This is a genomic window from Ruegeria sp. CF1 (assembly GCF_056537445.1).
Map to the genome: position 1 here is coordinate 1 of NZ_JBQFRN010000015.1, position 55,804 is coordinate 55,804.

The window sequence follows — 55,804 nt, forward strand, 5'->3', positions numbered from 1 at the left end:
ACTTTTGTGCGGATCTTAACGAAAACAGGTGGGTCAATTTTATTCGCTCATAACCCACCTAAGTGGGTCAATTTTGCATGCCGATTCACACGTTAAATATAGGGACAGAAGGTCGATCTCGAATATATCGAAAGTTTTAGCCCGTGTTGTTTTAGATGGTATTCGAGGGGGCGAGATTGATACTTCCGGCGGGGCGCAGTTGATTTTCAACAGCGCCCCGTTCTCTTTTCCAAAGCATATGGCGAAGTACTTACTCTGCACCTTCGCGCAGACCATGATGATGACTAAACACCGGCCGCGCATGAAGCACCTCTGATCGGAAATCCGCCATGCGCCCCGGTAGCGCGCGATAGAATGATGCCAAACCTGGCTCAACCGCCATCGCATGCTTGGCACATTCCTTGCACAATCCAGCGACTACGGTCTGTGACTCCCGTGCGCGTATCGCCTCTAGTAGACCTATGTGTGCGGTCTGCAGCTTTTGAAACGATGCACTGCCTGCAACTTCCCGATCTCCGACCAGTACATAAACAGGCTCTGGCTCGCTTTTACCTTTCAAATCCACGAAGCCCGCCTCTAGCAGCGCAAGATCAGAATTGGTGACACGGCGAATAGAGTCTGAGACTAGAATATCATAATCCACATGTCGGCAGTTTTGTTCGATCCGCGCTGCCACATTCACCACATCTCCGATTACTGTGTAATTGAACCGGCGCCGCGAGCCGATATTGCCGACGCAGGCGGCTCCGGTTGCGCAGCCTGTCGCCAGTGCGATGGGAGGACGCCCGCGCATGATGGGCAAAGTGTTGAACTTATCTAGCGCGCCGCGCATCTTCAGCGCGGCCAAGGCAGCGCGGCACGGGTGGTCATCCACGGGCAGCGGTGCATTCCAAAAAGCCATAACCGCATCGCCGATGAACTTGTCGATCGTTCCACGCTCGACCAGAATCTGATCCCCGATCTCTGAGAACAGCGCATTCAGCAGGGCTACCAGATCGGTGGCTGATACAGACTCGGACAATGGCGTGAAGCCCCGAATGTCCGAAAACATCACTGTGATCTCCTGAGATTCACCTCCCAATTGCAGTTGATGCCCATTGGCCTCCATCTCATCGAGGATTTCCGGTGCGACATAATGCGAGAAAGTCTGGCGGATCACCCGCTTCTCCCGCTCGGTCGAAACAAAGAGGTACCCGGCCAGAAGCCCGAAATTGGCCATACCTCCGGCCAAAGGGAAGGTCGCATCAAACAGAACCGACTGGTTCTGGAACGCCAACCAACTGATGGCAATTACGGCCGATGCGGCAACACCGCCTGCAGCAAAAGAAGCGACCGCCCCATAGTTGGACATGACCACTGTGACAACGACGCCCAGGATCACGAACGCCAACAACTCAAGCGCTGAGGTAACATCCGATCTGCTCAGCACATCGCCAAGGATGATCTGTTCGATAATCTGGGCGTGGATCGAAACACCGGGGACAGATTCACCCAGAGCCGTTTCGCGCATATCGAACAGGCCCGCCGCAGAGGTGCCGACCAGAATGATCCGTCCTTCTATCTCTGACTGAAGCGTTGGATCACTACCGCTGCGCATGACATCATCGGCCGACAGATACAGGCCAGGATTGTCCCGTCTGTAACGCACCCAGATCTCGCCATTCTCGGTGGTCGGCAGCACAAAATCACCCAGACCAACCTCAAGCATGATGCCGATCTCGTCCTGCGATCCTTCGGCAAAATAAACGGATTCGCCCATGGCCACCCGCAGGGCTTCAACCCCAAGCGCAGGTAATACACCGTTGGGCCCGGACCAAAGCACAGGGACCCGTCGCACCACACCCAAACTTCCTTGGGGCGAAACATTAACACCCCCGATCCCGGCCGCTTCTTCCCCCAATGGCGGCGCCAGAGAGGTCCAGTGGGCAACGCTGACAAGGCCAGCTGCGGGGTTCTCTCCGATTTCAACTAACCCCGCCTTCGGTACAATGGCCGAACCGCTATCGGTTTGCCGGGCTGCCACACCCAGAACCACTGGCCATCTCGCAATTTCGTCCCCAAATCTGACGTCATTGTCCAGATCGATCGCGGCCTGATCCACCTGCAGTAGTCCGGACAAGGTCGGGTCTTGCAACAATCGCATCGGAGAGTATCGGTCGGGCTCGGCAAACAGCATATCAAAGGCAATCGCAGCGGCACCGTATTCGCCCAATCGTTCGACCATCTGACCCAACAGGGTACGAGGCCAAGGCCATTGGCCCCATTCTGCCAGAGACCTTTCATCAATATCCACCACGCGGACCGGCAGATCCGGGTTGTAGGCCCGTGGTGAAATCCGCTGCAGGATATCGAAGTAAATCAATCTGGACATTTGAACGGGATACGGATCCGCGACCCTAATGAAGCAGCCCATCAAGATCAGCCCCAAGCCTACAAGCCTGAATACTAATCGATGCCCAATTTTGTCTCTTATCTTACCCACCACGTTCACCTTCCAGGCGCAGGGGAACATGAAAATATATGTAACCTGATGCTACCAACCAGCTATCGCTGAAGCGTTACCTGCCGTCGCCGTTGCCCTGACACCCGATCCACCGCTATCTCCACTGGATGCGTTTACGGATGTTCTCGTTTCACCCGAGGCGCTTACACCTGCGCGCGCTGATGTCCCGGAACGCCCTTCGGCGCTGGCAGAGGCCCGGTCTGGCGCTTCGGATCGCCCGCTTTCGCGGGCCGCCGACACCTCAGAACGACCTTGTTCCGTTTGCCGCCGCGCTTCGCGCCGCTCTGGCCTTTCAGATTCAATCTTTGGGGCCTGAGCCTGTCTGCCCGAACACCCTTCTGCACTCACCCGAAACGGTGGCAGCAGTTGCGTTTGCGAGCGTATGAAGGGGAAACCACCTTTTAGCGCTTTGTCATACTGCTCCTTATCTATCGGGCGCCCCACCTGACCGCCCGAACCGGTCGCAAAGAGACTGCACTGTCGGCTTGCCGACCGGCACGACCCGCGTCGGCCGCACATCTGAACGGTGCCCTCGATAACCAGCATCGCGCTTTGGCTGCCGGATGTAATCCACATATCAAATGTCGTTCCCCGCACGGCCATGGTGGCATCGGGCGTTTTGATCGAATAAGCGCGCTTTCTGCTTTTGCCCGAAATGAAACGGAAACTGCCGCCCAGCGCCTGCACGGTGAAGTTTTTTGCCTTCCTATTGCCTCGCAGCATCGAGACATCCAGGATCATTCGAGCGTTCGGACCAACCGCAATCTTGGTTTCATCTACGAACACCAATTGAACCACGCCTGATCTGTCGGTCGAAATAGTATCGCCTGAAACAACATCCATCCCTTCACGCAAGCGTATCTTTTTACCGGCCCGGATAATATCCGCGCCCGGTTTAGCACTGAGCACTTTTCCGATTGATGCGATGGCCGACGCAGGCAGCGTCGCTAGAACCAAGAAAACACAAAACAATTTCAACCAGACCAAACCCAAGTCCCCTTCCCCCAAAAGGTACCTACCAGGGTGCCAAACACCCCACGCCCGATATCTGTCGCCTCAGAAAGCTAAATCTGAATAGTTATTAGAGCCTTAAAACTAGACAAATATGCGCCAGAACAGGTGGAGTTGGCAAGGTTTTGCATGTTTTTCAGCATTTCGGGGGTTTCGCACCCCTGCTTCCGGTAGCCCCAGCGCTCCTTCTTGTGGGTTTGATCATCGGTATTCAGAAAAATTTTCCAGACATAGAAAATCGCCTTGTATCTGGATGACAGGCAAGGATATACCGGCCAGCGGAGACGTGGCCGAGTGGTCGAAGGCGCTCCCCTGCTAAGGGAGTAGGCGGGAAACCGTCTCGAGGGTTCGAATCCCTTCGTCTCCGCCACCAAACTAAAAATAATTTATAAAAAACAGAATCTTGCTGGTATGTGGCGAGCTGTCGTCCCCCAGTCCCTCCCCCATATTCCGTTACATCATGGATTTTTCGCTATGCACCTAAGTGCCCATACTATCGGCGTTATCAGCAGAACCTGTGCGAAACACTCGACCCCGAGAGAATCCTCAGTCTGTTGGTTTTGCTGAAGGTTTCAGTGGTTGTGCCAACACCGTCTCGATTCTTTGCAAAAGAGGTTTAAAGCCAGAGAAATCTATTTTTGCTGCATTCGCTTCTACCACCCACCTAGCAAATATCTCTTTGCCGTAATGGTTCTTTGTTTGGTGAGACTTCAATTCCCTTTTGAAGGTTTTGCCTCTGTTGACCGTCGCTAGTGTAGCCTTGTCGAACAGATCCTCAATACTTGCGGAGGTACCTGCTGGTATCGGAATTGGTACAACGAAAAGATTGCGTGTAACATGATAGAACGGCTCGCTTCCATCTATGGGTGTCTTCGAGCCAGTTTGGTCTCTTATTACCGACCACATAGGCTTTGCTGCTTTGTCGTTGTCGACAAGCACAATCACCGGCTTCTTTTGCCCACCTTCATGAAACTTGCCTACTAAGCTTCCATATTTGGAAACAAACTTGTGCAGTTCACCCGTACCACCCGAGATAGACAAAAGTTTTGCGTGTTTTTCAGAGTGTTTAAAAAAGCTTAACGCCTGACGAGTTCTGTCGTTGTCAACTTTTGTTGGCTGAAGTGAAGGGAAACCAGCTGAAAGAGCTGCTATCGCACAGCGTATGTAAATATTGTCAGTTTTTCCTTCGCAAATGAGAAGTGGCCGCTCAAGTGCATGAAACTTTTCGTATGCTAGGAACTTTCTGTACAATTTGTAATGGGAAGGAATAGGGGAACCGTTAGGGCTTGAAGCCGCTTGTTCCAAATCGTGGTACGGAAGAACTCCGGTTTCAAAGCATTTAGCAGCCATTAGAAACTCGAGTTTGCCTTTCAAAGCAGAAAGACTTGCGTCTACTCCAGTTTCCGGGTGGTGACATTTTGAGGTGGTAAACTGAGAATGGCACATCGCTCTAACTGTGTCAGAGTACTGTTTCGCTACATTCACCTTCTGATTTACAACAAGGCCTGTCGCGCTCTGCCGTGACGTGGAAAGTTGCATCCTGGTTTTGGCTGGGTTTATCTCAAAACCGGACTTTTTTATCACATCCAGTACTTTGGGGCCGAGCGCACATGAACCTGCCGTCGTCCGCTTGAAAGGATTAAGTTTGCAATCTGCTCTATTGTGGGCTTCCTGAAGCTTTCGACCAATAGGCCAAGGCTTTGGTGGACTAGCGACAAAATGAGCGATTTCTTTCGGAAACTGCTCCATATTCGTTGAGAACGTCAAATCATCGACGTAGCGGGAATAGGTGCACTTATACCTCTTGGCCAAACGACCTAGCCTTTGATCCAGAATGCTTGCGATAAGCTCCGAGATAATAGGAGAACTTGGAGCCCCTTGAGGCAAAGTACCTTCGTGGCAAGCGATTTGAGCAATTAGTGTAGCGATTTCAGGGTCAAGTTCGAAGCCCCGGTTCTTTTGAAAGTAACCGCGAACTCTACCGAAATTGATGCTGGGGAAGAAGTCTTTCAAATCGGCATTCAAGACGTAACGCTTGCTTTGATGCTTGGCAGCATTAGAAAAAATCGTCAGATTTCGGTTCTTTTGAAAACCATGTGAGTACGACCACAATGGGTTCGCCTGAGGTGGAAAAAGTTCTCTATGGCAAGCATATAAGAGGTTGGAAAGGCGCGACTGAAGCCCTTTAAGCTCTGGGCAGGGTGCTTGAATGGTTCGCACTCCTCCACCTTTCTTGGGAATTTCGAAAGTGTGGTACCGATTTTCCTGAGGTACTTTGTAAATTGAGTAAGTAAGAGCGGAAAGTGGGTAGTTCAAAAGTACTGCTAGGTCGTTTCGAGACTTTACGGACTTAAGTAGCTTCAAATTTGACAAGGCGCGCCTCAAATAAATGTTGCTTGCGGGTACTCCTTAGGCAAACCGAAGGTTTACATAAAGTTGGCTAATGGGAACTCGAAGAGAGCAATACACCTCACATTGGATGCAACCGCTGGTGAATCACAGCGACAAAATCTACCCGCAAGCTTGTATTTCTCGTATTTACTTTTCGAGTGCTTTGGAAGCCCAAAATAGTCCATCGAGCAGCATTTCTTTTTCCTCGCAGCAGAGCGCTTCACCATAGCTTTGAAGAAAGTCTAGCGTCGCCTCGTTTTCACAAGAAATAATCTCGTCGCAGATTCGACGGTAAGTGGACCCCCACATTCCTTTGGGCCTTTTTGCAATCGAGTGGGCCGCACCGGCCCTGCCACCAAGCGCACGCCTGAGCTTATTTGCGCGGCGCAACATCCGGTCATACCGTGCTTCGGCCTGGCTGGTGTAGACGAGGTTGTAGCATTGGCGACAGAGGAAGAATTTACCACCTGAGTAAAGTTTAACCGCGCGTCGATTGCAGTGCCGCCCACGCACAACACCAGAGCAAAGAAAATAGGGGCGTTTGCCGCCGTAGTGGCATGGTGCGTAGCTAATTGGTACGGGTTGGCGGACGGCCTCCCAACCGCCACCGTATTGCCGCACGCGGTAATCCAAAACCAACCGCTCTTCCTCTGCCCTGTATCTTATCCGACCGACTTCCTCGCCATCACGCGACCAAACCCACCAACCTTGTCCGCCCGGCGTCAAACATCCTTCTCTATGAAATCGGTTTACGTCCAGCGAACGGCAATCCTCTGCCTTTTGCCGGTAGCTTTTGCGACCCGATCCATATCCACCCATGTGTTGCCTCCTGACTTTTTCCGAAATCAATAGCAAAATTTGGGGTTCTCAATTTCATGGAACCCCGAATGCTCAATTTATTGAATCGAGTCTTTGCCTTTCCGCACCGGTCTCCATAACCGAATAGTACGGGTATGTTTTTGATGCCCTCCCCGCAATTGACACGTTTTAATCCGTCTTGCATGGAAGCGTTCCCGAGAGTGGTTAGTATTAGTGTCCCACCTCAGTACCCTGGCGCGACCCTGAAATTGCTCTGACGGGTTCTTTGGTGGAGCCAGAAGTGTTCCTTCGGTTTCGTGGGGGACCGATGGGCTGAGGCGACGGGTACTCAGGTGGACCGACTTTTGTCTTTGCACGCCACCTGCGCCAGTCATTTGTCGCAATTTGGACACCCTTTGAACTATGCATTCGTTTGGTTGTCAGCCGCCATTCGTGCGCCTTGCGGTGATACCAGTTCCCTGGTTTGTGCAGTGCGATAAATCCTTTTTCTTCAAGTTCAACGAAGGCGCGCTGGGCGGTGCCTTTTGATATGCCCAATGCCTTGACCGCTTCATTCATCGAAAGACGCACGTTACCATTGTTACCTCCGTTGAACCGCGTGTGAAGCTCCAACCAGACTTTGACAGCGGCCCCCGAAAGGGACCGCCATGCTTCTGATTTAAGTTGAGCATAAGGAAGCGTCACATACTGACCTTCTGCGTCGCGCCGTTTGCCTTTTGCCGCCATCAGCGATGTCCCCCGCGCAGTTCTTTGTTTGTGCGAAGCCAATGGTTCGGCAGACTGTGTTTGCGTTTCAGATGACGTTCAAATGGACTGAGAGAGTCAATTTTGGCCTTGGGGTTGGCAATCATTGTTTCTGCTCCCCACTGCTGTGGCCTAGAACAACGGAACTCCGCAGATGGTACCTTGCGTGATATCCGGGATAGCTTCCTCCGTGGGGTTCAATTTCAGTGTCGATGAGAAATCCCATTTCACGTAAGGAATGGATGTGTGCGGCAAGACGGATGGCCGGGTTTTCAAGAGATGTTATGCCCTGACCTTTTGCATGGATCAGGTGATGCATCGTTTGGCCGATGCGACCGGATAGAGTGAAAATGCGGGGGCATTCGCCGCCCATCAGGGTGACGTTCAAATTCATATTAGCCTCATTGATTTGCGAGGCGCGAAGCGATAGGGATTATGTGTCTAGACTACCCAGCGCCCGCGCCAGTTTCCTAACTGCGTGGGTGTTGCTTTACCTAGCCAGCGATTTGGTTGCGGGTCGGTCAGAAAGCCAATCGGATATTGCGCTTTCAGGCCAAGCGACAGCGCGCTTTCCGATGCGGACAGGGCGGGGAAATTCTCCACGGTCCATCATATCGTAAATACTGCTGCGACTTAGGCCAGTAGCGGCTTCAACTGCCGGTCTCCGGAGGTGGATTTCAGCCAATTTTCGTTCCTTTCAAGCTGTTCTTGGATCGTGCAAGAACAACTACAAATGATGTCCAAACTGAAATAGCCGTCATGATATAAATGCCGTATTGAAACAGTGTTATGGTTTAGAAGAGCGCCTACCGCTTCTCGATATTTTAGGAACTATCTCAGCAGCATCAGCCCAAGCCAGATCGAATGCTCTAAATGAAACCGCCTCTGTGGCATATAAATTCCTGGCTTCTTGCTTGGTCTGAAATGCTCTGGATTTAGAGCCTTCAATGATTTCCCTCTTCAATTGAGCTCTGGATTTCTTAGTTTGACCAGGACCTGGCAAGTCTCTAGGGAGTGAGGAATCGGGTTTGAAGTTTTCCTCAGGCAAGCAAATTGACCAACCCTCGAAGTTCTCTAGTACAGACCAATCGGGGTCAGTCTCAAATGCCAAGCCTAACGCATCAAATAGTTCCTCCTCAGAGTAGACCCGCAAGGCAATCTCTTTGAGTTTCTTATAGTTTCTCAAAGTAACTACATACTGACTACGATTGAAGAAAAGCGGCATGGACGGTCTAGGAGGCATCGATGCATCCCCATATAACTCGACCATTATTTCGAATGGAACTTGTGTGCGGCTCAACCCAACACTAGCTAACTCAAATTCGCTTGCGACCTCTTCTAGTTCAGGCGGGAACTCAATTCTGTCGAACAGACCGTGCCCATCTAGCTTAACGACTTCACCCCTTGGGGAGCAAAGTCTTGGAGAGCAATCTTCGAATGCCCACTTTAGTACTTGATGCTCAAGAATGTCAGTTACGGAATTTTTGGGATTGTAGGTTCTAAGGTCAAACTTTGTTGGACCATAGTAAAAAGCATGTTTCAGGCTGACGTAGTTTTCGGGTGCAAACAATTATCCAATCCTAATCAAGTCATCAGAACGTTTAGCAATGAAATGAGACCATTTTTCCATCAAGCTCCTCCGCTTCTCAAAAAAATCAGAACGTGCATAAGCTGCTTCTGACTTGTCTTTCAACGTATGTGCTAAGGCTGCCTCAGATACATCACGCGGGGTGTTAGTGCGCTCCTGCGCCCATGTCTTAAAGGATGTTCGGAACCCATGCACATCGACATCATAGCCCAGCCCCTTAACCAACCTTGACAAGGTCATATCAGACAACGGCTTGCCTGGTATGTTGCCGTTGAATACCCAGCCTTCACCTGAGCCCAAATTTTGTGCCTCCGATAACACTTCCAAGGCGCGGGGAGACAATGGAACACGATGCTCTTTCTTGGCTTTCATACGCAGCGCTGGGCGGGTCCAGACAGCGTTTTTCAAATCAAATTCGTGCCATTCCGCCAGACGAACCTCTCCGGATCGGGACGCAGTCAAAACAAGCAGTTCTAGCGCCAGTTTGGTGGCATCCCCGGCGCTTGATGCCTTCAGGCTCTCTAGGAATTCAGAAACCTTGATGTAGGGCAGCGCTTTTCTGTGCACTTGCGTCCTGTCCTGCTTGGGCAAAGCGGAAGAAACCGTATCCACAGGGTTGTCCTGCCTCCAACCGTTGGCAATGGCCCACTTCATCACAGTGCCGATACGCTGGCGTACACGCCGCGCTGTTTCAGCCTTTTCTAGCCAGATTGGTTGAAGGACAACCAACACATCAGCCGTGGTGACTTCGGAAACCTTCAGCTTGCCAATGCGGGGAAAGGTGTAGGTTTCGAGTGTGGAAATAAACTGCGCCGCGTGTTTCTTGTTGCGCCAAGTTGGTTCGTGGATCTTATGAACCTTTCGCGCGGCCTCCTCAAACGTAAGTAGGGCTTCAGCAGTGCGCTTGGCTTGCAATGGGTCGCCACCAGCCCGCGCCAGCTTGCGGTTCTCTAGCGCGGCTTCTCGGGCCTCTGCTAAGCTCACAAGGGATGCAGACCCCAAGCCTATTTCAGTGCGTTTGCCGCGAATGACAATACGCTGGACCCAGCGCCGTGCGCCTGATGTATCCACCTTTAGAAACAGGCCATGCCCATCAAAGTATTTACCCGGTTTAGATGCCGTTCGAACGAAGGCAGCCGAAAGTGCTTTCTCTTGGCGCTTGCGCGGTGCGTTCTCTGCAGTACAATTCAGCCCAGGATGTTGGAGGCGGTGAGATATTTATCTTCATCGCCCTAGGGAGCTCAATTTGCCAACCTGGCGCAATCGACACCCGTTACGGATTCAAAAAAAAGGCCGTCCCAGCTGGGACGGCCTTTCATTCACTGTCTCTCGAAAGAGGTTCAGGCAGCCAGCGCGGCCTGTGCTTTGGCGACGATCGCGCCGAACGCTTCCGGTTCGTGCACAGCCAAGTCGGCCAGAACTTTGCGGTCCACTTCGATACCGGCCAGGTTCAGGCCGTTAATGAAGCGGGAATATGTCAGTGCCTCGTCATGCGAACGGACAGCGGCGTTGATACGCTGGATCCACAGCGCGCGGAAGTTGCGCTTGCGGTTCTTGCGGTCGCGGGTTGCGTACTGGTTGGCCTTGTCTACGGCCTGACGGGCAACCTTGAAGGTGCTCTTGCGGCGGCCATAGTAACCTTTGGCAGCCTTGATGACCTTCTTGTGACGGGCGTGAGTTACGGTTCCACCTTTAACGCGGGACATCTCTTAATCTCCTCTTAGCGGTCGTAGGGCATGTAGCCCTTGACGATCTTGGCGTCGGGGGCGGACAGGGTGGTGTTGCCACGGGCGTCGCGGATGAATTTCTTGGTCCGCTTGATCATGCCGTGCCGTTTGCCGGCCTGGCCAGCAAGGACCTTACCGGTCGCAGTCACCTTAAAGCGCTTTTTGGCGCTCGACTTTGTCTTCATCTTAGGCATTTCCGTCTCCTTTCGGGGTTCGGTTTCAGACGCGACTCGGCATGCCATCTCGGCCGGTCACGCGATCAGAAGCGCCGTTTACGCAAGTTCGGTCATACTGGCAAGGGGGTTTGGGCCAGAATCTGCGCTTTTTGCAGGCTGGCTAGGCACCGGGGCGACGCGCGCCGCCCCGGTAGTTTGGATTAATGTTCGAATTTGCGGATTTCGCCACTCTTCAGCCGTTCGGCGTAGGACGCCAGTTCCTGACGTACCACTTTCATCAGGAAGTAGAGCGCGAAGACGTTCACAACCGCCATGGCAAAGATCGCCGCATCCGAGAAGTCGATAACGGGGCCAAGGTTAGCCGCTGCACCGATGACTACGAAGATGCAGAAAATGACCTTGAACACCAGTTCCTTGGTGTGGCCCTCACCGAACAGGTAGGTCCAGGCCTTGAGGCCGTAGTAGGACCAGCTGATCATGGTCGAGAAGGCGAACAGAACTACTGCGATTGCCAAAACGTAAGGGAACCAACTGAACGCGCTGCCAAAGGCGGCTGAAGTCAGGCTGACACCCGAGTTTCCGTCAACCGTTGCGATGGCATTACCGGCTTCGTTCAGCATATAGTTTCCGGTCTCCGGATCGACGATCAGCTGCTGGGTGATGATGATCACCAACGCGGTCATGGTACAGATTACGACCGTATCAATGAACGGCTCCAGCAGCGACACGAACCCTTCGGTGATCGGTTCTTTGGTGCGAACCGCCGAGTGGGCAATCGCCGCAGAACCAACGCCCGCTTCGTTCGAGAACGCCGCACGCCGGAAGCCCTGGATCAATGCGCCGACCATACCGCCAGCGACACCAAGACCGGTGAACGCTCCCGCGAAGATTTGGCCAAAGGCCCAACCGATCTGATCCGCGTTCATCAGGATGATCACCAGAGCCGCAGCCACATACATCACGCCCATGAAAGGAACGACTTTCTCAGTCACGCGCGCGATGGATTTCAGGCCGCCCACGATCACTGCAAAGACGATGCCTGCAAAGACCAGGCCAGTGATCCAGCCCGGGTAATCTCCGACGATGCCTGCGATCTGCTGATGCGCCTGATTGGCCTGGAACATATTGCCCCCACCAAGCGCGCCAAGGATGCAGAAGATCGAGAACAGAACGGCCAGAATTTTACCGCCCGGCAGGCCCAGTTCGTTGAACCCTTTCGACATATAATACATTGGACCACCAGAAACGGTGCCGTCATCATATTCGTTGCGGTACTTTACACCCAGCGTACATTCGGTGAATTTCGACGCCATGCCCAACAGGCCTGCGACAATCATCCAAAAAGTTGCACCTGGCCCGCCGATACCGACGGCGACCGCAACACCGGCAATATTACCGAGGCCAACTGTACCGGACAGCGCCGTTGCCAGCGCCTGAAAGTGGCTGACCTCACCCGCATCATTGGGATCAGAATAGTCACCTTTCACAAGGCTGATCGCATGACCGAAGAAACGCAATTGTACAAAGGCAAAATAAAGCGTGAAGACGGTCGCGGCGATGACCAGCCAACCCACGATCCAAGGGAACCCGGTGCCCGGAAACGGGGCAAAAATAAAGCTGACGAAAGGCCCGGTGAAATCAGCAAAGGCCTGGTTGATTTTATCGTCCAACCCGACCGCCTCCTGTGCGGCAGTGGGGCTCGCAACCAGAGCGGCAAGTGCTGCCAGACTCAGTTTGTTCTGAATATTCATCATAATCTCTCCCCTCAGTTCACGACCGTAACCGGAACATCGGCGTGCATGACAAGGTTCTGGGTCGAACTGCCAAACAGGCGTTTTTTAAACCCATCTGCCGAGGCCCGACCCACAACGATCTGGGAGCCACCGTTTTCAACCGTGATTGCATTCAGCGTTTCCGCCACATCTCCGTGACGGACGATGCCGCGCGCCTCGAATCCTGCAGCCTTCAACGCTTCAACCGCTGGCTCGATGATCCGTGACGTAGCTAACGCAACCTCTTCTTCGCGCCGTTTGTGGCGTAGGGCGTTCTCTTCTGGTGTCTGGAATGTGAAAGGAGACCATTCGATGACGTAAACCGCCAGAAGCTCGCATGAACCGATACGCCCGGCCAAGTCTTTGGCAAAGGCGATCGCGCGTTCTCCGGTTTCTGTCCCGTCCAGTCCTATGACAATTTTCGTTGTCATGCCGTTCCTCCGTTATTGTTGCTTTGGCCGGGGCCCTCGCCCCCGGCAGGGCAGCCGGAACCTGGAACTTGCTTGAGTAGACCGCCCTAAGGGCAAGTATCCCGAAAAAACACGCAAAAACAGAGAGATTATTGCTGGATACAACCCTCAAACTTCTAAGGTACTGTAAATAAATATTATTATATGCCCAAATATTAGGCATACGCTTGGTATCAAACTGAAATTAGTAGTGGTGATCCGGGCTTAGCCCGGATCAGTGTTGTAGATCAGCCGTTCATCACAAGGGGCGATACGTAAGATGTTGGTGGTGCCAGGAACATTGAAAGGGACGCCGGCGGTGACCACAATCTGATCAGTCTCAGCGGCGAAACCACCCGAACGGGCGGCGCGAGCGGCGCTGACGACCGCACCTTTGAACCGCTCTTGTTCAGGGGTTAAGACGCAATGACAACCCCAGCTCAGGCAAAGCCTGCGGGCGGTGCCAGTGGCGGGGGTCATTGCGATGATAGGCACACCGGGACGCTCACGGGCGGTGAGCAAGGCGGTGGTCCCGCTTTGAGTGAAGCAGCAGATGGCTTTGATGTCAGTCTTTTCGGCAATCTCGCGTGCCGCAGCCACGATACCATCAGCGATGGTCGTACCCTTGGCGGTACGCGACGCGGCAATAATCTGAGTGTAGGTTGGGTCAGCTTCAACTTCGATGGCAACCTTGTTCATCGTCTGAACCGCCTCGATGGGATAAGAACCAGCAGCCGATTCAGCACTCAGCATGATTGCATCGGTACCCTCGTAGATCGCGGTGGCCACGTCCGAAACCTCGGCCCGTGTGGGCATTGGGCTTTCGATCATGCTTTCCAGCATCTGGGTTGCGACAATCACAGGCTTCGCGGCTGTACGGCATTTACGCACCAGACGTTTTTGGATCGGGGGGACTGCCGAAACAGGCAGTTCGACGCCCAGATCACCCCGCGCAACCATGATCCCGTCTGAGGCGTCAAGGATATCGTCAAAAGCTTCGACCGCAGCAGGTTTTTCGATCTTGGACAAGATCGATGCTCGGCCATCCGCCAGTGCGCGCGCCTCGAACACATCCTTGGCACGCTGAACGAAGCTCAGCGCCAACCAGTCCACACCCAGTTGGCAGACAAATTCCAGATCGTCGCGATCCTTGGCCGACAGCGCTGCCAATGGCAGCACCACGTCAGGCACGTTCACACCCTTGCGGTTCGAAATCGTGCCACCGACTTCGACCGTGCAATGTGCAAAATCCTGACCGCAATCCTGCACGATCAGACGAATCTTTCCGTCATTGACCAGTAGGCGCGCACCTGGCTCCAATGCGGCAAAAATTTCGGGATGTGGCAGGCAGACCCGGGTGATATCCCCGGCTGCCGGATCAAGATCCAGACGGAATGCGGCGCCCTCCTCCAGTTCTTCCGCATCATTTGCAAACACGCCAACGCGCAGCTTTGGCCCCTGCAGATCAGCCAGAATCGCGATCGGGCTTTCCAGATCCTTTTCGATCTGCCGGATTATACGGTGCCTCTCGCGAATCTCATCGTGGCTGCCATGGCTCATGTTCAGCCGGAATACATCGGCCCCAGCCTCATGCAGCGCTCGGATGGTGTCATAGTCATTGGACGCCGGTCCCAGCGTCGCCACGATTTTCACATTTCTCAGGCGTCGCATTGATCAGACTCTCCTCAAACGCGTAAATGTTACCGCAAACATTGCTCAGGCTGCTTATTGCGCAATTCCCTTTCCAACGCAACTGTCCTACACCTGCGACAAACAAGATGACAGGCTCATGACATACTCTCCGTTTTTTGTTCACGGCGCGGATCGCTCGTCGCGTTGGCTGATTACCTGTGACCATGCAACCAACATGGTGCCGCCCGAAATCAGCGGCGGAGACCTGGGTCTGCCACGCGAGGATATGGAACGCCATATCGCATATGACGTCGGCGCCTACGAGGTTTCAAAACATCTGGGTGAGGTTCTGAACGCCCCGGTAATCGCAGCCAACTTCTCGCGCCTCGTGATTGACCCCAACCGGGGCGAGGACGATCCAACGCTGCTGATGAAGCTCTATGACGGTTCGATCATTCCTGGTAACCGCCACGCAGATGCGACCGAGCGTGAGCGTCGTCTAAATATGTGTTACCGGCCCTATCACGATGCGCTGGCGCAGCTTGCGGCCCTGCCGCATGCGGTCATCATCTCGATGCATTCCTTTACGCGCCAGCTCCGTGGCCGCGATCCTCGGCCGTGGCACATCGGCGTCTTGCACACACCGGATGAGCGGTTCTCGCGCCCGCTGATCAACCGGTTGAACGCCGAGGATGATCTGTGCGTTGGGGTAAATGAACCCTATACAGGTGTGCTACCCGGCGATGCGATCGACAAGCATTGCAGCAGTTTCGGCCGTCCTAATGCACTGATCGAACTGCGTAATGATCTGATTGCGGATCATGACGGGCAACGCAGCTGGGCCGAACGATTGGCCGTTATTCTGCAGGATGCACTGAACGATAGCGGACTATGACGTAAGGTCACTTCATGCCGCTTCCGATCCTCGAAATATTGTGAGCCAATATACTGACACCCATATATTAAGGGAAAGGAGACGACCATGACTCAGGAATTCCTGACTACTGTCTTCGGCTGGATGACCGCCCTTAACATCGCTGTTTTGTTGTTCAGCACACTTATGATCCTTATCATGCAGGACTGGATTGCAGGCGTGCATGGCAGAATGTTCCAAATGGAGCGGGCAGACGTAAAGAGGGTCTATTTCAGATATCTTGCGAACTACAAAATCCTGACAATCATTTTTTGCCTTGTGCCGTGGTTGGCCCTCAAACTGGCATAAAGCATCCAAACCTGACGTTCCAAGGGGCCTTAGGGCCTCTACTGTTCGTTGTAACATGGCCCACGGATTGCTAGGTCAGGTCCAGAACGCAAGACAATCATTCGGAGCCCGACAATGGACAAGCAAACCGAAATCGAACTTCAGGCCGCAGCGTTTCGCCGTTTGCAGCAGCATCTGATGCAGGATCGCACCGACGTACAGAACATCGATATGATGAATCTGACCGGGTTCTGCCGCAATTGCCTGTCGCGCTGGTATCAGGAAGCCGCCAATGCCAAGGGCATCGACATGGACAAAAACGAAGCGCGCGAGATTTTCTATGGCATGACCATGGATGAGTGGAAGGCCAACTACCAGACCGAAGCGAACGCCGAGAAACAAGCCGCCTTCAAGGTCGCGTTTGAAGAGAACGTCACGAAAAAAGGCTGACGCCCCGAAAACGAAAAATGCCCGCCGTTTTGGCGGGCCTTTGCTTTAGATTGCGGCCTTTCGGCTTTCGTCCAGATAGATCTCGCGAAGGCGTTTGGCAATCGGGCCCGGCGTGCCATCACCCAGTGCCACGCCGTCAATCTCAACCACCGGCATGACAAAAGCGCTGGCCGAAGTGGTGAAGGCCTCATCCGCCTCTTTCGCCTCATCGATGGTGAACAGGCGCTCCTCAATCTCCATCTGCGCCTCGGCGGCCATGCGCAGAACCGCCTTGCGGGTGATGCCGTGCAGAATGTCGTTGGACAGCGGGCGGGTGACGATCTTGCCGTTCTTGACGAAATAGGCGTTGTTGCTGGTGCCTTCGGTGACATAGCCATCTTCAACCAGCCAGGCATCGTCACAGCCAGCCGCTTTCGCCATCATCTTGCCCATGGACGGATACAGCAGTTGCACGGTTTTGATATCGCGGCGGCCCCAACGGATGTCATCGATCGAAATGACCTTGGCCCCTTTCTTCGACGCGGGGCTGTCGGCCAGACCTGGCTTATTCTGCGTGAACAAAACCAGCGTAGGCTTGGTATCCGCTGACGGAAACACAAAATCCCGGTCGCCGTCACTGCCGCGCGAAACCTGTAGATAGATCAGACCTTCTTCGATGTCGTTCAGCTCGACCAGTTTGCGATGGATTTCCAGAAGTTCTTCTTTGCTGCAGGGTTCAGCCATCTGTAACTCGTCCAGCGAGCGTTTCAGCCGCACCGCGTGGCCTTCGAAATCGACCAGCTTACCATCCAGCACACTGGTTACTTCATAGACGGCGTCTGCAAACAGGAAACCTCGATCAAAGATCGAGACGCTTGCCTCGGTTTCAGGCAGGTATTCGCCATTCACATAAACGGTGCGGGTCATGTTCTTCTCCTCAGCCCCAAAGTGCCGCTTTGGGCGGATGCACTCCGGCGTCATCAAAAATCAGGGGTGTGTCGCGGTCTTCTGCCAACAAAAGCGGTCCGTCAAGGTCCGTCACCATCGCACCCTGCGCGACCAGCGTTGCAGGTGCCATGGCCAGCGAACTTCCAACCATGCATCCGACCATGATGCCATAGCCCTCGGCCAGCGCGGCCTTGCGCAGCTCCAGCGCCTCGGTCAGACCGCCGGTCTTGTCGAGTTTGATGTTCACCACATCATATTTGCCCTTTAATTTAGGCAAGCTGGCCCGATCGTGACAGGATTCGTCGGCACATACCGGCACCGGACGATCCATGCCGATCAGTGCATCATCCTCACCGGCTGGCAGAGGTTGTTCAACCAGAGCAACGCCCAGTCGCACAAGATGCGGCGCAAGATCGGCGTACACTTCAGCAGACCAACCCTCATTGGCGTCGATAATGATTTTGGACTCCGGCGCACCAGCCCGCACGGCCTCAAGCCGGGGCATGTCGTCCGGTGTACCAAGTTTGATCTTCAACAAGGGTCGGAACGCATTTTCTGCCGCCTGTGCCTGCATTGCCTCGGGAGTGTCCAGGGAAAGAGTATAGGCCGTAACTTCAGGCCCCGGTGCGGCAAGTTCCGCCAGCTCCCACGCCCGTTTGCCGGAGCGTTTCGCCTCAAGGTCCCAAAGCGCGCAATCCACTGCATTCCGAGCCGCGCCGGCAGGCAGCAGATCCATCAGGGAATAGCGAGAGAATACGTCGGGCAGGCCGGCAATCTCGGCCTCGACTGAATCCAGCGTTTCGTCATAGCGCGCATAGGGCACGCATTCGCCCCAACCATGATGCACACCATCCGAGATCCGAACCGTCAGGACCTTTGCCTCGGTCCGTGAGCCGCGCGAGATAGTGAATACCTGCGCCAGCCGAAATACATCGCGGGAAACGTCAATCTGCACGCGTTCAACCTTTCATCGAAAGTGGTGTCTGTTGCCGACAGCAAGGGGCGATCGGCAACCTGCTTAGATCACAGTGCGGCCAGCGCATCCACCAGTTTACCAGCACCAAAACGGTAAGGATCGGTTGCTGGGATACCCATCTCGGTCTCAACCTTGGCGATGTATGCGTGTGCGTCGTCTTCGCTCAGATGCTGGGTGTTGATCGACACTCCTGCAACCTGACACTCTGGGTTTGCCACGCGCGCCAGCGGCAGTGCTGTGTCGCGCAACTGCTCCAGCGTCGGCAGTGAATACTCAGGCAATCCTCGCATATGGGTCCGGGTCGGCTCGTGGCACAGGATCAGCGCGTCGGGCTGACCGCCATGGATCAGCGCCATGGTCACGCCAGAATAGGACACATGGAACAAAGAGCCCTGCCCTTCGATGTGATCCCAGTGATCCGGATCATTGTCCGGTGTCAAATACTCAACGGATCCCGCCATGAAATCGGCGATAACCGCATCCAGCGGGACGCCCTGACCCGTGACCAGAATTCCGGTCTGACCGGTGGCCCGGAAGGTGGATTTCATGCCGCGTTTGCGCATTTCAGCGTCCATGGACATCGCAGTGTACATCTTGCCGGCAGAGCAGTCGGTTCCAACGGCCAGGCACCGCTTACCAGTACGCTTGCGGCCGTTTGCGATGGGATATCCTACGGTCGGTACACGGACGTCGTGCAATGTGCAGCCGTGAGTCTGTGCCGCAGCAACCAGATCGCCTTCGTCGCGCAGCAGGTTGTGCAGGCCCGACGCCAGATCATAACCCATCTCCAGTGCTGCGATCAGAACCTCTTTCCAGGCCTCACTGATGACCCCACCTCGGTTGGCAACACCAATGACAAGAGTCTTGGCACCAGCAGCTTTACCTTCGGCAAGTGTCATTTCGGTAAGACCCAAATCAGTCTTGCAACCATCCAGCCTTATTTGACCCACGGCATTCTCAGGACGCCAGTCGCGGATACCAATGGCCACTTTGGCCGCCAACAAGTCGGGCGCATCGCCCAAAAACAACAGGTACGGTGTCTCGATCATTGCGGTGCACTCCTTTGATTCTGGCTTAAGCTAGAGAACCGTTTTGACGAGGGTTTCTCAAATTCTTCTCGCCTGCCCGCCCACAGCGGGAAGTTTTTGCGTATTTTGGCTTTCTTGCACAAGATTGTTCGAAGTTTTTAAACTGATCAAACTTTAAGCACCCCATTTTGCCAGTATCTTCAATCATGCTGCATACGCATTGCCGCATATGCACAATCACGCTTGCGCAGCATTGCGCAATTTAATATCCCATGACCAACCCTAAACGCAATTTCCTTACTCGCATGAGGTCCAAATGAGCTTCCGCATCCAACCTGCCGCTCCGGCCCGGCCCAATCGCTGCCAACTGTTTGGCCCGGGCTCGAACACCAAGCTATTTCCCAAGATGGCAGCATCAGCTGCAGACGTCATTAATCTGGATCTAGAAGATTCGGTGGCTCCTTCCGACAAGGATACCGCTCGCGCTAACGTAATCGAGGCGCTGAACACAGTTGATTGGGGCAATAAATACATGTCGGTTCGGATCAATGGGCTGGATACACCCTATTGGTACCGTGACGTGGTTGATGTGCTGGAACAGGCAGGCGACCGTCTGGATCAGATCATGATCCCCAAGGTAGGCTGCGCGGCGGATGTCTATGCAGTTGACGCGCTGGTCACCGCGATCGAGCGCGCCAAGGGCCGAACCAAGCCAATTTCATTCGAAGTGATCATCGAATCTGCCGCCGGACTGGCGCATGTCGAAGAAATCGCCGCCTCATCCCCGCGCCTGCAGGCCATGAGCCTTGGCGCCGCAGATTTTGCAGCCTCAATGGGCATGCAGACAACCGGCATCGGGGGTACGCAGGAAAACTACTATATGCTGCGCGAAGGCAAAAAGCACTGGTCCGATCCGTGGCACTGGGCGCAGGCCGCAATTGTCGCCGCCTGCCGCACCCATGGCGTGCTGCCGGTGGATGGTCCGTTCGGCGATTTCTCAGACGATGAGGGCTATATCGCGCAGGCCAAACGGTCTGCTACGCTGGGGATGGTCGGCAAATGGGCCATCCACCCCAAACAAATCGCATTGGCCAATCAGGTCTTCACACCGTCGAATGAAGCAGTGTCCGAAGCGCGCGAGATTCTGGCCGCCATGGAACAAGCAAAAGCCAACGGCGAAGGCGCGACGGTCTACAAAGGGCGTTTGGTCGATATCGCTTCGATCAAACAAGCCGAGGTTATTGTGGCGCAGGCGGAATTAATCGCGGCGGGTAGCTAAGAAAAAAGGGCGCTCAGCTGAGCGCCCCAATCGATCTGATCAGCGTCCAAATACATTGTTTGGTGTCCATGTGAAACGCTCACCCTTCTTTCCTGATTTCATCATCAGGCAGGATGTACCGTATTTCTGAAAATACTTGATTTTGATTGGATACCAACCCGCCTGCGGCACCTCGACCTCGGTGCGTTGGTTGGCTTCGCAGCCCTGACGGCCGTTGACATAGCCGATCTGCTGACCGCCGACCCAGGCGTCAATCCCATCGTTCGACCAGGTCTCAAGCTCGTAAACTCCGGGTGAATCAAAGCGGATATATCCGCTGATTTCCGCGGCAACATTGAACGCCTGATTGTAGGTCAGGACAGGATCACCTTCGTTCGTGTCTCTGTAGTCCAAACCTCGGAGGGGCTGACCCGGCTTTGCCTTTTTCAGCAGATGATTGACCTTCGAGAGGTTCTGGATTTTGCGAGGCGGGTTACCTTCCCAACTGTATTTTACGTTCAAGCCGGCTTTTGGGCTGGGCTGAGGGCTAGCTGGCTGTAACTTCAAAGGTGCTGCTGTCGCAGCGCCGGCAAACATTGCCAAGGCAGCCACCAGCGCTCCGGTGCGAAAAAATGTCATGGTCTACTCCCTGAATTTGCGCCTGCTTCGGGGTTAATCCCTGCCGACGATCCTGTTGAGATGACACTAGGCGCTGAACTTTGACCTCGCAAGATGGTTAAAAATCACTTTTTGATGGTCACGCGCGCATATCCTTGGGCGATCCCATCACAACATATGAGGTGATCGAGGTCACATGCGGCAGTGTACCCAGCACCTCGGTGTGGAAGGTTTTGTAGGAGGGCAAATCGGCACATTCGACCCGTAGCAGGTATTCGATCGTGCCGGTGATATTGTGACATTCCACCACTTCGGGCGCTTGTTGCAAGGCCCTTTCGAACCCTTCCTGCGCCGCTTTTGTGTGCTCGCCCAGACCAACGCCGATATAGGCAACGAAACCCACCCCCAGCGCCGCCGGGTTCAGCACTGCTCGGTAGCCGGAAATGATCCCTGCCCGCTCAAGCTCCTGCACCCGGCGCAAGCAAGCGGAGGGCGACAGGCCCACCCGCTCGGCAAGATCGAGGTTGCTGATGCGACCGTCCCGCGAAAGCTCTTGCAATATATGTTGGTTGATCTGATCAATCTTCGCCATTTATTGCAACATTAACCTTAGAGCGCACGAATACGCAATTTCATTTGCCGGATTCAGCGAGAAAATGCAGCCATGACCTACGATATCCTGATGGCCCTGATCGCATTTGCCTTTGTCTCGTCAATCACGCCGGGACCCAACAATCTTATGCTTATGGCATCGGGTGCGAATTTCGGCTTTCGCCGCACGATCCCGCATATGCTGGGTATCGGTTTGGGCTTCACCTTTATGGTGCTTCTGGTAGGGGCGGGTCTGGTTCAAGTCTTTGACCGGTATCCGATTAGTCATACCGTGTTGAAAGTTCTTTCGGTTCTGTATCTGCTGTATCTGGCATGGAAAATCGCCCATGCAGCGCCCGCTAAAGGTGTCGATGCTGCGGGCACCCCGATGACGTTTCTGCAAGCTGCAGCCTTCCAATGGGTCAACCCAAAAGCCTGGGCGATGGCGCTGACCGCGACAGCCGCCTATGCGCCCGACCAAACGATCAATGCGATTCTGCTGGTCGCGCTGGTGTTCGGAGCCATCAACCTGCCCTCGGTCAGCACCTGGACGGTTCTTGGACAGCAAATGGCGCGAATCCTGACGAACCCGCACCGATTGCTGGCATTCAACTGGACGATGGCGGCCCTGCTTGTGGCCTCGCTCTATCCGGTGCTGTGGCCGAATTAGGTTACCTGAGCGGCAGGCAAATTTCGGTCAACAGATCCTCGGGGGCCGTTTCTCGTGGATCGTTGAGATAGATCTCATAACACGGATGGTCCGCAGGTTCTTCGCCAGACTCGGGCAACCAATTGCCAAATAATGTCTGATACGCGCCGTGAAGGCCGGAATAAGGGCCCTTGAAGGTCAGCACCGCTGTTTTGCCACCCAGTATTTCAAGGTCTTCCATCCCCTCGGGCGTATCATCACCGCAGAATTCAGCACCTGCAAAACTGCGTAAATCATCCTCGGGCACATCGTCCGGACTGTCGAGATACAGCCCGATCATCGGGCCGACTTGCGGCCACAGCTTGCGGGATTCGCACAGGGCACCAAAGGCCTCAAAGCTGCGGCCAATCTCGGCATAAGCCCCTTTATGCGGCAGCGCTATAACACGGCGGGACGGTTCGGTTCGGGTTGTTACGGGATGCATCGGATATCCTCCGGTTTTGAACACTGGATGGGCCGGCAGTATTTGCCCCGCACGTCGAAACGCGGTGGGGCTGCTGCCGTAGGCCTCGGAAAAGGCCCGCGCAAATGATTTTTGGTTCGGATAGCCAATGTCGGTTGCGATCCGCGTAACCGGTCTGTCTGTTTGCACCAGCCAGCAGGCGGCACGGTGCAGGCGTATCCGACGGGTGGCCTGCGCGCAGGTCTCGCCAGTAATGGCGCGAAACACGCGATGCCAGTGAAACCGCGACATGGCCGCAACCTCGGCCAGGGCGTCCAGAGACAAGTCTCTGGCGGGGTTGTCATGAATGTAGGTCAACACACGCAGCACGCGATCTTCATAGCTGGCAGCCATCAGTATCCTTCCTTCACTTTGCCCATCGGTGATCGCATATTCCACAACCACAAATCTTGCTGAGTTGCATCCCGGACAAGCATTAGTCATATAGCAGGGAACTTCCGCGTTGAGAGGCGTCATGACCCAGTATCTGGATTTCGAAAAACCGCTGGCCGAGATCGAAGGCAAAGCTGAAGAGCTGCGCGCGCTGGCCCGTGCCAATGAAGAAATGGATGTGACGGAAGAGGCCGCCGCGCTGGATGCCAAGGCCGCCAAGCTTCTGGACGAGCTGTATGCCGATCTGACCCCATGGCGGAAATGTCAGGTGGCGCGTCATCCTGAACGTCCACACTGCAACGATTACGTGGATGCGCTGTTTACCGAATTCACCCCACTGGCAGGTGACCGGAACTTTGCCGACGATCTGGCGGTAATTGGCGGTCTGGCGCGGTTCAACGATCAACCCGTCATGGTGATTGGCCACGAAAAAGGCAGCGATACCAAATCGCGGATTGAACGCAATTTCGGCATGGCCCGCCCCGAGGGCTATCGCAAGGCTGTACGCCTGATGGAAATGGCAGGCCGCTTTGGCCTGCCGGTAATCACCTTGATCGATACAGCTGGGGCCTATCCCGGCAAGGGGGCGGAAGAACGTGGCCAGTCCGAGGCGATCGCGCGCTCAACCGAGATGTGCCTAAAGATTGGCGTTCCTTTGGTGTCCGTAATCATCGGCGAAGGTGGTTCGGGTGGCGCGGTCGCCTTTGCGACTGCGAACCGCGTAGCGATGTTGGAGCATTCGGTCTACTCGGTGATTTCGCCCGAAGGCTGCGCGTCGATTCTTTGGAAAGATGCCGAAAAAATGCGCGAGGCCGCCGAAGCGTTGCGCCTTACCGCTCAGGACCTGCACAAGCTGGGCGTTTGTGACCACATCATCACCGAGCCCAAGGGCGGTGCACATCGCAACCGCCCGGCGGCGGTCGAAGCCGTGCGGTCTGCAATTGCCTCGATGCTGGAAGAGCTTGATGGGAAAGACGCGGCAGCCCTGATCAAGGACCGCCGTCAGAAGTTCCTGGATATCGGTTCGAAAGGGCTGGCGGCTTAACCCGTCAGCCACCCAACCGCTGCAACAGAGCTACCGAAGGCTGGCCAGTCACGGACAACCCGTTGGCGCGCTGGTAGGCGCTAATTGCCGCCTCAGTATTCCTGCCGATAACACCATCTGCGCCTAGTGTGTCATAGCCCGCGGATGTCAGGCGGCGCTGCAGTTCTTTACGATCCTCCAGCGTCAAACCGGTCGCATCCGGCCCGAATGACGCTTGGAACGGCGCGCCGCCAGCAATGCGATCAGAAAGATGACCCACGCCGATCGCGTAGCTGTCCGAATTGTTGTAGCGCTTGATCACCTGAAAATTGCGGAACACAGCAATACGTGGGCCGGGCGTCTGCGGTTGCAGCACTGCCGCCGGCGTGCCCGAAACCGTGCCCACTTCACCGCCCCAAGGCTGCCCTCGCACCCAACCGGCACGTGCCAGATAAGCCGCCGTTGACGCAAGTGAATCTGCTGGGTCATCGGACCAGATATCGCGCCGCCCGTCGCCGGTGAAATCGACCGCATAAGCAAGGTAAGACGTCGGAATGAACTGTGTGTGGCCCATCGCTCCGGCCCAGCTGCCGGTCATGTTAGCCGGGGTCGTATCGCCCTCTTGAATGATCTTCAGCGCCGCCACCAGTTGCTTCTCAAAAAACGCTCCGCGCCGCCCGTCATAGGCCAGAGTCGACGTTGCCGAGATCACCGGCACATCGCCGCGCCGTGCACCATAACGGCTTTCCAGGCCCCAAACAGCCACGACGACCTCCTTGTCGACACCATATTGGGCTTCGATCTGCGACAGGGTTCCTGCATGCCGCACAAGCATTTGCTTGCCAGTGCTGATCCGTTCATCCGAGGCAGCAATCGCCAGATAATCCTCAAGCGAGCGTTTGAATTCGACCTGATTGCGATCGCGTTCGATCACGTCGGGTAGATATCCGGCGCCTTGAAACGCTCGGTTAAGGGTAGTCTGTGAAATGCCCTGTGACGCTGCCCGGTTTTTGAAACTGGCCACCCAGGCATCCCATCCTGCGTTCGGAACCGCACGCATCCGCGAAGCCGGAGCACTGTTGGGTGCGGTGCCTGTGGAACAGGCCGCCAACAGGGTTGAACCAAGCCCTAAGGAAAACACTCTTCGATTAATCATGGTTAAATCTGCTCTTGTTGTGATTTGCGTTCAGAATAGCGCAGCCCGGTCGCTCAAGCCAGCAAAGCGACATCCGAAATCAACTGAGTTGAGAGATGGGCAACAAGCCGCTCAGGTAACAAGCAGGCGCAAGCCCTGTGTCACATCCGAACGCACTGCTAGTCGCAACCCAGGCTCATCCCCGGCCTTGAGTGCTGCGATGATCAGGCGATGGTAGTGCGGTGGCTCGGTCCTCCGCAACCGACCGTATAGGGCACGCATGGTGGGACCCAGCTGCAGCCAGACGGTTTCGGCCATGGCAAGCATCGCGGGGGCCTGTGCGCGTAGATACAGCGTGCGGTGAAATTCCAGATTTGCACGGATATATCCCACCGCATCGCGTTTCGTGACCATCTCGGCCACTGCCATGTTGATGCTTTGCAACCGGTCAATCAGCGCCATATGCGCGCGCGGCAGGGCCCGGCTGGCCAGTTCAACCTCAAGCAGCGCGCGCAGCGCCGCCAGCTCTTCGATCCGATCGCGCGTGAGTTCCGGCGTTGATACCCGACCGGACGTGGACAGGAACAAAGCACCTTCTGCCGCCAGACGCCGCACCGCCTCGCGCGCCGGAGTCATCGACACACCGAATTCCTTGCCAATCCCGCGCAGTGTCAACGCCTGCCCCGGGGCAATCTCTCCATGCATGATGCGGGATCTGAGGGCGCGATAAACGCGATCATGGGTTGCCGTATGAGACTCGGCGGGGCGTGAGGTTAACATGAGTTTATGTGATCACAAATCGCGCCAAGGTCAAGCGACGGAGTCGAAGCGATATCTGTGCAGTTCTGCCCCGTTGTCTCGCAGCCAGCGGCGTGGTTCTTTGTAAGGGCCAAAAATACGCTCGACCTGTGCCCAGAACGCAGGTGAGTGGTTCATTTCGGCAAGATGCGCCACTTCATGCGCGGCCACATAATGGAGAACCTCTGGTGGGGCGAGGATCAACCGCCACGAGAACATCAACCCGCCCGCAGAACTGCACGACCCCCAGCGCGAACGCGTATCGCGCAAAGTAAGGCTACTGTACGACCGCCCCAGCATCGCCGCGTAATCATCGCACGCACCGGTCAGACGATCGCGGGCAAGCTCTTTTAGAAACCGCGCTAGTCGCCGTGCTTCGGCAACGGGCGGAACCCCGATCGCATCGCCACTCAGCAAGACCCTCCGCCCCGATGCAGGAACGATTCGCCTCGCCGTACCCTCGATCGGAATGAACTGCCCTACGCCAACTGCTTCAATACTGGGTCGATCCTGCAGGTGCCCGCGGATCCAGCCCTCTTTCTGCTGTGCGAAATTCAGCGCTTCGGCTTCAGCCACCCCTGTCGGGTAGGTCAGCGTAACCCGTCCATCCAATTGGGAAATTCGCAAACTGATCCGCCGTGCGCGCGCCGATCTGCGCAGTGTCAGCGGCACCGGAGGTGTTCCGGGCAATGCGTGTCGCCCCATGGGTGGGCCTCCTTTGCGCAAAGGCTTTGACAGTGCCTGCCGCATGTGGCAGGTGACCTGAATCATTGATGAGATTCACCTGATATCAAGGGGATTTGATATGCCCAAGGAAGAATGGGGCGTAAAACGTGTCTGCCCGACAACCGGCAAACGGTTTTACGACCTGAACAAGGACCCGATCGTCAGCCCCTATACGGGCGAGGTCGTGGAGCTGGATACCGGAAAAAGCCGGATGATCGCCGCGGATGCTGAAGATGCCGCATCGGTCAAGGCGCGCGAAGCGTCGTCGGACGAAGACATCGTTTTGGATGATGACGATAATGTCGATGTCGAATTGGATGACGATCTGCTGGACGACGATGACGACGGCGACAACGTTTCACTAGACGATATAAAGGACATGTCGTCAGAAGACGAAAACTGATGGATCCCGAGGCGGCCCCGCCGCCTCGACCCGGCCTGCGAAGTCGGTCTGAATTTTTTGCGGATTCCGATTTTAGGACTTGCACTCATCGACGGCGTCTCATAAACGTCCGTCCACCGTTACGACGGTACCTGTATGGGGCCTTAGCTCAGTTGGGAGAGCGCTTGCATGGCATGCAAGAGGTCAGGGGTTCGACTCCCCTAGGCTCCACCAAACCATCCTCAAATAGCCTTGTTTCATTGGCCCTTTCGGCCAGCGGGTCCAGTTGTCCCCTGCATATCCCCTAAATAGCTGCGTATGAATGCACCCGCAACCGCAATGTTGGAGGTCGCAACCGTGCGATTTAGGGTGAAGCTATGCATTTCGGATTCTTGATAGAACCAGGTCTCGCGCTTTCGATTGCCGATCACCTGTGCCTTCTGACAAAGGATGTGCGCAAACACATCGAGTCCATGGTCCTCGACTGGCAGAAAGATCTGCGATTGGGGCAGACCGTTCTGTTTGCGGATATCGAGGCCGGATCGCTAACCGGCATTCATGAAGACACCGGCGCTGTGACCTCGACCCACAACTGTGTTTTGGGCGTGGGCAAGGTGACGGAGACCTGTGAGGGTGGTTTCGTCCGGATTGACATGGGGGAGTTAGGCGAGGACCTGATTCCGGCGGCAGCGGTAATCGGCGTTGTACCGCCAGAAACGCCCGCTGAGCATGCCGAGGCGGTGAAGATAGTAAAAAGCCTGCCCGATTGGCTTATAGTAGACCATTGCCTCTGCTATCGCGCGCCAGACCGCGCTCCCGGGCTGGCAGAAGGTGCAACTTGATCGACAACACCCTTGCCGAGTAAATTCATCTTCTCATCAGTTCTGCCAGCGCCCGACGCCGAGCCAACTCGCCTGCAGCAACCTGATCGTCATTCGCGTGCATCTGATACAGCAAAGCCTCCTCCGTTAGCACTGTATAGTCTTCTATGATCAGTGGAGGGTTCATCGCCCGACGCATCGCCTCGGTACCAGCACGCTCCATCAGTTGGCCTCGCGCATCCAATTCCTCGAACGGAACAAGCAGGTCGTCGTTGAGGTATCGCAGCGTATCCTCCTGCGCCATGTGGATCACCCACTCGTGACGCACCTGCGCTGGGGTCATGGTGCCGTCGCTCTGAATGAACGTCGCTGCCAGCTTTAGAACACAACGCCACTGGCGCTCGGACACCGCACGCGGATCAATGTCGATGTCATGACCACCGATACCGTAGACGGTTCGATTGTAAGCCTCGGCCACCCGGTGGATTTGTCGGATAGCATTGAGATCGTGACGGCGGCGTTGCAGGTCTGACTGTGTAAGAGCCTTGGCCAGTTCGTCGTCCTGATCTGCCTGTGCTGGATCGATGATGTGCTCCTCGCCGGAGCCTGCCATGTGAATACTCATACCGGGGCTCCTTCGATGTGGGCTTGGGCGTCGATAAGAGCACGCAGCAGTTCTTCCTCTGAAAGCTCGTCAGAGATCGGGGCGTCAGTGTCGTCTTCGACCTCATCAGGTAGTTCGCCTGCCCAGAGCCGGTAGTAAGACGCAACGGTGTGGGTGGCGTAGGCATCGGGGCAATCCAGAACGAAACTCTCACCGTCTTGAACACGCCAGATTTGATCCGAGTAGAAGGTCGGGTAACCCATATCTTGGGCAACGCTTACCTTCTCAGGTCTCACGATCAGGTCGGACCGAACCCATGTCTCGGGTTTGATGTTGTCGGGTTTAGCATGTGGGTCACGGTCTTGGCCCCACGGGATTGGCTCAGACCATCCGGGCAGTGTGTTAATGTCAACCATTGTTGATCTCCTTCTCAAATGAGCGCATGCCGCAACGTGCGGAAACCACCGGTGGAGAACCGGTTGGCGGCCAGACGGGATTGCCTGGCACTCTTCATGCTTTGGAATTTGGGAAACGGGGTTCCCTACAAGGCTCCCCTAAATACGAAGGGCCGCAGATACAATGCCGGGTGACAACAATCTGCTACAGGTCTACTCCGCGTCGAGACCGGCCACTGGAAAGATTAGGTTTGCCCACAGTTGCTATCTGCGTTCTCGCAGTATTCACTCGCTGTCGTTGAATATCGCTAAGGGTCGACGACTTCGCACTTTGTAAACGATGCCAGAACTGGCAAGTTTTCCCAATTATATGGCGTGAAATCAAAAGCGTGTGTGGGGCACCGTTCATATGTCGTTATTGGAAATAGTCCTTGCCTCAAAATTTGCACTCCAATCTTTTATCAGAAACTCGAAACTATGAATTCCGGTTCAGATTATGCCCGTAGACAGTCTTGCCTCTAACCTTCAGACGTCAAAGAGCCTCCTCAAGTATTGGAGGGCAAGTGTCTCCGACAGCGTGTTTGGAAAGGGGCGTTTCCGGGTAAATGAACTACGGCGAAATATGCGGCTCAGTATCCAGTCGCTGGAAGCTGGTCGGCTGCCCCCAAGGCAATCGCAAGAGCTTTTCGATGATCGAAACGAAAACGAAGGTTTAGTGCCAATCCGGCTTTGGCCACGGGTTTACGCACGAGAGCTTAGCCATGGCACAGCGCGGCAAGACGGCTTGCCAGATGTTATTGCGCCTATTGTTACCGAAGCGAACGTGACGCGAGCGGGTTACATTTTGCCAGGGCGAACACTTATCCCACGCGATCTTCTAGAACCTTTGACTAGTGGGGCGCTGTCAATCGGCACCGTAGAACAACAGGATGGATTTTTGGCTAATGGTGGATTTGGAGAAGAACATTCAATTGAGGCACATGCTGAAGGCTGGACCCGCTATCTGAAATTTGTTGAACAACTGCTCGAAGAAGTTTCAGGCGATTGGTTTGACAAAACCACAGAATTCACTGAACGCAGCCCGGGGTTTTTCGAAGTTGCGGATAACGCTTCGGCGATGGTTCGCGGTATTCTGTCGCTTTACGATGACCTTGTGGACAGTGACGATGTTCCATCTCTAATGCGAAATTATGCGCGTGTTTCTCCACGTCCATTGTCGCCTTCTCTGCCACAACCTTATAGCTTGTCTGAGCGTTTGGGGCACTCGAACGACAGGTTCCCAACAGCAAGAAACCAACGGGACGTGTTGGCTCACCTTGCTAAAGCGGAGCATGGCGAAATTACTGCAGTGAATGGTCCTCCGGGGACGGGCAAAACAACGTTGCTTCTTTCGGCTATCGCTAGTGCTTGGGTTAAGGCGGCTTTGGAGAAGAGCGAGCCACCAGTAATCATCGCTGCTTCCGCCAACAATCAAGCGGTCACAAACATTATCGACGCATTCGGGAAAGACTACGCAATTGGGACTGGCCCGTTTGCTGGACGTTGGTTGCCGGGAATTCGGAGTTTCGGTCTGTTTTTGTCTTCAGCCGCTCGCGAAGAGGAAGCATCAAAGATTTACCAAACAGAGACGTTTATCAAAACGCTGGAAACTCACGCGTTCGTTTCGGAAGCGAAAGAGGCCTTCCTTTCAAAAGCACGCGACGCATTCAACGATGAAGGAATAGATGAGGTCGAAGATGTAAATGAGCGGTTGCATGAACGCATTAAATCGCTGGCAGCAAAGATGGCCAACCTCGATGAAACTCTTGCGCGGTGGGAAAAAGCGCGCGAAACGGTGGCAAAAGATCTAGGCGACGAACCCGAAGAGAAGCTGGAAGAGTTAGAGAAACACTTAAATGACAAGCAAAACGATTTAACAAAAACTCAAGAGCTGCTCAATCGATGGGACAGTCACGTCGCGAATGAACCGGCTCTGTTGGCCATATTCTCGTTCTTGCCATCTGTGAGACGGAAACGCATGGCAGCAGCAAGGGCCGTTATTCGAGGAGCGGGATTTGAGCTAGTCGCCGATCAGCTGTCGAGCCTGTCGGACGCCGGAAGCAGTATCCAGAAAATGAAATCTGACGCACAATCAGGTGTCAGTGACGCTGCAAACTCCCTCAAACGGGCAACATCGATCACCGAAGAGGCAAAGGCTGCTTCCAAGGAGTTTCAGTCAGCAGCAGTGTTGTTATCCGCAGAGCTGAGGGACGCGGATATTGACGAGATTGATAGCTTTGTTGATTGCAATATCCGATTTCCTCTGTTTCTTCTCGCAACACATTATTGGGAAGGCCGTTGGCTTCTCGAAATGGAGAACGTCCTCCCAGACATCGACAAGGAACAGAAGCGCACCGGAAGGAAAACCGTCGTTCCGCGTTGGCGACGGCGAATGATGCTGACACCATGTGCAGTGGCGACTTTCGCAACTCTGCCAAGCAAAATGACCTGTCGCGCTAGGCGAGGCAACACGTTCATCGACGACTACCTGTATGATTTTGTCGACTTACTGATTATCGATGAAGCAGGACAGGTGTTGCCTGAGATAGCAGCGCCGTCTCTTGCGTTGGCAAGGCAAGCACTGGTCGTCGGCGACACAAGGCAAATTGAACCAATTTCAAGTATTCCTAAAGCAATCGACATAGGGAACCTCGCAAAATATGACGTTGTTTCGGAAGACTTGGATGAAACTGCTTTGTCGGATGTTTTAGCATCTGGGTTTCTTTCCAACTCTGGCAGTGTAATGGCGTGTGCGCAAAGCGCCTCCCGTTTTCAGCCCTACCCGGACTTAGATCGCGGTCTATACCTCTTCGAGCATCGACGCTGCTACGACGAAATTATCGAATTCAGTAATGCCTTATGCTATCGCGGACACTTGCAGCCAAAACGAGGCCCAGCCACGGAACTAGCCTTCCCTCCAATGGGCTACCTCCATATTGATGGAGCTGCGTTCTTCGCGGGTGGCAGCAGGTTCAATCCCACAGAAGCAAAAACCATTGCTGCATGGCTGAATGAAAACCGCGCCACGCTGGAAAACCAATATCAAAAGCGGCTCGAAGACATTGCAGCTATAGTCACACCCTTCGGGAAACAAGCTCAAGAGTTGCGTCAGGCATGCAACGCTGTTGGCATCCGCACGATAGGTGCAGGAGCCATGACAATCGGCACTGTGCATTCACTACAAGGAGCCGAACGACCCATAGTCCTGTTTTCTCCGACATATGCAAAAGGCATGGACGGTGGCTTTATCGACGCTTCCACCTCGATGCTGAACGTTGCTGTGTCACGCGCTAAGGACAACTTTTTGGTCTTTGGAGATATGGACCTTTTTTCGTCTGCTCTTAGTGGTAGCCCCCGCGGGGTGCTCAGCAAATTCTTGTTTGCAAGACCAGAAAACGCCCTGGAGTTTGATGTCCAACCTCGTGAAGACCTGAAGACAAAAGCCACGGGCATCCAAATGCTGCGCGATGCCGATGATCATGACATATTCCTGCGCGACGTTCTCACATCTGCCAAAAAGACGATAGAGATTGTCAGTCCTTGGATTATCAACAGCACCATGGAAAAGAACGGGTTCTTGTCGCTATTGCGTGAAGCTTCTGAACGCGGTGTAAAGATCGATGTTTATGCTGACCCAGTATTGAACAAGAAAACCAACAACGACGGCGTAAGCCAATTTGATGAAGCCAAAGCCAGCCTTTCATCCATCGGTGTTACCGTCCACCCGGTCCAACAGCTACATAGCAAAATCGTCGCCGCCGATGAGGATATCTTTTGCATCGGTTCATTCAATTGGTTGAGCGCAGATCGTATCGGAAGATATGCCAGACATGAGACATCGCTGGTATACAGTGGAGCTCAAATGGCCAGCGAAATCGAACGGTTCCGCGAGAACCTCGGATTACGTCGTGCTGGGTAGGGGAAGTGGTTCTGGTCTCGCTCGAAGCGAAGCCCACCGCTTTTGCAGCTTAGCATACTCGACTGCAAACCGCTCTTTCGCCTCTACTGGTTCTCGGGCGCGAAGCTATTTTGTTACCTTGGCTTGGTGCCTTCTCTAAGCGGACATCGTCGCCGATCAGTGGTTCCGATCAGAAATGCAAAATACAATCAGCTAAGCGTTTCGCAGCAGTAGATGAGCAAAAAACCTAGTCTCGCAACAGCACTTCCACTAGCCCATCTAGATGGCGCTTGGCCGCTTGCCAATCGCCTGCGTGGCTGTCGATGATCGCCCAAAAATCAGGACTGTGATCATGGTGTTTCAAGTGTGCCATTTCATGGACAAGGACGTAGTCAATGCACTGGCGGGGGGCCTTAATCAGATGCGGGTTCAGAATGATCTCGCCCTTGGGGGTGCAACTTCCCCATTGGCGTGACATTTCCAGAAACCGAAATGGCGGCTCTTTTTGAACCCACGGCAATGATGGGACCATGAGCTTGAGCCGACGGGCAATATAATCACGCCCTTTGACACGGTACCATGCGCGAACACGGGCGCGTATTTTGGATTGATCTCTGGTCTCGGTTACGACCTCCAAACGGTTTCCCTTAAGGCGAACTGTTTCCGGCCCATCCTCAGCATCAATAACCTTGAGCACATATCTACGGCCCAGATAGAAGATTTGTTCGCCTGATACGTATTCTCGTGGTCGCAGGTGGGCATAGCGTTGTTGTGCTTCGGTAACGTGATTGACCACCCATCGCGCCCGCTTCTGCACCGCGCTTTGAATGGCAGCGTCTGCAAACCCGTCAGGGGCATCCACATCGACGGTGCCATCAGGGTTGACGTGGATGGCAACCCGATCAGTGCGTTTTGGGTCAATGGTCACCTGATAGGGAATGCGTTGATCTCCATAAGCGAGGATGAAGTCTGTCATGTCCCTCCCTTTGCCGCACCAGCGCGGACGATGGCAAGGATTTCATCGATCATCGCGTTCGCCGCATCCAGCCCGCCCAGGAATTGGAAATACCTCGGTAACAGGGACTTCTTGATTTCTGCTTCGATACTGCCTGGGTTGATTGAATGCGCCTGCACAGCGTTGTTGACCACTTCGTTGATGTGGAACGCTTCTTCGATCAGCTTTTCTTCGTCTTGCCCATCGTCTGACGTGGATTGCGATAGCAGCGCACCAAAATATGCCTGCGCACGGGGTTCCCCGTCAAACCGATCTGGCACACCGGGTGTGGATCGAGACTGGACCTGCTCTTCGAGGTCTTTGAACATATTGTATTGCTTGCCAGGATAATCGAACATGGCTTCCGCCGCCTCAATCGCCTCCTTCAACAATTCCGAGAAGACGCGCTGCGCATAGGGATCATCGATAAGGTCCTGCTCAATGGTCTTGCGCACACGGGTCTTGATCACGTCAGCCTCGGTTCTGGTTTTGTCATCGGACCAATCACTTGGGTCATCATCCTGTCCGAGGGTACCCACATGGATGAACCCTTCGGGATCAACGATCTCTTGACCAATAACCTGTTTGTCCACCATGCGGCGGATTTGGTCCTCGTATTCGCTGAAGTCCACAGTTTCCTGTGCATCGCGCTTGGCTTGCACTCGAAGTTCCGTGAAGAACTTTAGATCGCGTTTGTATCCGCGAATGGTGGCCTCATCAAAAGCTCCATCCTCGTAGAACGTCCGTGACGACAGGGCCAGTTTCAGGCACATGCCAAATTCGGTCAGCGCGTCATAGAAATCTTCTCGGATTTTTTGATTGTGATCGATGCTGTGACCCGAGCCATCATCAGCCACCCGTGGGACCAGCGCTCGTCGGAACTGCTCTCGATCCTGCCGGTTTTTCACATCTGCAAAGATTGCCCAAAGTGCGTCATGCAGTCCGGGCAGTCGTTTATACTCGGTAGACATATTGGCCACCGTGCCGATCAGGTCATTAATGTCATATCCAGCTTGGGTCTGCGCAGCGAGGTCCTGGTAATTCTGGATAGAGGTATCAAGTTCGGCCAGAATACCGCGATAATCGATTAGATACCCAAATTGCTTGGCGTCGTGCAAACGGTTCACACGTGCGATGGCCTGAAGCAGGTTATGCCCCTTGAGGTGTTTGTCGATGTAGAGCACAGCGTTGCGCGGTTCATCAAAGCCGGTCAGAAGCTTATCCACTACGATCAAGATTTCTGGTGCTCCATCACTGCCAAAATCCTTGATGACCTCAGTCTCATACTGCTCTGGATCATTCCCGACATTAAGCTTCCACCAGGTTTGCACCTCTGGTGTCTTGGTTTCATCTGTGTCGCCGTGGCCCTCACGGGTATCAGGCGCAGAGATCACCACCGCGCTGGTCACCATACCCGTGGCATCCAATGCCTGCTTGTATCGGATCGCTGAGAGTTTGCTGTCCGTGGCGAGTTGCGCTTTCAGTCCCAATCCGAGCTTTGCGAAGTTCTCGGTGAAGTGTGTGGCGATATCCCAGGCGATCAGGTCAATCCTGTTGGCTGACCCGTATATCTGCCCACGGCTGGAATATTTCTGCTTCAGGTCGGATTTCTGTTCTTCGGTCAATGACACCGTGATCTTATCGAACCAGGCATCAATTGCAGCATCATTGATATCAACGACGGGCTTTCGTTCTTCATAAACCAACGGGGTCACGGCCCCATCCTCGATAGCATCTTGCATAGTATAGGCATGCAGGATCGGACCGAATTTGTTGCGGGTCTTATCCTCTTTCAACAGCGGCGTGCCGGTAAACGCGATGAAGGCTGCATTGGGCAGCGCCTGACGCATCCGCTCGTGGTTTTCACCACCCTGGCTGCGGTGTCCTTCATCCACTAGCACGATCAGATTGTCTGAAGTGTTCTTACATTCAGGCAGTTTGGTGGCCGAGTTGAACTTTTGAAGCAGGGTAAAAATGATGCGTTCATTGCCTGAGCCGATACGCTCGGCCAGATCACGACCAGAATGGACCTTGGCCTTCTCACCGTCTTTCTTGGTGGCCACAGCAGACCCAAATGCCCCACCAGTCAGGAAGGTTGCTGCCAACTGCTTTTCCAGATCAACGCGGTCGGTCACGATGATGATGCGGCATCCGGCTAGGTCCGCATCCAACAACAGTGCCTTGGACAGAAACACCATCAGGTTCGATTTTCCCGACCCGGTGGTGTGCCAGATCACGCCGCCTTCGCGACTGCCATCGGGCTTTTGCTTGGTGATCTGTGACAGGATCGCTTTGGTACCCTGCACCTGCTGGTACCGTGCGGCAATCTTGCCGATTTTCCGATCAAAGAAGATAAACCGCCGGACAAAATCCAACAGCCGGTCTGGCTGCATCAAGCTGATGACCAACCGATCCTGTTCCGTGGGCAGCACAGGCCCACTGTGGAGACGATCAAAGTCTGCCTTGGCCCACGTAGGCTTATCTGAAAACAATGCCGTTTCCTGGGCTGCTGTGAGGCGCGTTGACTTGATCAATTGGAACTCGGCCTCGGTGATATCTTCCTCGGTCCAAGTTCCCCAGAACTTGGCTGGCGTCCCAGTGGTGCCATAGCGCCCATCGGTGCCGGTGATCGACAGCAGGAGTTGCGAATAGGCGTAGAGGTCCTGAATACCGTCAGGTTTTTGATTGCGCAGGTGCTGACTGATGCCTTCGTCAACCATGGCCTTGTCTTTGGTTGATGAAACGGGCCGCTTGGCTTCGATCACCACCAGCGGGATACCGTTCACATAACCAACCACATCAGGCCGATACCGCCCCATGCCCGCCGGGCGCTCCACGCTCAATTCTTCAGTCACGTGGAAGGCGTTGGCCGAGACATCTGCCCAGTCGATCAGCGGCACGGTGACATTGGTGGGCTTGGCATCAATCACCTCGCGCACGGTCACACCCAGGGTAAGTTTCTTGTAGATCGCCTCATTGGCCGGGATCAGTCCTTCATTCAGACCGGTGCTGGTGATCTCACGAATGACCTGATCGATGCCTATGTCCGACAGCGGATAGCTCTGTCCCTTAAAGCTGAAACGATGCGCCCGCAGCCGGTCGCGCAGCACATCCGTCAGCAGCACCGCCCGCTCTGATCCGCGCTTCTCCAGCGCCTGTGCCGGAGACAGGTACCTCCAACCGAGAACCATCATCATGTGTAGTGCTGGGAGCTTTGAAGCGGCTTCTTCGCGGGTGTCGGGAGCACGATCAGACATCGTTCACAACCTATCGAAGACCGAACCTACTCTTGGCTCGAATAGCTGCTGATATCGCTTGGTCGCGTATTCATCGGTCATCCCGGCGATATAGTCGCAAATAACCCTAGCTGTGCCAGTATTTCCCCCGCTCTGAACCGTCTGCTCGAAGGTGCGAGCATCCAACAATCGTTTTGGATCGGTCGCAAATGCACTAAACAATTCAGTGACCATTTTCTGGCCTTTGAATTCCAATTGCTGGACGGGAGTGCTCTTGATTACGAGGTCAACAACCACGGCTTGAAGCGTATCAAGCGCATTCCTAACACCGGCGTTCGCATCAAAAACAGCTTGGTATTGGAACAATGGCTCAATGAAATCGGGATGACTATGCTCGAAAAGAGTGCCCTCAACACAGAAACCTACCATGCGTCCGATGGAGTGTTTGCGGGTGTCGGAACCGTCGTCAAAAAGTCGTCGCACAAACGTATCGAAACTTCCCTCAAAGAAGTTATCCAGGAGAGGTTGAATAGCGGCTGAGCGTTTGTTGCCTACGTCGTCGTGCTTCTCAAACCACTCTAGAAACTTCTGACGGCGGATGAGACCCAGACCGATTGCGTCTTCTAGATCATGGACACCGTAGGCAATGTCGTCAGCCAACTCCATGATCGAGGTATCAAGGGATTTGTACTTGGTCTTTGGATGCTTTTTCTTGCCAATAGACTTCCGAGCGGATGAGATGGTGGCCCAGTCTTCCAGGTCAGCGGCGACCCATCCTTTCACTACGTCATCATGTTCTTCGTTCAGATAGCACTTAGGTGGCTTATAGTCCGATGCGACAAAGACAGAGCTTGTCGGCGTCACCATTTTGAAAGGCGCGTGGTCAGGCTGCACCTTCAAAGGTAACTCGCTCATCGGATCGTCGGGCTCGCCACCTGGAACGATGCTCCAATCCACTACATCACTATAAGGTGCAGGGTATTTGATAACGCCCAGGATGGCCCGTCGCGTTAGGTTCATCCCATGACCTTCTGGATATTTCTCCAGTTTGGTCATGATCCGAAGGGTCTGCCCATTCCCCTCGAAGCCACCGTAAGGCAGCATGCATCTATTCAAAGCAACTTCGCCGCCATGTCCGAAAGGCGGATGACCCAGATCGTGGGCCATGCAAATGGTACTCATCAACATAGGATCAGGGAGATGCGTGATGGCTGCGCGATCCCGATCAGTTCCGGTACCCGCATCAAGGGCTTCTTCGGCCTGCCGGTACAGGCGCTTGGTAATTGAAACACCGATTTGACTGACTTCGAGAGAGTGGGTCAAACGTGTACGGTAGAAGTCGCTATCACCCATTCCAAGCACCTGGGTCTTTGCTTGAAGTCTACGGCATCCAGCCGAATGAACCACACGTGCATAATCGCGTTCCCAAGGTGTTCTATGGTCTGGCCGGGGTGAATTATCTTTTCGATCTTCCCAATATCTGCTCATAATCAACTGTCCTCAAATTTCATTCTTCGTAAATCAAACCACAACCCGCCGTTTACCGGTCAGGAGTTGTTGCATCAGGGCTTTCTTCTCGGTGCGGAGTTTGTCGATTTGGGTGGTCAAGCCGGTGATATCTTCTTCGGCTGCATCAAAGACTTGTGCGATCCTTGACTGCTCGTTGAGCGTTGGAGGTAATGGCAGTTTTGTCGCGAGAAAGGGGCCGATCTTCACTGCCTTTCGTTCCATTAGTGTCCCCTCGGTCATTGCTGCAAATTTTGCAATTTGCCTACCGGACTTAAGGGCTTGTGCAACAAACCTGAGATCACTGCGCTGTTTGTCCTTGACGTACAACACCTCATAGATTGGAGAAACAACCACCGGATGGCTTCTCCTGTGGTAGTTGATCGCGCCCCATCTAAGATTTGCCGGGTTGAATACGATGTCACCTGGCTGGACTACTTTATAGGTCTTGGCTTTTGTATCTTTGACTAAGAATTCTCGATTGTAGCGGTCAGTTTTTTCTGTGACTCCATCTTCGATAGTGAGAGAGAAAAGCGGGACTTCATCAGTTGGCACTTGTCGTTCTTTGCGAACTTCCAAGATGTCGCCTACCTTCACCTCCCTCCACTCTTCCCCCTCGAATTCGGGGAAGCGGCGTTTGCCGGTGAGGAGGGTTTGCATAAGGGCGCGTTTTTGGGTGCGGGCGGTAGCCAGCAGGGCCTCAGTCGTTTCAATGGCCCTGTCCCAGGTCGAGAGGATATCCGCGATCTTCCGTTGCTCGGCGAGTGGGGGGAGAACGACACGAATTGCGTTCAGGTCAGGACGGTTTATCTTCGGCATTCCTGTTCGTAAGGAAACCGCTGTTGTCGCCGCGACAAACTTGTTGCTCAGCATCAAATGCAACAGAAACTCAGTGTCCGCTACACCCTCAATACCCCAGATTGGGTACATGTCCGCGCTGCAAATGCCCGGATAACCGGGCATGGCGGCCTTGTTCAAATTGGGTCTGATTTTTGAATAAACGATGGCCTCGGCATCAAACTCATATTTCCCAGAAATGACTCCACACTCTTTTGCGGTTTTCACGCCAGATAGATTGCCTGTGCCGCTTTGAATGTTCTCTGGGCCAATATGCAGCATCGAAGCGTAAGGCTCCTCCTTTGGGTCAACCTGTCCGTTCGCAAGCGCGACGATTTCCCCAAATCTTTGCTGTTTCCACCCCTCAGGCACCATAACCAAGCTCCTTCAGGTATCCCTCCATCTGGGTCTCTAGCTCTGCAAGATCGGCTTTGAGTTTGGTGCGTTCCGCACGGACTGCCATCAGGTCGATCTCTGCCTCTTCCTCGAACGTGTCCACGTAACGCGGAATGTTGAGGTTGAAGTCATTCTCTTTGATCTCTGCCGCTGTGGTGCGGTAGGCGTATTTGTCCACGGTTTCGCGGGCGCGATAGGTGTCCGCGATTTTGGTCAGGTGTGCCTCTTCCAATGCGTTCTGGTTGGTGCCTGCAGTGAATTCGCGGCTGGCATCGATAAACATAACGCTGTCATCGTCTTTCTGTTTCTTGAACACCAAGATCGCCGCCGGGATGCCGGTGCCAAAGAACAGCTTTTCCGGCAGGCCGATCACGGCATCTAGCAGGTTTTCCTCGATCAGTTTCTGCCTGATTTTCCCCTCGGACGATCCCCGGAACAGCACCCCGTGGGGAACCACCACCGCCATGCGGCCTGACTTGGGTTTCAGGGTTTCGATCATGTGCAGGATAAAGGCGTAGTCGCCCTTGGTCTTGGGTGGCATACCCCGGCGGAAGCGGGCGAACTTATCCGTCTCGGCGGCTTCAACACCCCATTTGTCCAGACTGAAGGGCGGGTTGGCAACAACGATATCAAAGTGCCGTAGCGCATCATCCTTGGTCCGCAATTTGGGGTTGCGGATCGTGTCGCCCCATTCGATCTGATGGTTTTCCTCGCCATGTAGAAACAGGTTCATCTTGGCCAGCGCCCAGGTGGAACCGATGGCCTCTTGACCATAAAGCGCATAACCCTTGCCGCCGTGATCACGGATCAGCCTGCCGCATTTCATCAGCAGGGATGCTGAGCCGCAAGTTGGGTCGCAAATGTCATCGCCGGGCTGTGGACTAACCAACCTGGCCATGAGTTCAGAGACTTCGGCGGGCGTGTAGAATTCACCGGCCTTCTTGCCCGCCGATGCTGCAAACCGTGAGATCAGATATTCATAGGCCCCCCCGATGATGTCGAGGTTGCCAACGCGCGAGGGGCGCAGGTCGAGAGCCGGTTTGGCGAAGTCTTCCAGCAGGTGCCGCAGGATATCGTTTTTCTGTTCTTCATCCCCCAGTTTATTGGAGTTGAAGCTGATGTCCTGGAAGACATCGCGCAGCTTTGTGCCGTTGGCCTCTTCGATGGCATGCAGGGCTTTGTCGATGCGTTCCCCATTGCCTGCCTCATGACGACGGGCGTGGACGTCGTCGAAGCTTGCACCGGCGGGCAGGACAAATGCCTCTTGCTGCATCAAGGCGTCCACGAGGTCCGGAGCACCAGGGTGCTCGGCTTCATAGCGGGCGCGGTGATCCTTCCACACGTCGCTGACGTACTTCAGGAACAGCATGGTTAGGACGTAATCCTTGTAAATCGAAGGATCGACAACACCCCGGAAGGTGTCACAGGCACCCCACGCGGCTTTGTTAATCTCTGATTGAGTAATGGGGTTCATTTCTTCTTATCCGCGAATGAGTTTGGCCATAACAAATCGTTCTATCCAAAAGGCTGCAAGCGGAAAAATACCTGCAACACGCAGCACTAAAGAGAAACTTGCTAGTACTCAACGCTCGGCCATGGACCTGAAGTGCACTATCCTTATGGGGCTTACAGCTTCGTTATCAAAGTACAGGCACGTTTTGGGTGTAAGCTTCTTATAAGTGTCTCTCTAAATCTGGAGTGCCTAAAGACATTGGCGCGCTACAAAAACCTGCAAATGATCTGCTTCGCGACGAAAAAAGCCACCCGAAAAAAATTCTGATGCCCCCCGAGCCCGAAGCAGGCAATTGGGTGCAATGAGGCGGAGAGCGACCAGACGGGGCCATTGATTGGTTCAATCATCGCTGTGTCTAACTGCCAGAAATAAGTTGACAGGTTCCGATTTCGGAACTAAGCCAATCCTGTTCCGAAATCGGAACTAAATTCATTCACTGGCAGACGGCTAAGGGCCGCGCTACTCAGGAGAGAAAACGATGGATGGACAGCATCGCCATGACGCTGCTTATGCGACAATGTGCTCATACCTTGGATTATCAGCGAGAGACGTAGCGGAAATCGGAGGGTTCTCTGATCGGTTCGCACGAGACATTCTTGCGGGTCGCAAATCCTTCCCGCAAGACACCAAGGTCGGATTGTTCCAGTTGCTCAAGGACTACAAGACCATCATCGACGCGATGAAAGCAGAGGTGCGTGCCGGTGAAAGAGTTTTCTACATATACCGCACTAACGAACAGCTTCGGGCTTCGTCAGTCGGCAAAATTTGGCCTTCGGTCGGCAAGGCCAAAGGTGGATTTGTAGGTCCTTATAGAAGTGCAGCATTCGAAGTTTATCAATGGGCTTCAGACGTAGTTAACGGACCTGCAACTCCGATAAGTCTGGTATTTGCTGAGACCCCTCAAACAAGCTGATCAAGCAATCCCGAAAACAATGCCAGACCTGCGCAGGCCACGTCTGCGTCGCGCTCTCGGCTGTCCAATTCAAAGGTGAAATAATGTCAAACCTATTCGTCAACACTTTCAATGAGACCCGAACCTGCACTTTCAAAGGGGACATTTATGATGTTCGCGACAACGGCGCGATACTCCGTCGGAAACGACCCAGCGGAAGACAGCGCAAACTCGACAATTTCTGGACCTTCGGCACCAAGGATGCGAACACAGGTTACGCAAATTTTGGGAGCCACAGAGTTCACCGGATAGTCGCGACGGCTTTCCATGGGGAACCCTCATCCAGCCAGCATATTGTCGATCACATCGACACCAACCGCATGAATAATCGCCCAGAAAACCTACGCTGGATCACGAGACTTGAGAATATCTTGTTGAACCCGATCACTTTGAAGAGGGTTCTTGAAGCATATGGTTCTGTTGAAGCATTCTTTTCTAATCCTGCGATGCCCAAGCATAAGCAGCTTCCGAGCCAATATGATTGGATGCGAGCAGTCTCTGCATCAGAAGCTGCGGAGAGTAAGCGAAAACTTGAGAACTGGGCAGCGAGCTCGAAATCTCCTTCGGGCGGTGGATTGGGCGAATGGCTGTTTGAACACCGCACTCAACAAGAACAGCCGAAATTGCCCGAGATTATTCCTTCACTAACTGAGGGTGCCGCGCAAATGAACTGGCGGACACCGTCGGAGTTTCCGTGCTGCCCTAAGCCTGGGAAGGATCGAACATTGATGGAATACTATCGGGCGCTTTCATTCGGAGCGGTATTTGCAGCCAACGAATATGGAAAATCCTATTTCGTCGATGGATGTCCGGACCGCCATAGCGACTGCCTGATAGTGGTCTGCCGCATCGAGAAAAATCCGATCAATGATTGGGGTATCACATCGATCTATCTGCATGAAGGTGAGTTCATCCATGAAAACAAGAACACTTTCTTCACATTGGTCGAAGCTATGGAGATTTATGCAGCAGGAACCGGAGAAGGTTTTTACCCAGAGAGATACGAGCCGGACTTGGGCCGTCACTCAGCGCTCGCCTCTGCTCCTGAGTAACCTCATCGCAAATTAGGAGAATACACAGTGCTCAGCAGACGGCGGTTTCCGCGGAGCAGTCGTTGGGAGATAGCATGGCGAATGACTACTTTGAGCCCGGCCCCACCGAACCGCAGCAATATAGTAAATGTACATAGCAATGCCTCGCCAACACAGCCGGTGCCTTTGACGCAGTGAGTGTTGTGTTTGTGGAGTTTAGTGGCCAGATTGGTTTGGATGACCTAAAGGGAACGATCCTGCGGAATATCCAGTCTCAATTTTCGTGCGTCCATCCTTGCTACTGCGCTGTAGTGGATAGAAGCTCAGGAAATTTTGTTCTTTCCTCTTGGCATAGTGTGCTTTCGAAATTGAGAGACTTATCGGCGAAGTCTGTACTACGGTGCAGGCGATCAGAGACTGTGTTAAGGTTTTCAGACGATGCTAGAAACCATCCTCTATATTCTAGGCGGTGCGTTGGTACTTGTGATCGTAGCGCCTATTCTACTCGGGCTGATTTGGACGTTAGTCGCCTGTTTGGTACTGCTTTTACATCACCTATACGTCATAGATGCCGGGCACGCACAAATATTACAGGGGTATTTTTCCCACGGAAGATGGATTTCTCAAAGGCGTTCGCCGACAAAGGCCGTGGGTTTGGTTGCGCTTATTGGATTTGTGGCGTTTGTTATTGTTTCAAGAAGAGGTTTCTAAAAAACAAGATGTGCCGTGTCGATTTGAGCGTGAGCGTGAGCGTGAGCGTTGCAAATTCCATTCCATCCGCGACCAACGCCATTCAAGTATTTTAATTTATTGGGTAAAGTGTTCAGCTGGTATGTCAACGTGATTGGGTCGTAACTGGCTTTGACGCCCGAGGAAGTTCGTTTTTCAAAGTACTCTTCATACAACATGTTTGCCCGCGAAATTCTTACGATTTCATTCGATGGCAACAGATCGAACTTGGGTGAGCATGGCACAGGGGAAATGCAGGGGACAAGCCGCCTACCCACCCAAAACAGCCATATAAACAAGGGATAATGCGCTGAGGCTTGGTAGCAGGGCTAGGTGTCGAACCCCAAAAAACACCTGATTGCCGCACGGTTCATGACAGCACCTACATCAATACCGATGGGTCGTGATTTCGTTGTAGAGAAAATCGAACGTCTCATCCGTCTCACCGCGCCGCGTGATCGGGGCAGGTACCATCGGTCCGTGCATGATCTCGGTCAGCGTACCGATCACCGCCGGCAGCTTGGGCAGATCGCTTACATCATTGCGCGGGTCGTCGATAATGCCGTCCATCTCGGCCCGCACACGCCCCTGAAGAGGGCAGTGGACGCTCATTGACCACGAGGGCGGGTTCAGCGCATCGTCGCGCGGCTCTGTGAGCCTCCCGGCCACGTTGACTGCCTCGAAACCCACCATCCACTGGCCGGGTGGGCGAAAACGCGGGTCGATTTCTGTATATACATCGCGGACACCCTCATAGGCCACCATCGGGCGGAACCGATCTGCCCCCTGCCCGATCTTCTCGACCGACGCTTCCGCAATCGCATCGCGCGTTGCGTTCAGCCTCGGCTGATTGCCGGGGCCAATCGCCAACATGACCCCCGGACAGGATTTCCAGACCGTATTGTTGAAACCGACGATCTCATCCACTGCCTTGCGGCTGCTGGTGACTTCCATGTCGATCAGGTGCGTGATCTGCAAGACTATCTTTGCGTTGGCCGAAATCGTGTCCAACATACCCGGCTCCGGGGTCGCCACCGGCTGCTGCCAGATCTGCAACTGACCGCCGGCAGCGACCAGACGATCGCCGTACCACTGCCAGTATGAACCCGCCACCGGCACCTGCGGCGGCGCATGCCACCGCCCTCTGATTTGCTGTAATGCCACGTTCATACCCCTGGTCCCTCCACGTCATTTGTTAATCTGTCCGGCCAATGATCCCGCATTCGCGCAATCATCGCCTTTGTCCAAAGCATATCCGCTGCCGACACGGCCATGCTCACGCTGTTCAAGATGTCGTCAAACTGGCTGATTTGGCTATCGGGCTCATCGACCAGAATACGCCCGGATTTTGACAGTTTTGTCCGCAAGCTCCGCGCCTCTGCCTCCAGCGTCGGCCCGTGCTTCAAATTGGCAGGAATAATCAGCCGCTCGGCCTGCGCGGCCGCATCCAGGTTGGACAGATGACCCAACTTGGAGGCATAAATCGTCATTGTCGACTGATCAAACCGATCGCTCCGACCATCCTCTGATCCGGTTGCGATGAACCCGAGCAACAGGTTGCTGTCAAAACCCTCACGGGCCCGCTCAACAATCGGCCGGCCAATGCCATTGGCATCGATGATAATGGCAGGCGGCATGGTGTACTTTTCTGTTTCCAGCCACCGTGCCAATTCCTTGATCCGATCGATGATGATCTTGTGATGCTGCCCCTGCCCGCGTTCCAAGTGACTGACTTCGACAATCGGCTGCGCGGAGTCAGCGTGCCACTCGCCGGTGAAACTCAGCACCGATATCGCCGTATAGTCACCGGCGACAGCGGAGGCAGGGTCGGTGGAGATAATGCAGGGCCGGCCGGCCCAACCTGTGTACCGACCGCTCATCCCATTCTCCGTTTCAATTCCTTATCCGCATGAAAACGAATGTCAGGGTCCATGCCATCTTCTGCCGCCATCCATTGCAAATACCCTGTATCCGCATCTGCCCACGGCTTGTCTCGGTATTTGCCCAGTGGAACTACCGGCATCCTGCGCGGCTCATCGGTCCACCGGGCGATCTCCTCTGCGGAGGCGCCGGCTGCCAGCATGGCGACAACGATATGCGCGGTCATATAACTGTCGGGCCCAGCGCGGTGCGCAGGCTCCGCCAGAGCACGTTCAGGCGCGATTAGGCCCTGATCCCAGAGCCAGTAGAACAATGCGCCATTCGCGTGGCTCGGAGCCTCTGGCCAGACATGAAGGGCGCTCTTATAGCTGCAAAGAAACTGCGCGCTGGGCGCAAACTTCTGCTCGAACGCGGCGTTGTGGGCAATCAGTGGAACTGGGACTATTACCTCGGCCTCGTCAAAGGGCGCGAACGACGCCGTGTCCTCGGCGCTGATGTGATGAACAGCCCGCGCTATAGGCGACATCTGATCCACGCGACACAGGCGACTGACCGGAGGCTGAACCACACCATCCACGATATCGGTCCACCCAATCTCGCAAACCTCAGCCTCGGGCGGCTCGGTCCCAGTTGTTTCGAAATCGATAACGCGCATCAATGGACCCTCTGAGGCTGAATTGCGCGGCGATGCTGCGGCGCCAACTTTGGAAGGATGTGCTGGATATAGCGGGGCGGCATTTTACTGATCACCTCTGCCAGAACATCCGTGGTCGGATAGGGGTGGTAGCTGGAACTGTCCCCCGGATGAACCGGCCGGCGCAGGTTTGGCAGGTCATTCCAACTGTCATCAACACCGTAGGGCCAAGACGGATCGTATGGGCTGTAGTAATAAGAACCAGGTTCCGGCTGACCCTTTTGCAGAGGACCTCGCGTTTCATGCTTTGTGTAAAGATGCCCCCAGATATCGGCTGTCCGAGGATCGCGGCAGGTGTAGGTCTCGGCCATCTTGTACGCGATGGCCACCGCAGTGATCAGATCCGTGAATTCCCCCTGCATTGCCTCTGGTGTGAGAACCGTACCCTTGCCCGCATTATTGATCTTTGTGCGCAGTTGCTGCGCCTCCGAATACAGGTTTTTACCGTGCCTCAATGTGTCCGGAATCCGCAGGGCACCACTGCGAATGGCGGCATCCATGGTCACAAACGCGTCAAACAGACTGCACTGCATACCAGCAAAGGTTTCGATCTGAGGGGTCACCATGATCACGGGATCACTTGAGTGGTTGGTGTCGAAAACATAAGGGTCCCAACCCCGGCGACAGCAGTTGTGACTGCCCACAAGATCATAAGCAAAAGGCTGCGTGACCGGCGTGCTTTCCACTGCCACGTGAAAGGCCAGCGCGCCCGCGTCCGAAACGGCGCGGGTTATCGTCTCCATTCGCAACATCACGTCTCGGGGGTCGTACATCTGACCGCGCTCCAAATGAAACAGGTCGAACTTCGGCTTTCCACCAACCCAGCCCGTGTGTTTCAGAACAGCGAGCGCACTGAAATCACCATGAACCTGCGATCCAATGCTAATGCCGCCTACCGCAACAAAGCTGTCACCAGTTGCTTTTGCATTTCTCATTCTCGTCACCCCCATCCCGGCGCACTGGGCACATCCAGCGCATCCACATCATCGGTTACTGCCGCCTTCAAAGCCGACAGGTTGAACAGACCGCGACCATCTTCCCAGAATGTCGGCGGCAGGTCGGTCCGCACTTTGCCATCCACGATCGGCGCGTATTCACTGCTGAAGTACAGATCCGACATGATCGCCCGCTGCTGGCGCAGGAAACTGTCGGTGATCCGTGGATTGTCGTCCACGCAGGCCTGCGTCAGCGTGCATTTCATCCCCCCAGGGTCCATGCAACACCGGTAAAACAGCCCCTGCGGCACACCCGGAGTCGAGGCGAGCAAAGTGGCCGTCGAACTCGGGCAAAAGGAACTCATCATAGGGAAAACAACACCGGTCACATCCTCGCCGCCGCCTTCAAGGTGACCCGCCTCGTCTATTAAGGCCAAGGTCAAAGTTTCACCACGGGCCGTTGAACTCGCAGGTAAGGCCAATATCCGCGATCCACCGCTGGTGATGATCCTGTCGGAGGCCGATTGGTCAAACTCAACATCCGCCGCCGTTAGGAAGTCTCTGGTATAGGCCAGTGTTTTTTCTGCCTGCCTGACACCGGCAGCAAAGAAGCCAATGCCGGGTGCCATGTCTGTGACTTCCCTGCGCGGCTTCGATCCGGGTATCTTGATCTGGCGCACAGGGACCTTGGCCTCTGACCACCAGCTTGCTGCCAGCCCCATGCTTTGGCTTTTGCCCATCTGACGTGCGCTCCACCAACAATGCAGGTTGATAAAATCCCCACTCGCCGCCTTGGGAGGATCAGCCACCAAGCGCAGGCCCGTTTGCTGCCAATCGTCCAACTGCAAACTCGGGAACTTGATCCCCGACCACACAACGGGGTCACGCATCGATCGGACATAGCCGCTTAAACCATGCAAAGGATCAGGATGGATCGGCTGGGCCGGCACGTTCATAACGTCTCTCCCTCGATCACATCTCCTGACGCTTCTGCGGCGATGCGGGCGAGGGAGGCATCAACCTTGCCCATGGCCCGTTCCAATGCCGCCATGCCACCCTCAACCGGAGCCAGTTCCGCGACCAGAAACTTTAGCAACAAGCGCGAGGCGACGTCATCGCCGCCCTCAACCTTGATGTTATTCTGCAGCCAACCGCCCACCCGGCCGCGCGCCAGTGCCAACTGCCGCATTTCAGCGGCCACGGCCGTCTTTTCCTTAACGCCAGCATCATTCTCGCGCGCCTGATCCGCTGCATCGAGCAACAGGGCGCTGGCTTCTTCGATATCATCCAGAGCCTCTGCAACATCCGCTGCCCGCGCACGGTCGCGGTTGACCGGATGGAACAAAGCCGCAGGCAGATGCCGCTTGGCATAGGTCTTTAACTTGCCTGGAGTCAGTTGAACCTCGGGATCTTGGTATTTCCGCATGATATCAGCAGCGCCCATCCCATCTTTCAGGGCCTTGATGATCTCCTTGCGGTTCTGGTGGCGATCGATGTCGCTGATACTCATCGCTTGGCCCTCCTCTGCAATGCCCTGCGGGCGCGGCGCCTATCCTCTGCGGAGACGGGCCCGACAGGGCTTCCCTTGAGATCGTAACGCTGAGACCCGGTCTTTGCCAAAGCCTCATGGTATTCGCGGCGCTTGACCCATTTGCGCAGAACCTGGCTCATCACCGAATGACTGACGCCCAGCGCCTTTCGGATCTTTTTGTCGATACCAATGGCCAGTGGCTTCGGGTCTGATGGATTGAACACCCTGCCAAATCGGCGCCGGCACTGGCGAAAGGCAGCCTCTGCCTTCACATCTCGCACACGCTTGGCCTCGATCACGTCAAGGCGGCTTTGCTGTATCTGCTCCACCCTTTCCTTGGCCTGCTCGGGAGACCCCAGATTCAGGCTTAGCTTCCCGTTGCGCCGGGGCGGTACAATCTGTTGTGCTTCACTCATCATTCGGCTCTCCTCAATCCTTTAGCCATTCCAGAACATCGTCGTCGGACTCGGGTGCACTTGGCGCGCTTGCGGCGTCTGGCTGTGGCATCAGGGCCTCCTTCTCAATGTATCGGATCTGATTGTTCGTCGCCTTGGACACGATCCGATCGACCTCGGACGTCAAAGGCGGGCCCATCATTTCAAGGGCCTCCTGCCGGACGTGCTCGGGGCACCCGCTGTTTTGACGTACCATAGACAACATGATCCGGATGATCGTCGCATTGGGTTGCTCGATCACGCTCCCCAATTGTGCCAGATAGACCACCAGCCGCTCGACATTGTCGCGCAGTTCCACTGTGTCCTTGGCTCTGATGATGCCAACACCCGCCTCAATCGCCTCCAACTCGCGCTGCAGAAGGGAATGAAAGCGGGTTGTGACACTGTTTTGACCCATTACGCGACAACCTCTGTTTGGGGCACAAGGTCCCGAACCGAAATATTGATCGCAGGTGACCCCAGGTTTTGTGCCAGCCGCAAACGATCGATGCGCCAGCCTACCTTTGTGCGATCCGGCAGCGATGGCTGCAGGCTTTTGATCGTTATGTCCGCTGTTGCGATGAACAGTTGCAGAAGCGCCGCGCTGGGCGCCGGATGGGCCAGAACCGTCTCGTGGGACCCGATGGTGATTGTACGTACTGTCCCGCAATCTCCCGAAACCTGGGTCATTGGTCTGTTCCTTTCTGCTTGAGAGCACGGCGGCGGGCGTTCAATGCCGCCTCTGCCATTGCAGCTTGCGGCCCGCCCGGTCGATCGAGGCGCATGAACTCTTTCACCAGCTTACGATGCTGGGTCATGGCAATGCCTGCGAACATTCCCCTGCAATCGAGATCCCGGCAGGCAACCGGCTTCAGATCAGTGCCGTGCAGGCTACATCCGCCATTGGACAAAGCGGGGCACGGATGTTCAATCGGCCGGCGGGTCGTGCCATGGAATGGGCTCTCGGGCAGTTCCTCGCCCAGCGCACCCCGTTCTTCGAACCATTGGATCGTGGCAGCGCTGTCCTCTGCAGGGTCAATGCCCGAAGCGTTTGGTCCATTCCGGCAACAAGACTGGCACCCAGTGCAATCCAAAGGGCGATCGAGGCTCAGGTCCCCCTGACGTGGTTGCTTGTCATACAGACCAGCAATCAGGGCGACGAGCTTGTCCAGCCTTCGCTTATCAAGAGTATCACTCACGTCGTTTCCTCCACTGTTATTATGGGCGCGCCCAGCGCTGCCTCTGCCGGTGTGCGTTCGATCGCGATCCAGACATAATCTTCAGATGATTTGTGCTTGCTGCCCTCGATCCAGCGGATGCGGCCGACCACTGCTAGATGGCGCACGTGCGGCGCAAACGGCCGGAACCACTGGTTTCCGAGCCATGAAAGCGGGACCAACCACCAGCTTGTCACTGGCCATGTGATCGCCGCTGTCAGGATCGGGACCGCCAGATGGCGGCTGTAGGGCGGATTGCTGATTGCAACCTCGATTTCGGGACGCTCTTCCCACTGCTCAGACGTGATTAAAGATGCGTCCAACCGTTCGATTCCGGGTGCCCTCGGGGCGATGTCCGCCGCCCAGCCGCAGATGTGGCCCTCGCCTTTAAGATGTGAGATCAGGCGACCGTCTCCAGCGCACAACTCTGCGTAGACCAGTGGCTGAGAGCCCAGCGCTTTGACCAGCACGCGCACCGGCTCCGCTGGCGTGGTGATAAGGTCCTTCGTTGCCGCTGAATGGCGCGGCCCGCCGATGCGTTTCGTCATCGCGCCGCCCTCCTCTGAAGGGGTGCGCCTTGCGCGAAACAGTCTGGATTGACGACTACGGGTAAAGTTACGGGTAACGGGTAAGTGGAGGTAATCCGGCGGAGTTCATTTTTGTCAGACCAAAAAATACTTTCCTTTTTTCTCCAAATATTTCTCATTTTGAAACACGCCAGCTCTGGCGGGTTACTCAGATTACCCGTATTACCCTTAACTTTACCCGGTGCGAGGCCCCGATTACCCGGGAAATGGGGGTTCACACTCACAGCCCCACCTCCTGAACCCAATATTTCGTGCCCTTGGTGATGTTGTCCGGCTCACTCTGAAGCCGCACGGCTTTCCCGTCGAATTCGACCGTTTCCAGCATGTTTTTGAGCTTCTTTCCCACAGCCGTCGCCACAGGTTCCTTGAAGTCTGAGAAGCGTTTTCCGCCCGCCCACATCTCGACCGCATCCCTCAGTGCAGCCCCCCGCGCACGGTCCGCCCGCCATTTACCGAGAGCCGTGGAATGCCCGCCTTGGTTGTATGCGCCTCCGAATGGAACAGGTGGTTCCTGAGCGTAGGCAAGGCCAATGATCTTGGTGATCAGATCGGTTGCCGTGAAGAACTCGGTCATCGCCCCCGGCTTTCCCGCCGCAGCCCCTTTGAACGCGGTGATGACGGCATCGAAGAAGATTTCCTGCGCCTCGGCCTTCTCGTTCGAGCTTGAGTTCTCGTAGTCCTTGGTGACCTGTGTGAAATCGATCTGTCCGCCTGATGCGATTTCCACCGGCCGGCCGACAAGGTGCATCCATTTCTTGAAGCGTGTACCGACCACCCCGTCCTTGGGCCGTTCGACCAGCAAAATGTCGTAGAGTGCCGAAAGTATTTTGGGCCGGTTATCCAGAACCCATTCGAACGGATCTGGGTGTTTGAACGGGCGCTCCTCTGGATTGACCTGAGTGACTTCCAGCCAGATGCGCAGGACGCGGGATGCGAGGTCGCCTTTGGCGCCGAGGTTGTTTCCGGTCCACATGAAGGTGATGAGGGCCAGCACCTGTTCGATTTCTGATTTACCCAGAACGCGGTCGGAGGCCACGCCGCTGGTCAGGATGGCATTGACGGTTGTGTCATCGATCTGGGCGCCGAGGTCCAGATTGTCGAAGACAATGTGGGTGATACCGCCGAACAGGGACGCCATGATTGTTTTCTTGCGCTCTTCGGCATTCTTGTCCCATGGGCTTGTCGGTGGCCGCTCCCCCAAGACAGCGAGGCAGAGCATGATGAGCAGGGTTGTCTTACCACCACCGCGTTTGGCAGCGGTTACGATAAACCCAGGTTTCTCCGGCAGCAGAGGTCCTTCGATCAGGGACAGCATCAGGCTGATGGCGATAGCCTTGCCCTCGATATCGGTCAGTACGTCCGCGAGCAATTCATTGCAGAGCCAATCGAAGGCGGCTCGGGCTTTTTCGACGGATGTGCGCCCTTTGGGCAGGTGATCCTTGATGCTGACATCGATGTCGAAGAACACCTGCATGTTCCGTTCCAGCCCAGAGGGTGCGATCAGTTCGCCGTTTTGCAGGACGATGGGCAGCTTCGAGACAGAGGAGACCTTTGGGCAGGCGCTTTGTTCCCATGATGCATAGGCCGATATCCACTGCGGTTTGACGTGGCGCGAGATCTCAACGGTTACGCTGCCGCCTTCGCCATCGTCGATTTCGCGGTCCTCGTGCCAGCGGATGAATTTCTCGGTTTCGACGGACGCTGCCGCACCCGCCAGAGGGGTGATGGCGAGGATACTGGCCTCTGTCTCCTGCATCCCGGCATTGATCTCTGCATCGGTGCGCAGTTCGAACACTTTCGGGATAGACCTCCGCACGACGGTTGCCATTTGGCCGCGCTGGTTGCGCATGGGCGGCGCGTCTGCATCGACAGTGGACAGAACGGCGTCGAGTTTTACGAAGTGTTTGGTCAGTTCCTCTTCATAGGGCGGGATATGCATGGCCATGCGGTCGTCATTGATGCGGGCGGCTTCCAGTTCTTCCTGATCGTTGCGCAGGCGCTCTGCCCTGCGGCGGGCGAGGTCGTTCCTGATGGCGCGGGCGGCTTGTTGCGGTCCGATGTTGTGGGTCTCGTGCAGGCAGTCCTTGAGCTCGGTCAGTTCGGACTCCGACGCTTTGGACAGGTAGACCTGCTCGGCAAAGATGGTGAGCGCGTAGCGCTTTTCAGAGGACCGGATGGCTGCCTTTACCTGTTCGATGCTGGGCATCATCCGGTAGATGGCGCCGCCATGTCCGAAGGTGTGGATGCAATAGAACCCTTCGGGATCTGGATCGGGCATGATCTTGGCTTTACAGCGGCCATAGTCCACGCCTTCTAGGGGATCGGCCATGGTGCATCCGATATAGTGGTCAAAGTTGTTCAGGATGGTTTCGACGGTGACGACCGATCCGTCATCCATTTCCAGCTCGACATCTGGGCCGAGGAAACAATCGTGGCGGCGGGCAATCTGTTTCTTGGCAGCGGTCTCGGGCATGCCTTTGGTTTCGACCAGCCGCTTGACCATTTTCTTTTCGAACTTGTCGCGCACGACCTTGGCCTCTGCGCTGGTGTCTTTCTTCGCCTGCGCCACGAGCCGTTGGTAGGCGGCTTCCTCTGCGGGGGTGAGATCTTCGAGAAAGATTTCGGTATTCAGGGGCTGGCCTTCGAAAACCAGGGGCTTGCGCGCCGCAACATCCTGAACCAGCGGAGGTTCAACGATAGGCGCGCCTTCAAAAACGAGCCGTTCGGGGCTGGCAACGGTCACGTCCACCAGCGTGCGCTTCAATTGCGATCCGGCTTTGGACACCATGATCCAGCCGACCTCTGCCAACCAGAGGCGCTTGGCCATAACGTCGAGGGCGCGGGGCGCGTCGGCGCCGTTCATGATTGTGACATAGATATGCAGTCCACCACTGCCGTCGAATTCTTCCTCTGTCTCGGTGTTGCGCAGACCGGAGGATGTGCTGGCGCGAACCACGTGACCGATTTTCTTCAGGAATGGCATGACTTCGCAGAGGATATGCCAGATGCCGTCACGCTCGACGGCGGTCATGATCTCCCGTGGCGCGCCTTTGAAATCCACATCAAGAAGCATTGGCGCTGGGACGCCTTCGGCAAAGTGCATGTTGCGCAGGGAACGTGAGATCGATCCGGGGCTGTCCGGTTCGTTTGCTGCCGTGACGATATCGATGGTGCCGCCATTGTGCTCTTTAGGCACGCCCAGCGCCAGCGCGGTGCTGCTCTTCATACTACCGATGGTTTCGGCCAGACCGGTCAGGTCGTCGATTGTGATGACCTTGGCCTTTCCACTGCCCATGATGCAGGCGCTGCCATCTGAGACTGGCCTGCCGTTTTCGTCGGCGGTGATCTTTTTGCTGAGCACACCCCGGTGTTTGTTGAACAGGGTGATTTTGATTGGATCATTCTTTGCCATTCTGGCGCAGTCCCTTTGTTTTTGTTGGGGGCCGTTGCCGCCTCGGCCCCTGAGACCGGTCCTCTGCGCGTGATCTCCTATTGCGGCACACAGAGGTCGGTTTGGTTGTTGGTTGCCCACCGCCGGCGCGGACGACGCCAGAGGTGGGCGGTTCAGGACGTCTGGGTCAGACGGCCTCGGCGTGTGGCTGCTACTTCTCCATCGCCGCTTCCTCCTCTGCGGCTGCGACGTGCGCCAGCGCGTCGAGCAGATCGAAAAACTCCGTCTCGCCCCATAGCGCGCGCCCTGATGCGCTGTTGATCAGGACCATCTCACCCTCGGTCAGGTCATCGAGGCCGTGGACAATTGGGGTCCACGGCCCCTCGGCCTCTGTTTCTGGATCGATAGGCGCCTGCCAGCCCAGCACAATGCCGTGGTGGGTGGTGACGCTGCCATCGGCAGCGTTCTGAACCCACACGGCCGTGTCCCACACAGTGGTGTTGTTGGTGCGCGTGATCATGCCCTTCATGCCGCTTCCTCTGCCTCAGCGAAGGCGCGGTCTGGCGCCTCGAAGGTGACCTCATTCCAGCGGATTTCTCCGCCGTCTGACTCCACGTGGTGGGTAAACTTAAACTTCATGATCTTCTCCTCATCATCGTTAAGATCTTGCCGCGCGCCGAAGGTCGGAGAGCAGTTGTTTCTCCGAACGGTGG

At 55.0% G+C, this 55,804-nt stretch carries 54 protein-coding genes, 2 tRNA genes and 1 riboswitch; of the genes, 13 read left to right on the forward strand and 43 right to left on the reverse strand.

Annotated elements, in window-relative coordinates; genetic code table 11:
• Positions 1-250 precede the first annotated feature (250 nt).
• Positions 251-2,371, reverse strand: a complete 2,121-nt coding sequence (locus ACRZ96_RS19240; RefSeq protein ID WP_480707049.1) for a CHASE2 domain-containing protein — start codon at positions 2,369-2,371, stop codon at positions 251-253.
• A 162-nt stretch (positions 2,372-2,533) separates the two neighbouring features.
• Positions 2,534-3,460 carry a FecR family protein gene (locus ACRZ96_RS19245; protein WP_480707047.1) on the reverse strand — a complete coding sequence of 309 codons (927 nt, stop codon included), beginning with the start codon at positions 3,458-3,460 and terminating at the stop codon, positions 2,534-2,536.
• Positions 3,461-3,794: 334 nt separating this feature from the next.
• Between ACRZ96_RS19245 and ACRZ96_RS19250 the strand changes: the two genes are divergently transcribed.
• Positions 3,795-3,884 (forward strand) — tRNA-Ser (locus ACRZ96_RS19250).
• A gap of 176 nt (positions 3,885-4,060) precedes the next feature.
• Here ACRZ96_RS19250 and ACRZ96_RS19255 read toward each other — a convergent pair.
• From ACRZ96_RS19255 to pyk, 12 genes are all read right to left on the reverse strand, one after another.
• Positions 4,061-5,830: a reverse transcriptase domain-containing protein gene (locus ACRZ96_RS19255; RefSeq protein ID WP_480814941.1), complete on the reverse strand. Its 1,770-nt coding sequence runs from the start codon at positions 5,828-5,830 to the stop codon at positions 4,061-4,063.
• Positions 5,831-6,052: 222 nt separating this feature from the next.
• A complete protein-coding gene (locus tag ACRZ96_RS19260; RefSeq protein WP_480814942.1) occupies positions 6,053-6,724 on the reverse strand; it encodes a hypothetical protein in 672 nt (223 codons plus the stop codon).
• Between the two features lie 210 nt (positions 6,725-6,934).
• Positions 6,935-7,450 carry a helix-turn-helix domain-containing protein gene (locus ACRZ96_RS19265; RefSeq protein WP_480814943.1) on the reverse strand — a complete coding sequence of 172 codons (516 nt, stop codon included), beginning with the start codon at positions 7,448-7,450 and terminating at the stop codon, positions 6,935-6,937.
• A 121-nt stretch (positions 7,451-7,571) separates the two neighbouring features.
• Positions 7,572-7,862 (reverse strand): winged helix domain-containing protein, encoded by a 291-nt coding sequence (locus ACRZ96_RS19270; RefSeq protein ID WP_480814944.1) that lies wholly within the window; start codon positions 7,860-7,862, stop codon positions 7,572-7,574.
• 96 nt (positions 7,863-7,958) lie between these two features.
• The gene (locus tag ACRZ96_RS19275) at positions 7,959-8,081 is read right to left on the reverse strand and encodes a helix-turn-helix transcriptional regulator (protein ID WP_480814965.1); all 123 of its coding nucleotides are present in this window, start codon (positions 8,079-8,081) and stop codon (positions 7,959-7,961) included.
• A 174-nt stretch (positions 8,082-8,255) separates the two neighbouring features.
• Positions 8,256-9,038: a hypothetical protein gene (locus tag ACRZ96_RS19280; protein ID WP_480814945.1), complete on the reverse strand. Its 783-nt coding sequence runs from the start codon at positions 9,036-9,038 to the stop codon at positions 8,256-8,258.
• A complete protein-coding gene (locus tag ACRZ96_RS19285) occupies positions 9,039-10,274 on the reverse strand; it encodes a tyrosine-type recombinase/integrase (RefSeq protein WP_480814966.1) in 1,236 nt (411 codons plus the stop codon).
• Between the two features lie 122 nt (positions 10,275-10,396).
• Positions 10,397-10,762, reverse strand: a complete 366-nt coding sequence (rplT, locus tag ACRZ96_RS19290; RefSeq protein WP_008756009.1) for a 50S ribosomal protein L20 — start codon at positions 10,760-10,762, stop codon at positions 10,397-10,399.
• Between the two features lie 14 nt (positions 10,763-10,776).
• Positions 10,777-10,977: a 50S ribosomal protein L35 gene (gene rpmI / locus ACRZ96_RS19295; protein ID WP_010443552.1), complete on the reverse strand. Its 201-nt coding sequence runs from the start codon at positions 10,975-10,977 to the stop codon at positions 10,777-10,779.
• 182 nt (positions 10,978-11,159) lie between these two features.
• A complete protein-coding gene (locus tag ACRZ96_RS19300; RefSeq protein ID WP_170465878.1) occupies positions 11,160-12,710 on the reverse strand; it encodes an alanine/glycine:cation symporter family protein in 1,551 nt (516 codons plus the stop codon).
• 14 nt (positions 12,711-12,724) lie between these two features.
• On the reverse strand, positions 12,725-13,162 hold the full coding sequence (locus tag ACRZ96_RS19305) for a universal stress protein (protein WP_170395586.1): 438 nt from the start codon (positions 13,160-13,162) through the stop codon (positions 12,725-12,727).
• A gap of 243 nt (positions 13,163-13,405) precedes the next feature.
• Entirely contained in the window at positions 13,406-14,851 is a 1,446-nt protein-coding gene (gene pyk, locus ACRZ96_RS19310; protein WP_170395584.1) for a pyruvate kinase, read from the reverse strand.
• 118 nt (positions 14,852-14,969) lie between these two features.
• Here pyk and ACRZ96_RS19315 point away from each other — a divergent pair, with 118 nt between their 5' ends.
• From ACRZ96_RS19315 to ACRZ96_RS19325, 3 genes are all read left to right on the forward strand, one after another.
• Positions 14,970-15,707 carry an N-formylglutamate amidohydrolase gene (locus ACRZ96_RS19315; RefSeq protein WP_170733529.1) on the forward strand — a complete coding sequence of 246 codons (738 nt, stop codon included), beginning with the start codon at positions 14,970-14,972 and terminating at the stop codon, positions 15,705-15,707.
• 87 nt (positions 15,708-15,794) lie between these two features.
• Positions 15,795-16,034, forward strand: coding sequence for a DUF6868 family protein (locus ACRZ96_RS19320; protein WP_170733528.1), 240 nt, complete (start codon positions 15,795-15,797; stop codon positions 16,032-16,034).
• A 114-nt stretch (positions 16,035-16,148) separates the two neighbouring features.
• Positions 16,149-16,463, forward strand: a complete 315-nt coding sequence (locus ACRZ96_RS19325) for a DUF1244 domain-containing protein (protein ID WP_170395578.1) — start codon at positions 16,149-16,151, stop codon at positions 16,461-16,463.
• A gap of 45 nt (positions 16,464-16,508) precedes the next feature.
• Here the strand turns inward: ACRZ96_RS19325 and ACRZ96_RS19330 are convergent, their stop codons facing one another.
• The 3 genes from ACRZ96_RS19330 to dgcN all read right to left on the reverse strand — a co-directional run bounded on the left by ACRZ96_RS19330 (position 16,509) and on the right by dgcN (position 19,415).
• Positions 16,509-17,369: a D-amino-acid transaminase gene (locus ACRZ96_RS19330; RefSeq protein WP_170395576.1), complete on the reverse strand. Its 861-nt coding sequence runs from the start codon at positions 17,367-17,369 to the stop codon at positions 16,509-16,511.
• 10 nt (positions 17,370-17,379) lie between these two features.
• The gene (gene dgcA, locus ACRZ96_RS19335) at positions 17,380-18,345 is read right to left on the reverse strand and encodes an N-acetyl-D-Glu racemase DgcA (protein ID WP_170733527.1); all 966 of its coding nucleotides are present in this window, start codon (positions 18,343-18,345) and stop codon (positions 17,380-17,382) included.
• 68 nt (positions 18,346-18,413) lie between these two features.
• The gene (dgcN, locus tag ACRZ96_RS19340; protein ID WP_170395572.1) at positions 18,414-19,415 is read right to left on the reverse strand and encodes an N-acetyltransferase DgcN; all 1,002 of its coding nucleotides are present in this window, start codon (positions 19,413-19,415) and stop codon (positions 18,414-18,416) included.
• Between the two features lie 295 nt (positions 19,416-19,710).
• Here dgcN and ACRZ96_RS19345 point away from each other — a divergent pair, with 295 nt between their 5' ends.
• Positions 19,711-20,673: an L-malyl-CoA/beta-methylmalyl-CoA lyase gene (locus ACRZ96_RS19345; RefSeq protein WP_480707029.1), complete on the forward strand. Its 963-nt coding sequence runs from the start codon at positions 19,711-19,713 to the stop codon at positions 20,671-20,673.
• 39 nt (positions 20,674-20,712) lie between these two features.
• On the opposite strand, the gene ACRZ96_RS19350 is transcribed toward ACRZ96_RS19345, so the two are convergent.
• Entirely contained in the window at positions 20,713-21,291 is a 579-nt protein-coding gene (locus ACRZ96_RS19350; RefSeq protein WP_170395568.1) for a PA14 domain-containing protein, read from the reverse strand.
• A 118-nt stretch (positions 21,292-21,409) separates the two neighbouring features.
• Positions 21,410-21,862: an Lrp/AsnC family transcriptional regulator gene (locus ACRZ96_RS19355; protein WP_170513733.1), complete on the reverse strand. Its 453-nt coding sequence runs from the start codon at positions 21,860-21,862 to the stop codon at positions 21,410-21,412.
• Positions 21,863-21,934: 72 nt separating this feature from the next.
• Here ACRZ96_RS19355 and ACRZ96_RS19360 point away from each other — a divergent pair, with 72 nt between their 5' ends.
• Positions 21,935-22,531: a LysE family translocator gene (locus ACRZ96_RS19360; RefSeq protein WP_170626224.1), complete on the forward strand. Its 597-nt coding sequence runs from the start codon at positions 21,935-21,937 to the stop codon at positions 22,529-22,531.
• A gap of 1 nt (position 22,532) precedes the next feature.
• Here ACRZ96_RS19360 and ACRZ96_RS19365 read toward each other — a convergent pair whose 3' ends face one another.
• Positions 22,533-23,366 (reverse strand): AraC family transcriptional regulator, encoded by an 834-nt coding sequence (locus ACRZ96_RS19365; protein ID WP_480707027.1) that lies wholly within the window; start codon positions 23,364-23,366, stop codon positions 22,533-22,535.
• A 121-nt stretch (positions 23,367-23,487) separates the two neighbouring features.
• Here ACRZ96_RS19365 and ACRZ96_RS19370 point away from each other — a divergent pair, with 121 nt between their 5' ends.
• On the forward strand, positions 23,488-24,450 hold the full coding sequence (locus ACRZ96_RS19370; RefSeq protein ID WP_170395560.1) for an acetyl-CoA carboxylase carboxyltransferase subunit alpha: 963 nt from the start codon (positions 23,488-23,490) through the stop codon (positions 24,448-24,450).
• Between the two features lie 4 nt (positions 24,451-24,454).
• Here the strand turns inward: ACRZ96_RS19370 and ACRZ96_RS19375 are convergent, their stop codons facing one another.
• The 3 genes from ACRZ96_RS19375 to ACRZ96_RS19385 form a co-directional block, all read right to left on the reverse strand.
• Positions 24,455-25,585: a lytic murein transglycosylase gene (locus ACRZ96_RS19375; protein WP_480707025.1), complete on the reverse strand. Its 1,131-nt coding sequence runs from the start codon at positions 25,583-25,585 to the stop codon at positions 24,455-24,457.
• A gap of 111 nt (positions 25,586-25,696) precedes the next feature.
• A complete protein-coding gene (locus ACRZ96_RS19380; RefSeq protein WP_170395556.1) occupies positions 25,697-26,344 on the reverse strand; it encodes a GntR family transcriptional regulator in 648 nt (215 codons plus the stop codon).
• Between the two features lie 30 nt (positions 26,345-26,374).
• Positions 26,375-27,067 (reverse strand): M48 family metallopeptidase, encoded by a 693-nt coding sequence (locus ACRZ96_RS19385; RefSeq protein ID WP_480707023.1) that lies wholly within the window; start codon positions 27,065-27,067, stop codon positions 26,375-26,377.
• Positions 27,068-27,167: 100 nt separating this feature from the next.
• On the opposite strand from ACRZ96_RS19385, the gene ACRZ96_RS19390 reads away from it, so the two are divergent.
• From ACRZ96_RS19390 to ACRZ96_RS19400, 3 genes are all read left to right on the forward strand, one after another.
• A complete protein-coding gene (locus ACRZ96_RS19390) occupies positions 27,168-27,491 on the forward strand; it encodes a TIGR02300 family protein (RefSeq protein WP_170402007.1) in 324 nt (107 codons plus the stop codon).
• Between the two features lie 137 nt (positions 27,492-27,628).
• A tRNA-Ala gene (locus ACRZ96_RS19395) sits at positions 27,629-27,704 on the forward strand.
• Positions 27,705-27,847: 143 nt separating this feature from the next.
• Positions 27,848-28,312: a hypothetical protein gene (locus ACRZ96_RS19400; RefSeq protein WP_480814946.1), complete on the forward strand. Its 465-nt coding sequence runs from the start codon at positions 27,848-27,850 to the stop codon at positions 28,310-28,312.
• Between the two features lie 25 nt (positions 28,313-28,337).
• Here the strand turns inward: ACRZ96_RS19400 and ACRZ96_RS19405 are convergent, their stop codons facing one another.
• A complete protein-coding gene (locus ACRZ96_RS19405; protein ID WP_480814947.1) occupies positions 28,338-28,916 on the reverse strand; it encodes a hypothetical protein in 579 nt (192 codons plus the stop codon).
• Positions 28,913-29,311 (reverse strand): hypothetical protein, encoded by a 399-nt coding sequence (locus tag ACRZ96_RS19410; protein WP_480814948.1) that lies wholly within the window; start codon positions 29,309-29,311, stop codon positions 28,913-28,915. The genes ACRZ96_RS19405 and ACRZ96_RS19410 overlap by 4 nt, the downstream gene beginning before the upstream one ends.
• Positions 29,309-29,416, reverse strand: a riboswitch (SAM-I-IV-variant riboswitch). (Overlaps the previous gene by 3 nt.)
• A gap of 658 nt (positions 29,417-30,074) precedes the next feature.
• Here ACRZ96_RS19410 and ACRZ96_RS19415 point away from each other — a divergent pair.
• Positions 30,075-33,248, forward strand: coding sequence for an AAA domain-containing protein (locus ACRZ96_RS19415; RefSeq protein WP_480814949.1), 3,174 nt, complete (start codon positions 30,075-30,077; stop codon positions 33,246-33,248).
• A 226-nt stretch (positions 33,249-33,474) separates the two neighbouring features.
• Here the strand turns inward: ACRZ96_RS19415 and ACRZ96_RS19420 are convergent, their stop codons facing one another.
• Genes ACRZ96_RS19420 through ACRZ96_RS19440 form a run of 5 tightly spaced genes read right to left on the reverse strand, consistent with a single transcriptional unit; the run spans position 33,475 to position 41,670 of the window.
• On the reverse strand, positions 33,475-34,203 hold the full coding sequence (locus tag ACRZ96_RS19420) for a M48 family metallopeptidase (RefSeq protein WP_480814950.1): 729 nt from the start codon (positions 34,201-34,203) through the stop codon (positions 33,475-33,477).
• Positions 34,200-37,478 (reverse strand): type I restriction endonuclease subunit R, encoded by a 3,279-nt coding sequence (locus ACRZ96_RS19425; RefSeq protein ID WP_480814951.1) that lies wholly within the window; start codon positions 37,476-37,478, stop codon positions 34,200-34,202. Before ACRZ96_RS19425 ends, ACRZ96_RS19420 begins: the two co-directional genes overlap by 4 nt.
• Positions 37,479-37,481: 3 nt before the next feature.
• Entirely contained in the window at positions 37,482-38,945 is a 1,464-nt protein-coding gene (locus tag ACRZ96_RS19430; protein ID WP_480814952.1) for an anti-phage deoxyguanosine triphosphatase, read from the reverse strand.
• 33 nt (positions 38,946-38,978) lie between these two features.
• Positions 38,979-40,175, reverse strand: coding sequence for a restriction endonuclease subunit S (locus ACRZ96_RS19435; RefSeq protein WP_480814953.1), 1,197 nt, complete (start codon positions 40,173-40,175; stop codon positions 38,979-38,981).
• Positions 40,165-41,670, reverse strand: a complete 1,506-nt coding sequence (locus ACRZ96_RS19440) for a type I restriction-modification system subunit M (RefSeq protein WP_480814954.1) — start codon at positions 41,668-41,670, stop codon at positions 40,165-40,167. Before ACRZ96_RS19440 ends, ACRZ96_RS19435 begins: the two co-directional genes overlap by 11 nt.
• A gap of 517 nt (positions 41,671-42,187) precedes the next feature.
• On the opposite strand from ACRZ96_RS19440, the gene ACRZ96_RS19445 reads away from it, so the two are divergent.
• On the forward strand, positions 42,188-42,622 hold the full coding sequence (locus ACRZ96_RS19445) for a hypothetical protein (protein ID WP_480814955.1): 435 nt from the start codon (positions 42,188-42,190) through the stop codon (positions 42,620-42,622).
• An 83-nt stretch (positions 42,623-42,705) separates the two neighbouring features.
• Positions 42,706-43,713 (forward strand): HNH endonuclease signature motif containing protein, encoded by a 1,008-nt coding sequence (locus ACRZ96_RS19450; protein WP_480814956.1) that lies wholly within the window; start codon positions 42,706-42,708, stop codon positions 43,711-43,713.
• Between the two features lie 1,095 nt (positions 43,714-44,808).
• Here ACRZ96_RS19450 and ACRZ96_RS19455 read toward each other — a convergent pair.
• The 13 genes from ACRZ96_RS19455 to ACRZ96_RS19515 form a co-directional block, all read right to left on the reverse strand.
• Positions 44,809-45,591: a hypothetical protein gene (locus ACRZ96_RS19455; RefSeq protein ID WP_170423543.1), complete on the reverse strand. Its 783-nt coding sequence runs from the start codon at positions 45,589-45,591 to the stop codon at positions 44,809-44,811.
• Complete coding sequence (locus tag ACRZ96_RS19460) at positions 45,588-46,301, reverse strand: hypothetical protein (protein ID WP_480814957.1); 714 nt, start codon at positions 46,299-46,301, stop codon at positions 45,588-45,590. Before ACRZ96_RS19460 ends, ACRZ96_RS19455 begins: the two co-directional genes overlap by 4 nt.
• On the reverse strand, positions 46,298-46,957 hold the full coding sequence (locus ACRZ96_RS19465) for an exonuclease domain-containing protein (protein ID WP_170423539.1): 660 nt from the start codon (positions 46,955-46,957) through the stop codon (positions 46,298-46,300). The genes ACRZ96_RS19460 and ACRZ96_RS19465 overlap by 4 nt, the downstream gene beginning before the upstream one ends.
• Positions 46,957-47,931: a hypothetical protein gene (locus ACRZ96_RS19470; RefSeq protein WP_170423537.1), complete on the reverse strand. Its 975-nt coding sequence runs from the start codon at positions 47,929-47,931 to the stop codon at positions 46,957-46,959. Before ACRZ96_RS19470 ends, ACRZ96_RS19465 begins: the two co-directional genes overlap by 1 nt.
• 5 nt (positions 47,932-47,936) lie before the next feature.
• Positions 47,937-48,887 (reverse strand): hypothetical protein, encoded by a 951-nt coding sequence (locus ACRZ96_RS19475; protein ID WP_170423535.1) that lies wholly within the window; start codon positions 48,885-48,887, stop codon positions 47,937-47,939.
• Entirely contained in the window at positions 48,884-49,441 is a 558-nt protein-coding gene (locus tag ACRZ96_RS19480; RefSeq protein WP_170423533.1) for a hypothetical protein, read from the reverse strand. The genes ACRZ96_RS19475 and ACRZ96_RS19480 overlap by 4 nt, the downstream gene beginning before the upstream one ends.
• Complete coding sequence (locus tag ACRZ96_RS19485) at positions 49,438-49,878, reverse strand: ProQ/FINO family protein (RefSeq protein ID WP_170423531.1); 441 nt, start codon at positions 49,876-49,878, stop codon at positions 49,438-49,440. The genes ACRZ96_RS19480 and ACRZ96_RS19485 overlap by 4 nt, the downstream gene beginning before the upstream one ends.
• A 13-nt stretch (positions 49,879-49,891) precedes the next feature.
• Positions 49,892-50,314 carry a hypothetical protein gene (locus ACRZ96_RS19490; protein ID WP_170423529.1) on the reverse strand — a complete coding sequence of 141 codons (423 nt, stop codon included), beginning with the start codon at positions 50,312-50,314 and terminating at the stop codon, positions 49,892-49,894.
• Complete coding sequence (locus tag ACRZ96_RS19495) at positions 50,314-50,586, reverse strand: hypothetical protein (RefSeq protein WP_170423527.1); 273 nt, start codon at positions 50,584-50,586, stop codon at positions 50,314-50,316. Before ACRZ96_RS19495 ends, ACRZ96_RS19490 begins: the two co-directional genes overlap by 1 nt.
• Positions 50,583-51,095 (reverse strand): hypothetical protein, encoded by a 513-nt coding sequence (locus tag ACRZ96_RS19500; RefSeq protein WP_170423525.1) that lies wholly within the window; start codon positions 51,093-51,095, stop codon positions 50,583-50,585. The genes ACRZ96_RS19495 and ACRZ96_RS19500 overlap by 4 nt, the downstream gene beginning before the upstream one ends.
• Positions 51,092-51,661 carry a hypothetical protein gene (locus tag ACRZ96_RS19505; RefSeq protein ID WP_170423523.1) on the reverse strand — a complete coding sequence of 190 codons (570 nt, stop codon included), beginning with the start codon at positions 51,659-51,661 and terminating at the stop codon, positions 51,092-51,094. The genes ACRZ96_RS19500 and ACRZ96_RS19505 overlap by 4 nt, the downstream gene beginning before the upstream one ends.
• 259 nt (positions 51,662-51,920) lie before the next feature.
• The gene (locus tag ACRZ96_RS19510; protein WP_170423521.1) at positions 51,921-55,112 is read right to left on the reverse strand and encodes a hypothetical protein; all 3,192 of its coding nucleotides are present in this window, start codon (positions 55,110-55,112) and stop codon (positions 51,921-51,923) included.
• A 190-nt stretch (positions 55,113-55,302) separates the two neighbouring features.
• Complete coding sequence (locus ACRZ96_RS19515; RefSeq protein WP_170423518.1) at positions 55,303-55,620, reverse strand: hypothetical protein; 318 nt, start codon at positions 55,618-55,620, stop codon at positions 55,303-55,305.
• Positions 55,621-55,804 lie beyond the last annotated feature (184 nt).

What these genes read in the sequence shown, in the direction of transcription:
- ACRZ96_RS19240 (WP_480707049.1), bottom strand. Translation starts at nt 2,371, where the DNA reads ATGTCCAGATTGATTTACTTCGATATCCTGCAGCGGATTTCACCACGG.
- ACRZ96_RS19260 (WP_480814942.1), bottom strand. Translation starts at nt 6,724, where the DNA reads ATGGGTGGATATGGATCGGGTCGCAAAAGCTACCGGCAAAAGGCAGAG.
- ACRZ96_RS19265 (WP_480814943.1), bottom strand. Translation starts at nt 7,450, where the DNA reads ATGGCGGCAAAAGGCAAACGGCGCGACGCAGAAGGTCAGTATGTGACG.
- ACRZ96_RS19270 (WP_480814944.1), bottom strand. Translation starts at nt 7,862, where the DNA reads ATGAATTTGAACGTCACCCTGATGGGCGGCGAATGCCCCCGCATTTTC.
- ACRZ96_RS19275 (WP_480814965.1), bottom strand. Translation starts at nt 8,081, where the DNA reads ATGATGGACCGTGGAGAATTTCCCCGCCCTGTCCGCATCGGAAAGCGC.
- rplT (WP_008756009.1), bottom strand. Translation starts at nt 10,762, where the DNA reads ATGTCCCGCGTTAAAGGTGGAACCGTAACTCACGCCCGTCACAAGAAG.
- rpmI (WP_010443552.1), bottom strand. Translation starts at nt 10,977, where the DNA reads ATGCCTAAGATGAAGACAAAGTCGAGCGCCAAAAAGCGCTTTAAGGTG.
- ACRZ96_RS19300 (WP_170465878.1), bottom strand. Translation starts at nt 12,710, where the DNA reads ATGAATATTCAGAACAAACTGAGTCTGGCAGCACTTGCCGCTCTGGTT.
- ACRZ96_RS19305 (WP_170395586.1), bottom strand. Translation starts at nt 13,162, where the DNA reads ATGACAACGAAAATTGTCATAGGACTGGACGGGACAGAAACCGGAGAA.
- pyk (WP_170395584.1), bottom strand. Translation starts at nt 14,851, where the DNA reads ATGCGACGCCTGAGAAATGTGAAAATCGTGGCGACGCTGGGACCGGCG.
- ACRZ96_RS19315 (WP_170733529.1), top strand. Translation starts at nt 14,970, where the DNA reads ATGACATACTCTCCGTTTTTTGTTCACGGCGCGGATCGCTCGTCGCGT.
- ACRZ96_RS19320 (WP_170733528.1), top strand. Translation starts at nt 15,795, where the DNA reads ATGACTCAGGAATTCCTGACTACTGTCTTCGGCTGGATGACCGCCCTT.
- ACRZ96_RS19325 (WP_170395578.1), top strand. Translation starts at nt 16,149, where the DNA reads ATGGACAAGCAAACCGAAATCGAACTTCAGGCCGCAGCGTTTCGCCGT.
- ACRZ96_RS19330 (WP_170395576.1), bottom strand. Translation starts at nt 17,369, where the DNA reads ATGACCCGCACCGTTTATGTGAATGGCGAATACCTGCCTGAAACCGAG.
- dgcN (WP_170395572.1), bottom strand. Translation starts at nt 19,415, where the DNA reads ATGATCGAGACACCGTACCTGTTGTTTTTGGGCGATGCGCCCGACTTG.
- ACRZ96_RS19345 (WP_480707029.1), top strand. Translation starts at nt 19,711, where the DNA reads ATGAGCTTCCGCATCCAACCTGCCGCTCCGGCCCGGCCCAATCGCTGC.
- ACRZ96_RS19350 (WP_170395568.1), bottom strand. Translation starts at nt 21,291, where the DNA reads ATGACATTTTTTCGCACCGGAGCGCTGGTGGCTGCCTTGGCAATGTTT.
- ACRZ96_RS19355 (WP_170513733.1), bottom strand. Translation starts at nt 21,862, where the DNA reads ATGGCGAAGATTGATCAGATCAACCAACATATATTGCAAGAGCTTTCG.
- ACRZ96_RS19360 (WP_170626224.1), top strand. Translation starts at nt 21,935, where the DNA reads ATGACCTACGATATCCTGATGGCCCTGATCGCATTTGCCTTTGTCTCG.
- ACRZ96_RS19365 (WP_480707027.1), bottom strand. Translation starts at nt 23,366, where the DNA reads ATGGCTGCCAGCTATGAAGATCGCGTGCTGCGTGTGTTGACCTACATT.
- ACRZ96_RS19370 (WP_170395560.1), top strand. Translation starts at nt 23,488, where the DNA reads ATGACCCAGTATCTGGATTTCGAAAAACCGCTGGCCGAGATCGAAGGC.
- ACRZ96_RS19375 (WP_480707025.1), bottom strand. Translation starts at nt 25,585, where the DNA reads ATGATTAATCGAAGAGTGTTTTCCTTAGGGCTTGGTTCAACCCTGTTG.
- ACRZ96_RS19380 (WP_170395556.1), bottom strand. Translation starts at nt 26,344, where the DNA reads ATGTTAACCTCACGCCCCGCCGAGTCTCATACGGCAACCCATGATCGC.
- ACRZ96_RS19385 (WP_480707023.1), bottom strand. Translation starts at nt 27,067, where the DNA reads ATGGGGCGACACGCATTGCCCGGAACACCTCCGGTGCCGCTGACACTG.
- ACRZ96_RS19390 (WP_170402007.1), top strand. Translation starts at nt 27,168, where the DNA reads ATGCCCAAGGAAGAATGGGGCGTAAAACGTGTCTGCCCGACAACCGGC.
- ACRZ96_RS19400 (WP_480814946.1), top strand. Translation starts at nt 27,848, where the DNA reads ATGCATTTCGGATTCTTGATAGAACCAGGTCTCGCGCTTTCGATTGCC.
- ACRZ96_RS19405 (WP_480814947.1), bottom strand. Translation starts at nt 28,916, where the DNA reads ATGAGTATTCACATGGCAGGCTCCGGCGAGGAGCACATCATCGATCCA.
- ACRZ96_RS19410 (WP_480814948.1), bottom strand. Translation starts at nt 29,311, where the DNA reads ATGGTTGACATTAACACACTGCCCGGATGGTCTGAGCCAATCCCGTGG.
- ACRZ96_RS19420 (WP_480814950.1), bottom strand. Translation starts at nt 34,203, where the DNA reads ATGACAGACTTCATCCTCGCTTATGGAGATCAACGCATTCCCTATCAG.
- ACRZ96_RS19425 (WP_480814951.1), bottom strand. Translation starts at nt 37,478, where the DNA reads ATGTCTGATCGTGCTCCCGACACCCGCGAAGAAGCCGCTTCAAAGCTC.
- ACRZ96_RS19430 (WP_480814952.1), bottom strand. Translation starts at nt 38,945, where the DNA reads ATGAGCAGATATTGGGAAGATCGAAAAGATAATTCACCCCGGCCAGAC.
- ACRZ96_RS19435 (WP_480814953.1), bottom strand. Translation starts at nt 40,175, where the DNA reads ATGGTGCCTGAGGGGTGGAAACAGCAAAGATTTGGGGAAATCGTCGCG.
- ACRZ96_RS19440 (WP_480814954.1), bottom strand. Translation starts at nt 41,670, where the DNA reads ATGAACCCCATTACTCAATCAGAGATTAACAAAGCCGCGTGGGGTGCC.
- ACRZ96_RS19445 (WP_480814955.1), top strand. Translation starts at nt 42,188, where the DNA reads ATGGATGGACAGCATCGCCATGACGCTGCTTATGCGACAATGTGCTCA.
- ACRZ96_RS19450 (WP_480814956.1), top strand. Translation starts at nt 42,706, where the DNA reads ATGTCAAACCTATTCGTCAACACTTTCAATGAGACCCGAACCTGCACT.
- ACRZ96_RS19455 (WP_170423543.1), bottom strand. Translation starts at nt 45,591, where the DNA reads ATGAACGTGGCATTACAGCAAATCAGAGGGCGGTGGCATGCGCCGCCG.
- ACRZ96_RS19460 (WP_480814957.1), bottom strand. Translation starts at nt 46,301, where the DNA reads ATGAGCGGTCGGTACACAGGTTGGGCCGGCCGGCCCTGCATTATCTCC.
- ACRZ96_RS19465 (WP_170423539.1), bottom strand. Translation starts at nt 46,957, where the DNA reads ATGCGCGTTATCGATTTCGAAACAACTGGGACCGAGCCGCCCGAGGCT.
- ACRZ96_RS19470 (WP_170423537.1), bottom strand. Translation starts at nt 47,931, where the DNA reads ATGAGAAATGCAAAAGCAACTGGTGACAGCTTTGTTGCGGTAGGCGGC.
- ACRZ96_RS19475 (WP_170423535.1), bottom strand. Translation starts at nt 48,887, where the DNA reads ATGAACGTGCCGGCCCAGCCGATCCATCCTGATCCTTTGCATGGTTTA.
- ACRZ96_RS19480 (WP_170423533.1), bottom strand. Translation starts at nt 49,441, where the DNA reads ATGAGTATCAGCGACATCGATCGCCACCAGAACCGCAAGGAGATCATC.
- ACRZ96_RS19485 (WP_170423531.1), bottom strand. Translation starts at nt 49,878, where the DNA reads ATGAGTGAAGCACAACAGATTGTACCGCCCCGGCGCAACGGGAAGCTA.
- ACRZ96_RS19490 (WP_170423529.1), bottom strand. Translation starts at nt 50,314, where the DNA reads ATGGGTCAAAACAGTGTCACAACCCGCTTTCATTCCCTTCTGCAGCGC.
- ACRZ96_RS19495 (WP_170423527.1), bottom strand. Translation starts at nt 50,586, where the DNA reads ATGACCCAGGTTTCGGGAGATTGCGGGACAGTACGTACAATCACCATC.
- ACRZ96_RS19505 (WP_170423523.1), bottom strand. Translation starts at nt 51,661, where the DNA reads ATGACGAAACGCATCGGCGGGCCGCGCCATTCAGCGGCAACGAAGGAC.
- ACRZ96_RS19510 (WP_170423521.1), bottom strand. Translation starts at nt 55,112, where the DNA reads ATGGCAAAGAATGATCCAATCAAAATCACCCTGTTCAACAAACACCGG.
- ACRZ96_RS19515 (WP_170423518.1), bottom strand. Translation starts at nt 55,620, where the DNA reads ATGAAGGGCATGATCACGCGCACCAACAACACCACTGTGTGGGACACG.